Below are 56,858 nucleotides of genomic sequence, written 5' to 3'. Positions count from 1 at the left end.
CAGCACGCTCCCGCCGGACACTTCACAGGAGAAGCGCATGAAAACACGTCAACTCGGCAACAGTGGTCTGGAAGTCTCGGCGATTGGACTCGGCTGCATGGGCCTGAGCTTCGGCTACGGGCCGGCAACGGAGAAGTCCGCAGGCATCGAACTCATCCGCAAGGCATTCGAACGGGGTGTCACGTTCTTCGACACAGCCGAAGCGTATGGTCCATTCGTGAACGAAGAACTCGTCGGCGAAGCGGTGGCGCCGTTCCGCGACCAGGTCGTCATCGCAACCAAGTTCGGCTTCAAGGACGGTGAAGCCATGGCCGGCCTGGACAGCCGCCCCGAGCGCATCCGTGCTGTCACCGAAGCGGCGCTCAAGCGCCTGAAAACGGACCGCATCGACCTGCTCTACCAGCATCGCGTCGACCCGAACGTGCCGATTGAAGAGGTTGCCGGCACGGTGAAGGACCTCATTGCGCAAGGCAAGGTCAAGCACTTCGGCATGTCGGAAGCCGGTGCGCAGACGATTCGGCGCGCGCACGCAGTCCAGCCTGTTGCCGCACTGCAAAGCGAATACTCGCTCTGGTGGCGTGAACCCGAGCACAAGGTATTCGCAACGCTCGAGGAGCTTGGCATTGGCTTCGTGCCATTTAGCCCGCTCGGCAAGGGCTTCCTTACCGGCGCAATCAACGAGAACACGACCTTCGACAAGAGCGATTTCCGTAACGTCGTACCGCGCTTCTCGGAAGAAAACCGCAGGGCCAACGCGGAGCTTGTCGAGGTCCTTGGCACCATTGCGAACGACAAAGGCGCAACGCGAGCGCAAATCGCCATCGCCTGGCTGCTTGCGCAAAAGCCGTGGATTGTGCCGATACCAGGCACGACCAAAATTGCGCGACTCGAAGAGAACATCGGCGCCGACGCGATTTCGCTGACAACCGACGAACTGGCCTCCATTGAGGCAGCGCTTGCCGCAATCAAGGTCGTGGGCGACCGTTACCCTGCCCATCTTCAGCGGCGCGTCGACAACTAAAGGTATCGTGAGTATGCTTTATCCGCGGGTCTTCGGCAGTGGAGCCCGCGGACGTCCGCAAGGCGCAACAGCGCATCGCCATTTCATGTCACGACCTGCTGCGTTCGAACCGTCTCGATGAACGGCCGTACATCACAGATGTGCAGTCCCGGGCTGCGAGCCAGGTTTCTTCAGAAGCATGCGTTCCTCTTTCATTCATTGGAGACGGCGAAAAGCTCTTTGAGCTTCGTCACCGCCGACATGGCGCTTGGCCATCCAGCGTAAAAAGCAAGATGCGTCGTCATCTCGACGAGTTCGTCTTGAGTAACGCCATTCCTGATTGCCAATGGCACGTGGTAATTCATCTGTTCCGTCTTGCCTAGCGCGATAAGCGCCGCACAGGTCACGAGGCTTCGGTCTCGTTTCGACAGTTGCGGGCGCTCCCAGACATCGCCGAAGAGAACTTCGTCACTGATTTCAGCAAGTTTTGGCGCAATTGCACCGAACGACTGGCGCGCGGCGGTAGGTTTGCCGGACATAATGCTCCCGATAGAAATCGAAGGTTTGCGATACGGAACATTCTGTCTGCCTGCGCCACGACTGGCTAGCCTGTAGAATTGGCAAGGACCTATGAATGAGGTGCATAAATGCTACGCGAGAACGTCACCGACCTCCTGGCCTTTATTGCGGTGGCGCAGGAAGGAAGCTTCACGCGCGCCGCGGCCAGGCTAGGCATGTCCCAAAGCGCGCTCAGTCACGCGATGCGTGCATTGGAAGCGCGTATGGGGGTCAAGCTCCTCAACCGTACCACCCGGAGCGTGGCGCCGACTGCCGCCGGCGAGCGTCTGCTGCAAACAGTCGCTCCTCGCTTCGAAGAAATTGAAAGTGAGCTCGCCGCCGTGGTTGAGACGCGCGACAACCCCACGGGCACCATCCGGATTACGGCCACTGATTACGCAATAGACACGGTCCTATGGCCAAGGCTATCGAAAGTCCTTCCGGCGTATCCGGATATCAAGGTGGAATTCGTGGTCGACTACGGCCTCACGGACATCGTGGCCGACCGCTTCGACATCGGGGTGCGGTGGGGCGACCAGGTGGCCAAGGACATGATTGCAGTCCGGATAGGCCAGGACGCGCGCCTGGCAATCGTGGGGTCGCCAAAGTATCTTGCGAAGCACCCTGCTCCAAAGCACCCGAAGGACTTGCTGAATCACAACTGCATCAAGCTACGTTTGCCGACATTGGGCGGCGTGTACGCGTGGGAATTGAAGAAGGGTTCACGCAACATGCAGGTCCGTGTGGATGGTCAGTTCACGTTCAATGGTGCGTACCAAATGCTGAACGCCGCTATTGATGGTGCTGGCCTGGCATTCGTCCCCGAGGACCTTGCCGGGCAGCACGTCTCGGCTGGCCGCCTTCGCTGGGTGTTACCCGACTGGTATCCCACGTTTCCGGGCCTGCACATCTTCTTTGCAAGCCGCCGCGAGTATTCAAAGGCACTCTCCATCGTTGTGGATGCTTTGCGCAGCCAGTCGTAGCCGGACACCAGGAGAGCGCGGTTTGCATTGCCACTCGCCGTGTTGACGCGAATGATTGACACTTGCTCTCGCCTTCAGACATCCTTTGCGCGAAGTTGAGCGGGAAAAGCCCAGATAGCAAGAGCGGCACAGAGAACGCACAGCGCGACAATCGCATAGAGCGCAGGTGTGGTGCTTCCTGTCATATCGCTGATGCGGCCAACCATGACTGGGCTCACAATCCCGCCGAGTTGACCAATTGAGTTAATCAGGGCGATTCCTCCAGCAGCACCTGCGCCTGTCACGACTTTAGGCGGCAGCGTCCAGAATGCGGGAATGGTCGTCAGCATTCCCGTGCCCAGCACAATCAACGAGATGACGAGAAAGAACGTATCGTGAGCGAACAATCCGGCACCCAAAAATCCCGCGGCCGTCAGTAGAATGCAGCTCGCGAACACGATTCGACGATTGCCGGTGCGGTCTCCCAGCTTTCCCACTACAAGCATGCCGATTCCGCCGAACAGATAGGGCAACGCGGTGAGCAAGCCTATCATTGTTGCGTCACGTAGTCCGGACGACCGTATGAGCTGGGGCATCCAGAAATTCATGCCATAGGACGCAATCTGCACCAGGAAGTACGCAAGCGCCAGAATCAGGAAGGCTTTCGACTTCAGCGCACCAAGGAAGGAGTGGCTTTCTGCCTTCCTGGCATCTGAATCGAGCTGGGACCGTAACAGCTTCTTCTCTTCTGTCGTCAGCCAGCTCGCGTCTTCGACCTTGTCGTCGAATCGCAAGAGCACGATGACCCCAAGCAGCACGCAAGGGAGGCCTCCAATGAGGAACACCCAGTGCCACGCTGCCATCCCGCCAACTCCCTCGAAATGCCCGAGTATGAATCCGGAAAGCGGCGCGCCGAGAATCCCGGAAAACGCGAGCGCGAGGAAGAGCAACCCGCTTACACGGCCACGGTGCTTCGCGGGAAACCAGGTCGAGAGGTAATACAGAACGCCAGGTGCGAAGCCGGCCTCCATCGCTCCGATAATGAAGCGTGCGATGTAGAACTGCCACTCGGTCTTCACGAACACCATGCAGGCTGTCGCAATGCCCCACGAAATCAGGATGCGCGCTATCCACTTCCTGGGTCCGACGCGATAGAGGAACAGATTACTCGGAACCTCGCACGCGACGTAGCCGACGACAAAGAGCGCCGCGCCGAGTCCGTATGCGGTGTCGCTCAGAGCGAGTTCCTTCTGTAACGGAAACTTGGCGAAGCTGATGTTGATCCGGTCAAACCATGCGAATAGATAGCAGATGATGATGAGCGGAATAATGCGAAGCTTGACCTTCAGCATGAGTGCTGACTCGGCATCGCGCATTGCTGCGCCTCCAGTCAATGCCTTGTTGGTTTGCATGAACATCCCCTTATGTCTCGGGTAAAGGGCAGGCACGCCTACGTGGATAACGTGGCGACCATAAGGTGTTTTCCGGCAGGTGCCGCCGGCAAGATGACTCGTCTCGCGAAGAAACTGAGTGCCTGTTTTTCTTGTTATGTCGTGTGGCGACCCAGGTGTTCGCGCAGGACCATTCCGCGAGACCCGCACCTGGGTGTGCCCGGTCAATCAAGGCTCAGTTATTCGGAAAAACGGATGTGACCGGCCTATTCCGTAAAACCGACCTCGCGCGCCTTGATAATCGCGACGACGGTATCGTTGACGGGTGTAGGGACACCGTACTTGCGACCTTCCCGGGAAATCGACCCGTTGATGGCCTCCACCTCGCCGCGCCGACGCAGGTTGTAATCGAGCAGCATCGACGGGCGAGCATTTGGAATCTTGCTGCCCAGCTTGCGGATATGCTCGATGGGGTCACCCACATCGAGGCGTACTCCGGCAGCTTTGGCCACTGCGATAGCCTCGAGCGCGGCACCCTGCGCAACGCTCCATGCGTCTGGATTCGACATCACTTCGCCGATGGTCATGCCCGTTGCGCAAGTCGTTCCCGAGAATGCAACGTTCATAATCAGCTTTTCCCAGACCATCTGGTCGAGGTCTTCGAAGATGGCTACCTTGAAGCCAGCAGAGCGCCAGATTTCAGCCGAAGCTTCGAGGTCTTCGGCCGGCAAACCTTGATACGCGCCGAACCGAATCATCTCCATGCCGTTGTGATGAGCATGACCAGGAGCGCGGATCGAGGCTCCGAACCCACCGACGACGCCTACCGCGATACGGTTCGGCCCGAGAATGGCTGCGGCCTTTTCCGCAGAGCCCAGGCCGTTCTGGATGGTCTGGACGACGGTTTTCGTTCCAAGCAGTTGCTCCGATGCACGAGCCGCAGCTTCGACATCGAAAGCCTTGGTGGCGATGATGACCAGGTCACATTCGCCGATTCCGTCCGTCGTCGTGCTGGCGTGAATCGGCACCGTCCGGTCGCCGCTCGCGCCCTCGACGCGCAATCCCTTTTCCTGCATCGCCGCCACGTGGTCCGGCCAGAGGCAGACTGCGTGAACCTCGTGTCCCGCGCTGACCATGAGCCCCGCATACACAGAACCCATGGCGCCGCAGCCAACAATCGCTACTTTTGCCATTTTGATGCTCCTCAGTTCTTCAGGGCGGTGACGATAGCGTCGGTGACGCTCTCGGTCGTCCCCTTGCCGCCGAGGTCTGGCGTACGCGGACCATCCTGCAAGATCGCGGCCGTGGCGCGACGGATAGCCGTCGCGGCTTCTGTGCAGCGCGGATCGTCATGCTGCTGCGCGAGCCACTCGAGCATCATGGCTGCCGACAGAATGGTCGCGACCGGGTTCGCTACGCCCTTGCCGGCGATGTCCGGAGCGCTACCGTGGCTCGGCTGGAAGATGCCATGCTTGAGACTGACGTCGCCGGACGGAGCGACACCGAGGCCACCCACGACACCGGCTGCGATTTCCGAAGTGATGTCCCCGAAGACGTTTTCGGTCACTACGACGTCGTAGCGTTCCGGGTTCGTCACGAACATCATCGAACCGGCGTCGATATAGAGTCGTGCGGTCTCGATGTCAGGATGACGCTCGGCGACTTCGTCGAACACCTTGCGCAGGAAAGCGTTGCTGCGCAAGACGTTGGACTTGTCCAGCAGCGTCACGTGACCGGGCGTGCCGTGCGTGGCGCGGCGCTGCTTCGCCTGCTGGAACGCGACTTCGAACAGCTTCTCGCTGGTGACGCGGGTGATGGTAAGACGGTCGCTAACGGCTTCGTCGCTCGGCTCCTGTTTGTCATGCCGGCCGGCGAACAGCCCTTCGGTCGTCTCGCGGATGACCAGCATGTTCACCTTTTCCGCCTTGACGCGGGTGGGCACGCCGGGGAACAGCTCGCACGGCCGCAGGCTCGCGAAGAGGCCGTAACGCTCACGCAGGTCGATTTGGGGGGCAATCTCGGTGCCATCGGCCTTTCGCACCGTGGGAAGGCCCATTGCCCCGAGCAGGACGGCATCGGCTTGGCCTACCGCCTGCGCGTCGGCTTCGGCCATCGACTCGCCGGTGCGTTGGTACAATCCCGCGCCTGCTTCGTAGGTCTTCAGTTCGAGTTCGATGCCTTCTCGTGCTACGCCGGCCTGCAACACCCGGACGGCTGCGTCGACGACCTCGGGACCAATGCCGTCACCGGGCAACAACGCGATTTGGTAGGTGGACTTGCTCATCAGTTGTCTCCATTTTGATGCGGCCCCGATGCGGTGCCGATGGGTCAAATGATGAGCAAGCGAGACGTTTTCGTGAATTAACCATTTGCCAGCCAGCCGTAACGAACCGTTATGGCTGGCCAGAGTCACGAAGCGCGACGTGCGGCGGCTCGGGCCTGGAGGTGCGCTACGAGACTCTCCGCTGCCGGCGACAGGCTTTCGCGTTTGCGGATTGCGATGCCAAGCCGGCGCTTCGCCCAAGGCTCAGCAAGCGGCACTTCCGTGATGCCGAGCCGCTTGACGAACAGCTTCGTGAGATTCCTCGGTGCGATGCCGATACCCAGTCCCGATGACACCATCAGGCACAGCGCGTCGTAACCCGTGACCTGAATACGCAAACGAAAGTCCTTCTGAAGCCGAATCGCCGTCTGCGTGAGCTGGGTGTTAATCGCACTGCCCGTGCGCAGCCCAACAAAGTCCCAAGCGAGCGTTTCCTCGAAGCGAACGCTCTTTCGGCCCGCAAGTGGGTGGTCGCGGCGGACGATAACGCTCAACTCATCTTCCTCGTAGGGCAACGTCTCAACATTTTCGCCGTGCGGGTCGAGGGTAAAGATGCCAACATCTGCAGCGTTCTCTGCTACCGACCTCACGGTCACGAGACTGTTTCTCTCTTCGAGGCGAATCTCGACAGCCGGATGAGCCTCAAGAAAAGTTGCGAGGTCGTCCGGCAGAAACTGGGTAATGGCTGAGATGTTGGAGAAGACGCGAACCTGCCCACGGACGCCCGACGCGAAGTCGAGCATCTCTGCATGGATGTCATCGAGAAGATTGACCGCCCGGCGCGAGAGGTTCAACAACGCATAGCCGGCGGCGGTGGGCTCGACCCCTTTGTGACGACGGGTAAGGAGCTGGGTGCGCAACGTCTCCTCAAGTGCCGCTATGCGCTTGCTTATCGCTGGCGCAGCAATATGCTCTCGCTCAGCTGCGGCTGCAATGCTGCCTTCCTCGATTACGGCGATGAACAGATTGAGGGACACCGGGTCGAGCTTCATGTGGGAGGCCGGGAAGTCACGCAAAGTCCAATCTTATCGCGTTACAAACCCGCGGACCGGACGGCGTCGGCGTGAAGCGTCAGCAGTCGGCGGTTGCATTGTCGGTCATAACGTCGCGAAGAAGCATGCGGAGGAACGGGCCGCACAACAACGAGCAATCCGTTCGCAGAAGCTAACCACGTGATACCCGGCTGCGGCTCTAACAGCCGCAGCCGAGGATGCCGATTCGAGTTGTGTTATCGTGATCACATACGACCTGCACTTATCTGCTCAAGAATGGCATTCCGAGCGGAGCACATCTAGATGGACGAACGAAAACGAGACAGCATCGTCGCCTACCTGCGTCGCAGGATGGCCGAATTGGGAATCGAACCAGACGATGTAGCCGCGTCAATCGCGGCAGACCAGGCGAGAACGCGAGCGGCACGTTACCGCGACGCCAGTGGCAACACCTGGGACGGCAAAGGCGATACTCCACAGTGGGTGCTTCAGGCGACCAGTGCAGGACAGTCGCTGGAGCACTTTGCAATCAGCGGGACGCCGGAACCCGAGTCAGGAAAGCGCGCCAGCGTAGATTGGGGCAATGACCCGTTCGCTGGCAGCAGACTGGCGACAATCAAAACCGCACGCCTCGGAGCTGCCTGAGATTTGCAGGCGTGCCGGGTGGCGCGATTGGCGGTATCCTGGCTGCGAGATTCTTCCACCAGAATCCTCCCCAGCGGCTTTGAAGCTCTTCCTTCGCTGCGCTCAGCGGGAGCCATGACTGGGCATTCGCCGAAGTAGCAGCAGCGTTGTTGCAGGACCGGCACTGGGCGTTGGTACGCCTGCTGCCATCTTCACTCCTGTTCAGCCCTGTTCCTCGCGGAGCAGGGCTCCTGTTCGCCTGCTCACGGCCTCCTGCAGCCGATTTGGTCCACGAAGGTGCCGCTAACGGGCACTGCTCGTATCAATGGTCATGCCTCTCGTCGCCGTCCCCTTGCTCGTGATGCCAGTCGCCTCGCGGGCCACCGTCGTCATGGTAACGGCCCCAGTCACCGCGATGCCCATCGTAATGGTCACGGGCATCGTGCCATTCCCGCTCATCATGATGGCGCTCTTCCCACTCCCTGCGTTCCCAATAGCGATGCCCATCGTAGTATCTGTCGCCATACCAGCCTGGACTGACGATAACAGCGGGAGCAGGCGGAGGCGGAGGCGCCTCATACACTGGCGGTGGCGCAACGTAGACGGGTGCGGGTGCAACTGCAACACCGGGGACGCCAATGTCCACGCCAACGTCGACGTGGGCCGAGGCGGCGGCAGATACACCTATGCCGATACCTGCAAGCAGTGTCATCGCGCACCAGCGGCGAGGTGTAAAGCTCATCATTTTCTTTCCGTGATATGTCTGCTTTGTCGTCTGAATGCGCAGAAAGTCAGCTGTTAATAGCGGTGATAGTAGCCGCCTGCCGGTACCACGATGCAGCCGCCCAGCGCGGTTCCGAGACATACGGCCATCAGCGTCAGCGCGAAAATTCTTTTCATCAGTGCCTCACTTGTCAGTTGTGAACGCACTATATTGCGACGGAGAATTACGGGTGTTTTTGTGTGTAACGAGACGTGTCGCACGCAACACCCGGCCACCCTTTGTTGCGAGGCGGGCCAGCGCGACCAGCGAAGGCAGCATGCTCCGCGGAATCGAGTGAGGCAGGAAGGTTCGGGTGACGCCAGGAGTCACGGCTCCGAAATCTGTCGCGTGGGAGCAAGGCAACGGGTCGACCGAATGAGGAGTTCGGCATCGTGCCAGCCAGCGCTAGACCCGCAACACGTCCAGGTATCTGTCATTCCGGCGAACCAATCGCCGGTTATCTTTGGAGAACATCCTTGCACGCCTTGCCAGAATCTGGGTTCGCTCGGCCAACGGTCCACGAACGACTTGCGGAGCCTCTGACAATTGCTTACAAACGTTCTTTTCGTCATCTCTGCCCGTAACGAGTCGGTGTTCTGATTCGCTGGTTCAGCTTTCCTCTTGAACTGAAGCTAACGCACGGCATGCGGGAGATTCGTGGCAAGTCGGCGCGTACCGCGTGGAAGTTCATCATGTCAATCAACCAGGCCTGGGGTTCAGATGCGATATGCCTCCTGCTCGCGACGCGCAAGCGCGTTGGCCATCGATTCAATCTGGTGGACCGTAGTCGTGCTTTTCGTCCCGCTCGGGCCATCAACTGAGGAAATCCTCACGGCGCCAGAGTCCTTCGCCTCCACCATCGTTTTGTGGCTGGCAATCGGGCAATGTATTCCCATCCTCATAACCGGCCTGCTGTGGGCCACATGGGGCACTTCACCCGGGAAACGCGCGCTGCATCTTCGGATAGTCGATGCCGATACCGGACGGCCAATGACAGCGCGGCAAGCCGGCTTGCGCACATTAGGGTACCTGCTGACCTTCGCGACGTGCGGTGCCGGATTCTTGTGGGTTCTGTTCAACCAGCGAAAGCAGACGCTGCACGACCGGATAGCCAATACCGTTGTGATTGATGACGGGCCCGTCGGCGGCGCTCAACGAATGTGAGCTCGACCGATGACAGGACAATGACTGTCCGGACGAAACTGGAAATCAGGTGTCGACCTTCACACCACGACGTGTAGAGTTCAGCAATTGATGTCGCGGTTTGACAACCCATTCATGTCGTTTTGAGCCAAAAAATTGACCTCCCGAGAGACTCGAAGCCCGCAAAGCCAGGCAATTCCTGTCGCTTTGATACACGGACGCTTAAGAATCCGACAGTCCGCCCCCGCTTATCCGCCTGCCGGGCTTCGCAGATACGACGAGAGCATCACTCGTGTAGCAATCAGACGATGAAATCAACCACGAGCCACGTATCGGTCAGCGCCAATGTTCAGAAGAAACCTGCCGCCGACTCGGACCTGATAATTTACGGCGGGAATGATTCACTCCCGATAAGCAAAAAAAGTGTCTAGCGGTCGACAAAAACGGCTTCTGCGCAAAGTGGGATTCGGATTAATCCGCCGCGTCAATTCCCAAGCGCACAAGCCGTCATGCCGGCGGCTCGTCGGCTGCCCCTTTCGCCTCCAGCTCCCGGCGCAGCCTGGTGTTTTCGAGCTCTAGCTTCTCGTTCTCAAGCGAGGCGCGCGTGCTTTCCCGCCTCTCCTTGCGCACCGCGATAAACGTTGTTGTCAGGGCACCGATCAGGGAAGCAACTGACGAGATCGTCGAGATCCAAAGCACCGGACTATTCAGCTCCTGCGGCACCGAGCCCGGGTCCTTACGAATGGGCTGATCCATCCATTCTTTTGTCAATCGATCGATGTTGGCCTGCAGCGCTGGCGATAGCGCACTCGGCGTTGCGTTCTTTGTTACCGATCGAGCCACCTCACGTTGATACGCAACGGCCCACACGACTAATGAAAGCGCAAATATCACCAGGAAAATGTGGCGAAGCCGATGCAGCTTCTTGACCGTTGCCATCGCTTTCTCCAGCGTCACGGACTGTTCTAATGCTATACGCTGTATGGCGTTAATCCAGCGCGCCGAGATATGTAAGGAGATGCCTGCATTGAAGCTGCGCGCCGCTGCCTGTACTTGGCCACATCACGATCAATCTCGAAGACACGCACGATGGCATGACGTCGCTCGCACAGCTGCTCGCGCGGATCAACGACGTGCCGCCGTCCGAGGTGCTGCCGGAGCCGTGCCGAAACTGGGTGGGTAAGCTCCAGGCGATCCAGACAGCGGCACCACGCAACAAGGAGCAGCGCTACGTGCGGTTCGTCGGCGACGTGACGCAGGCCTTCCTGATCCATATCGAAGAGACGCTGCGCGAGCGTGCGGGCCTGCCGCCGGACGATCCAGAAGTGCCAACGATCGTGCCCAATGCCGGCCCTGAGCAGGTGCGACTGGCAATTTCCACCGAGCAGGACGATATAGACAAGGTGGCCGACTCGCTGCTTGCAGATGCGGACCTCGAGAATTCACTGCGCAGCGATAACCATTAGTTACCAGCGCAACGCTTTAGAAACTTTGGTCTGCGAAGTGGAGGCATAGACTCATCGAGCGGCATGTAATCCCCGCCGCATTGTGTGTCTTGGAAAGGGCCGCAGAGACAACGCTGCGGCCTCTTTTTTTGAGGGTCCGAGGTGCATTTAAAACGCCCGACGCGTGTCCGGATCCAGGGTTTGTCCTGGCAGAAGTGTTGCTGCAGTGCAATACACTAGCTAAGCGACGTAGTGGCGGACCAGTTGTTGCCGCACGTTGCACTTCGAAACCGCAGACATTCGTCTGCGGTTTTCTTTTAGGCACCGTGCGGGGCGCGCCAGCGCCCCACGCGTCGCCGGCCAGCCAACGAGTCCGGGATACTGATTTCGCAGCGCAGGCGTTTCTGAATGGCGATCCGGGGAGGGCCTTCATGACCACGGAAGCCTATCGTGAAGACGGAACGGACGAAGCCAGGCAGCAAGGCGTAGATGGAGCGCCAGATCGCGCTCGTCAAACTGGACATGACGAAGTCCGCCGCCCTTATCACCCGCTCCGGCCAGGCCTTGTTAGATGACCCCAGCGTCGAAATCACGCCGGAGGACATGCGGAAATTCGTCGAATGGGGACAGGCCTGCGACAAGCGCTTCAAAGGTCGAACAGGACAGCGCGTCCCACACACCAGACTATAACACCGCTATACAGCCGTCTATATCGGCGTTATATTCGTGATATGGATACACGGACCACCCTGCTTGCTGCGGCGCTGAAGGTTCTCGAAGAGGAAGGCGAGGCGCAGTTTTCGACGCGTGCGGTCTGCTCCCTGGCGGGAGTCACCGCGCCGACGCTTTATCACCACTACGGCAGCGCCGACGGTCTGCTAAGTGCAGCGATGGCGGAGGCGTTCGCGCAGTTTCTGGAAAGCAAAAATGCAGCCGCGCAATCCCCCGATCCCGTGACCGTCCTGCGCGATGGCTGGGACGATTACGTGCGCTTCGCGGCGGCACGGCCCAGGCTCTATGCAGCAATGTTGGGACGTGTTCTGCAGGGGGCGCAGATACCGGCTGCCCAGCAAGCTTTCGCGCTCCTCATCGAGCGTATTTCCGCCATCGCCGCCGAGGGGCGGCTCGCGCTCGCGGTGGAAGCCGCGGCGGATGTGATGTGGGCATCGGCTAACGCGGCTTCTCTGCTCTATGTCACGGCGCAACTGCGCAATGCGGCGGCACCCACGTCCGACGTTCTAAGGGACATCCGCGAGAACGCCATGCGCGCCATTCTGGCAATAGACACGACGGATGCGAAAGGCTGATCGACCATGAAAATCCTCGTCACCGGAGGCTCCGGCCTTCTCGGCAGTCGTTTGCTCCCCGCGCTCGCAACGGCAGGCCATCAGGTCTTTGCGCTTGCGCGCTCGGCGTCGTCCCGTGAAAGGGTGCGGGAACTGGGCGCTCAGCCTGTCGAGGGCGACCTGGAAAACAGCGCGCCGCTGGTACTGCCCGCGCTCGATGCCGTCGTTCACGCAGCGGCCATGTTTCGCTTCTCCGGCCCGCGCGCGCCGTTCTTTCACGCCAATGTGGATGGCACCGCCAGATTGCTGGCAGCGGCAGAGCAAGCTGGCGCGGCGAGTTTCGTTCATATCAGCGCGGCAGGTGTCATCATGGACGAATCCGGTTCGCCCATCCGTCATGCAGAGGAGAGCGCTCCCACCTTTCCGCAGCACTTCTCGGCCTATCTGGCGAGCAAGGCGCAGGCCGAGCAAATCGTGCTGGCTGCCAACAAGCCGGGGTTTCGCACCATCGCATTGCGCCCGCCGGCACTCTGGGGGCCGGGTGACCCGTTCAGCCGCGAGCTTCCCCGTGCGATCAAGTCAGGCCAGTTCGCTTTCATCGACCGTGGCGACTATGCGTTCTCCACTTGCCACGTGGATAACGTCGTCGAAGCCGTCCAATGCGCGCTGACACGCGGCGAGGGTGGTCGCGCCTTTTTCATCACTGACCGGCAGACGCAAACGTTCCGCGAGTTCATCGCGTTAATTGCAGGCGTGCAGGGTCTTTCCGTCGGGGAACGGCGTTCGATGCCTTATTGGCTGGCCTCAGCCTCAGGGCGGTTGATGGATGCCGTCTGGGCCATTCTGCGGAAAAACAGCGCCCCTCCCCTCTCGCGTTCAATGGTGCGCATGATCGGGCGGGAATTCAGTGTGAGCGATGCAGCCGCACGCCGCGAGCTGGGCTATGTTGGCAAGACCTCGCGTGACGATGGCGTGCGCAGCTATGAGGTCGCGCATTCTCCCGGGACGGGCAACGAGCAACGGTCAAACAGCAGGAACGCAAATTGAGGAGTTGTCAGGTTAGCGAGCGCGGGGCGACAAAATGGGGCGATTACGTTCTGGACAAGGCCAATCCGTCCAAGGTTCGTGCATGGTATGGATCGGTCGGCCCCGTCAAGTTTTGATACTCAAACACGGGGTGCAAACCGGAGCCTTCAATCCCTCACGCCACCAGTGTGGTGGTCGTAGCACTGCGTACCGCCACTAGCGCATCAACGAATGCCACGGTCTGCTGCGATAACAGACGCGATGTCGTGACACGGATGCCTGACTGCTCTGTCACACAAAAGTCGCGGCCGGGACGCACCAGCCAGCCAGCATCGAAAAGCTGCTCTGCGACCTCTCGATCGTTGGAGATGGGTACCCAAAGGTTCAAACCGGCGCTGCCGATGACATTGAAGCCCTTCTTCTTCAAAGCGGCGCGTAGCAATTCGTAGCGCTCTCGATAGGCCAGGCCTGCCGCGGCGACTTTCTTTTGCACCGGTGCAGACGTCAACAACTCGAAAACCATTCGCTGCAGGAATGTGCTGACCCAGCCCATACCGACACTCTGTCGATTTTCGAGCCGCTCGATCGTATCGGAATCTCCCGTTGAGACTGCGACCCGATAATCTGGGCCGAGCGATTTCGAAAGCGAACGCACCGTTAGCCAGCGGCGGGCGCCCATGTGCCACGGGTTGCAGGGCGATAGATTGAGAATGTTCGAATGATCGTCGTCGATGTACAGCACATCGTCCGCACCGTTCACTATACGTTTAAGTTCAGCCGCTCGAGACTTCGAGGTAGCGACTCCAGTCGGATTCTGCGCACGACTGCTGGTTATCACCGCCTTCGCGCCGCCCTTTAAAGCACTGCGAAGGCTGGCCGGCACGATGCCATGCTGGTCGAGTTGCAGCGGCAACAACTTGAACCCCATCGAACGGACGAGAGCATGCAGGCTCATGTAACCCGGATCCTCGACGGCGATTTTCTCATCCGGCGCGAGGCCGGCTGCGTTCAGTGCCCGCTCCACCAAATCCAGCGCACCCGCCGAAACAAAGATACCGCGCGGCACCGCTATATTGTCGGCACTAAAGCATTGCTCCGCCCACTTCAGGAACGGCGAGTAGTTGCGCTGCTCGCCATATAACCGATGCTCGACGCTCATACGGGCGAGCGCCTCCCGAATCTCCGCTTCGCTCGGCAACAGATCAATGTCCGGATTGCCATCCCGCACAGACAGCGTTTGCCCGCCTGCCACAGACGCACCACGGTTCTGTCGATGCGACGCCTGACCTGAGACGACCGACCCCCGCCTTCCGCCCGCCGTTACAAGACCGCTTTGCTGAAGTTGCCGGTAGGCGACCGCGACGGTGTTCTTGTTGATCCCGAGGTCCTCGGCAAGCGACCGGACCGTCGGCAGACTGTCTCCAGGTTTGAGCCGTTCCTCCAGAATGGCATGCTCTATCGCGCGCCGGATTGAGTCCGCCTTACCCTCCAGAATTTCTTCTCGCCGCAATTTGAACATTTTCCGCTTCGTCCTCTGCGAACACGCTTCACGCGCGTAATCGAATCCTTTGGCTTGAGCATGCCGTGTGAACGAATCGCCCGCCCGCAATGCGAGCGATCTCGCGTACCAAAGGGCACGCCGTCAAAGCCTGTCCAAGGCAGACATAGCTTACACCACATTAGGACATTACAGGAATGCAACACAAGCACGTCCGATATTCGCGACTCATGGCGTGTCATGGCCTCGGCGACCAAAACTCCGTGCCACTCGTATTTATGCTCCGATAGCGTAGTTCCTGCCGCATATTCCAAATTGACCCAAAAACCCTTCCCTTTGAATTCGTTTGATACATATTTATTATTGTACCGGTACGATATCTACCGCCATTGTGCAAGCGCCCGGAACAGCACTGGCGCGGGCCTGAAGACCCATTCCTTGATTGGCCCCGGTGACCAGGGCAACGGGTTTTTCCTGCATGGCAAACTCCTTGTCGTATTGCGCTGTCGCGCACTGAAACCCTTACCGATGTCAGTCCGGCGCTTGCGTCAGGGAGCGATCACACGACAATGGAAGATTAGTGGCATGCCGTAATCCCGCCAATTACATCGCAGGTAATAGATCTGGATGCTAATACCTCATGGGCAGTAGTTTGCTCCCCATTCTCCTTCTGCAACTCGATCAGCCACCGTAGTAAGACAAACGTCCGGGCGACCCCGACTGTTGCGCTGCTCACCGCAGACTTCAATTCCGCGCTCAGCAGCGCTTCTTCCCATTTTTGTCCTAGTTCATTACCAAGAATCATCCCATCACTCGCAGCTGACCGAGTAGCTGAACCATAACCTCCAAAACACATGCATGTCTACGAAAATTGACTCGGCCTTCCAACGAAAAAATTGACACGTCGAACAAGTGATATATATTTGTACTGGTTCACATTATTTTTTGTACTAATACAGAATTGACTGGAGCGGACCATGACCCTATCTCTGGACATTCATTTGAAGATCGGCGGCCTCATCTTCCCGAACATGGATCAGTGCGATTTCACCGGACCGCTCGAAGCGTTGGCGCGTGTCCCGAACTCATCCTTCATGACGATCTGGAAGGACAAGAATCCTGTACGCGATCTCGCCGGTATGCAGTTGCTGGCAGACACAACCATCGATGAGGCACCACAGTTGGATGTGCTGCTGGTACCTGGCGGCCACGGCCAGGAAGCGTTGATGCACGACGAAGCCGTACTTTCGTTCATCCGCAAGCAAGCTGCGGGAGCCCGCTACGTGTACTCGGTATGCACGGGTTCGCTGCTTTGCGGCGCAGCGGGTTTGCTGCACGGCCGACGCGCGACGACTCACTGGACCGCGATGGACGTGCTCCCGTTGTACGGCGCGACGCCGAGCGACGAGCGTGTGGTAATCGACGGCCAGTTCGTCAGCGCTGGCGGTGTCACATCTGGAATTGATGGCTCATTGATTGTCGTTTCGCTTCTGCGCGGCGAGACGGTCGCCCAGGAACTCCAACTCTACATGGCTTATGATCCCAAGCCGCCGTTCCAGGCAGGATCTCCCGCTACGGCGCCAGCACCGATCCTCGCAACTGTAACGGAGCGCGCACGGGCTATTACCGAGAAACGTCTCGCGACGGGGCGGGCCTATCAGGCCCACTTGACGGCTTTATAGCCTGCCACAAAGCCGGGCCATCCCAATCCCGCGTGACCGGCTTTGAAACCCCTCCTTTGCCGATGACGGCCCTGGGTCGCCGCGAGGATGCGTGCTTGTGCCGGCGGCAGATCCAGGGCGAAATCATTCACCACCCCTTTGGTGGACAAGGTCAGGAAGTTCGCGACGTCGTTCTTGAACTCGCGCGCCCCGGGTGTCGCCGGCTTCCTTTGAACAAGTCGTTGACCGATTCACCGCTATCTGGAACGGGATCCACGCGCGCAGCGACCGTCCGCATCCTGCTTCCGGATCATCATTAAGGATTACTGCCTTATATACCCATCCGAAAGCCGCCTGTTGTGAACCGCCACAGCCTCATAGCGCGAATGGCAGCTTGCGGATTACGACGGATGGGAGACATCCGTCGCTCACCGCGAGAACTGATGCTGTGTGCTCTTTGGTCCATTGATCGCGGAAGCCTTACCTCATTCAGCAGCAGCTTTCCAGCGAACGCATGCGGCGTTCGAGTTCGGCAAGGTCTCGCGCGCCCTCAAGATACGCTTCATTGCGGCGTTGTTCGGCGCGCTCGAACCAGCGGCCAATCCATGTGAAGAGGAAGGCAAACATAATAGTCTCCAAGAAGGTGCTGACCCGTGACGTTGGCAGGATGTGGCGCTACCGATGTGTCTAGCGGCCGTGCTCTGGCGCTGTTCGACGATTCAATCGTAGGCGGCAAATATGCTTACGTATACTTATCGTTTTTTACGCAATACATTAGTATTCTTGTTGAATCAGACGCTCTTTCGGGGGTACGTATTTTGGAGGTCAGTCGACTGCGGGCGCTCCTGGAGTTGGCGCGGTGCGGCACGATGGCAGCCGCCGCGGACGCTCTGTCCCTGACGCCCTCTGCGGTGTCACAGCAGATCGCACAACTGGAAGACGAGGCCGGCGTCAGGCTCACGGAGCGCGTCGGCCGCGGGGTCAGGCTGACGCTCGCCGGCCACGCGCTGGTGGGCCACGCCGAGCGGATGATGGTTGTGCTGGACGAGGCTCGCTCGGAAATGGCAGAGCTTCGGCGCGAGATAGCCGGCGAGCTGCGCGTCGCCGCGTTTCCCTCGATCGCTTCGGTTGTGCTCCCTGACACGGTCAAGGCGCTGCAGCTCGCGTTTCCGCGCCTGGAGATCGCAATTGAAGAGTTGGAGGCGATTGACGGGGTCGCGGCACTGCGTTCCTGGAGAACGGACGTCGCGTTGATTGACGATCTCTCCATTGTGGCGGGCGATAATCGGGAAAACGTCGCGGTTGTGCCGCTGGCCGAGGATGTCTGGTACGTGACCGTCTCGACTGACCATCCACTGAGCAAAAAGCCCTCGCTGAGCCTGGCCGATCTCCGGCACGAAAGGTGGGCAATCGAATCGAGGGGGGGCCCCTTGGGCAGCTACGTCACCGATTTATGCCGCCGCGCCGGGTATGAGCCCCGGATCAACGCCAAATGCCGCGGATCCGAGATGATCGAAGCGATGGTGGCGTCCGGCTGCTCGGTGTCAATCGTCCCCGGACTCAGGATGTTACGATCGCCGCCCGGCGTGGCATGGGTCAAGCTGAGGCCAGAGGTTCGCCGCAAAATCTACGTTGCTTATCGCCGCGGCGAGCGCAACCATCCCATGGTCAAAGTGTTCGTCGAGGAAATCGTCCGGACGGCATCGAAACTCCTTGGTTAGCTCAAGCGCGATGACCCGGCTCGCAGGTTGTACGTGCGGACCCGTCGTGCCGTGGAAGGATGCCTGGCCGTAGCATTCGGGATTGCCGGCATCCGGCTTCTGGCTGCGCGTGTCTAGCGAGTTTCAGTCCCTGCGCCCCGCCTGGCGATGCTCGCGCGAAGCGCTACCGCGCAGTTCGCCCAGCGAGGCGCCGTTCGGGCGCAGGCGAAGCTCCGGATCGATCCGCGTCCACGGCAGATCGGAAGGATCGGCAGCCATGGGGCCAGGCGACTTCGCGACGAGATGGGCCTCGGCGATGGAGTCGAAATCGGCGCGGTAGTGCACCGAACTCTTATTGACGAGAATCTTCATACGTTCGGGCTCGATGCCGGCCACGCGATAAAGATTGCGATCGAAAATCTGCATCTTGACCGAACAGACCGCAATTTTCACGCCACCGATACGCAGACACGCAACGGGACCGATATCCGTCCACATGCCGTTCATCATCGGCCCATCGAAACGCACGCGTCCGTCGGACAGATGCTCCACGACGAACGCTCCTGAAAGCGGCTCGTCGTCAGGAATGCCGGATCCACCCGCAAGCGCGAGGTCGACCGTCGCACCCACGCCGGCTTCGTGCGCCTTCGCGGCCGCGTGCGGGTCCCAGACGAGGCCCGCGGCGGCATCCTTCGCGCCATGGCGCAGCAGCGCGCGCACCAGCCCCATCGTGTTCGAATCGCCGCCCACGCCGGGATTGTCCTGAGTGTCGGCAATCACTATGGGGCGCGTCGCGTGTTCCGCGAGGCGCATGGCCTCGCGCACCGCTTCGTCGGGGTCGAGAAACCGCACGTCCCACTCGCTTTCCTGCGAGACGATCGTCGCGGCAAGCGTGTCGACGGCGTCCGTCACCGCGGCTTCGTCGAATCCGTAGCCCCAGACGGCTGCCCCGCATTCGGGGAAATCGGAAGCCGGAAAACCCGGCGTGAACGACAGCGACACGACCTCGTCGCGCTCCAGCGCCTCCAGACGCTCGTAGAGGTCGCGCGCCGGGTCCGCGAGCGTGCACATGCCGTTCACCGGAATCAGGAACGGAATGCGCCGCACCGCGCGTTTCAGGCCGCGCTCGCGCGCGGCCATCATCCGCATCAGGATCCGGGCGGCACGCACGCCGGTCTCGGCCATGTCGACGTGCGGATAGGTGCGGTACGCGACCATCGCGTCGGCATGCCGGAACATCTGGCCGGTCACGTTCGCATGCAGGTCGAGCGAAACGACGAGCGGAACTTGCGGGCCGACAATCGCCCTCACGCGAGCGAGCAGTTCGCCTTCGCCGTCGTCGAGATGCTCCGCGACCATGGCGCCGTGCAGGTCCAGGTAGATCGCATCGAACCCGCCACGCCGGACCGCCTCGACGATCTCGCCGGCAATGCGCTCGTAGGCCTGCTCCGTCACGTGGGCCGACGCGCTCGCGCCGGCCCAGATCACCGGCACCAGCGTATGACCCTCGGCCTGCGCTGCCGCGATGAAGCCGCCCGCAGGCACGTTCACGTCGCGCAGCGCGAGCACGTCTTCGCCTCGCGCGAGTGGCGGAAAACCTTCGCCCTGAACGAAGCTTTGCAAGGTGGCTTTCGTCGGCGCGAAAGTATTGGTTTCGTGCTGGAAGCCTGCGATGAGAATGTGCATAGTGCCCTCTACAGTTGTTTTGGATAACCAGGAATATGGCTCGTGATCAGTGTTTCGCAACCGGTAGGCTGAGCCTGACGATCATGAGCGAAGCGACCAGACAGACCAGGGCCAACGCGCAAAGTGCTGGCTGCACACTGCCGGCCGCGGTCTTGATCCAGCCGACGGCGGCCGGGCCCCAGAAGCCACCCGAGAGGCCGATCGTATTGATGAGCGCAATGCCGCCCGCGGCGGCCGGCCCCTTGATGTACTCGGGCGGGATCGCCCAGAAGACCGTATAGGCCATCCAGAGCGCCGCCGTGACGAAGCTCAGCAAGGTGAGCGAGATCCACAGCTGCATACCGGCGAACGCGCACGCCACGAGCAGCACCGCAGCCGCCGCGGCCGGCACCGCGCAGTGGAGCCGGCGCTCGCCCACGCGATCCGAGCGCCGGCCCATGTAGACCATGCCGAAAGCCGCTCCGACGTACGGAATGGATGCGCACCAGCCCAGCGTGACAAGACTGCTCACGCCCTGCGCCTTCAAAATGGCCGGCAGCCAGAAACTGATGGCGTAGATCGACGCAATGATGCAGAAGTAGGCGAACGCGAGCACATAGACCTTACGGTCCTTCAGCACGTCGCGGAACTGTGCTCCATGCGCTTGCTCGCCGCCGACTTCGGCTTCCAGGCGACGCCGCTCCGTATCGCTGAGCCAGGCGGCATCCGCCGGGCGATCCGGCAGATAAACGAGCGTCGCGATGCCGAGCACGATGCAGGGCAGCCCTTCCACGAGAAACATCCATTGCCAGCCGGCCAGCCCCGCCTTGCCGGCGAGCGCGGTCATGATGCCGGCAGAAAGGGGGCCGCCGACGATACCGCCGATCGGCCCGGCCAGAAAGACGATGGCGATGGCGCGCGCCATGCGCGTCGGGCCGTACCAACGCGAGAGGTAGAAAATCATGCCCGGCGCGAAGCCTGCTTCGAACACGCCGAGCAGGAACCGCATCGCATAGAAGGCCGGCACGCTCTTGACGAACAGCATGCAGGCCGACGCGATGCCCCATAGCACGAGAATTCGCCCGAAGGTTCGGCGCGCGCCAACGCGCGGCAACATCAGGTTGCTCGGTAATTCGAACAGCACATAGCCGATGAAGAAGATACCGGCCCCCACACCGTACGCCGCGTCCGAGAATCCGAGATCGGTCTGCATCTGCAGCTTCGCAAAGCCAACGTTGACGCGGTCGAGGTATGCAAACAGGTAGCAGATGAGCAGAAACGGCAAGAGCCGTGCGTTGATCTTGCCGTAGAGCGTAGAAGCGTCGCGCGCTTGCGCGGTCGTGATGATGGCCGCCATGCCTTTCTCCTGGATAACGGTTGTGTGGGTCGTGGCATCCACATCGTGACCAGGGCAACCCGCGCTAGCAAGAGCAACAAAGTTCACATATCGTTCTCCGTAGGGCAACACAAGCACCGGCGAGGACACGATGCGGGAAATTAACCAGCAGCGCCTGCGCTACTTTCACGAGGTGCTGACCCACGGCACGATACGCGGCGCCGCGGACAGTCTGAACACGTCCCCCTCGGTCATCACGCGGCAGATCAAGCTGCTCGAGGACGAACTCGGCGCACAGCTATTCGAGCGACAGGCGCGCGGCGTCAAGCCCACCGAGGCGGCCGCGCATCTGCTTGAATTCTGGCGCGGCTATCGCGCCCAACAGGAGAAATTCGAAGACCAGTTGCACGCGTTGCGCGGGCTCCAGCAAGGGCGCGTGGATATCGTCGCGAGCGAGGGTTATGTCGATACGCTGATCGCCGAGGTCATCGCGCCGTTCTGTGTGCAGTACCCGAAGCTCGAGATCGTCCTCACCATGCTGCCTGTCGACGATGTACTGAACGAAGTCGCCGAAAGCCGCGCCCATATCGGTCTGGCGTTCAACCCACCGCCCCATCCACGCATCGAGTACAGGGCCAGCTGCGCGCAGCCGGTCGTGCTGCTCGTGCGGCGCGATCATCCGCTCGCCTTGCGCGGCGCACATGCATCCGTGCAAGACTTGCTCGCATGGCCGCTCGCGCTCATGCCGAGCACGTTCGGTATCGGCCGTCTTGCGGACATGCTCGCGTTTGCGGAGAACATCACCATCCGCCCGACCCTCACCACCAACTCGCTCACCGCGCTCAAGCGCCTCGTGGCCGCCGGGAACTTCATCACGCTGATTGGCGAATTCGCCGCATCGCGCGAAATCCAGGCGGGGGAACTCGTGACGGTGCCCATCGACCATCCGCTTTTTCTCGGCACAAAAGCGCGGGTGCTGGTGAAATCCGGGCGGCCGCTCGTCGCTGCTGCGCATGAGATGCTGGACTGGATTCTTCAGCGCATGGCGGTGTTCAGGCGAGCATGAAGGCCCAATGCGCGGGAGCGTCGCAACGCCGAAACTCAGGCGATTCGACCCAACCCTGACAAGCCGCCAACCATCCCAAGAACACAGGCGAGAGCCGAGGCGAGCTAGCGTCGCCCATAGTGATAGCTGCCGTGGTGATCAGAATCGCCGCAGTGAGCAACTGGGTAAGCATTGCTCCGATTGCAGTGTCCCAGCGTGCGGAGCATTGGTGCTCGGGCCCCAGCTTTTTCTCTGCAACGGCCGACTGCTGATAGAAGATCGTCCAGGGACTGAAGGTGGCACCGATGAGCGCTGCTATCAGATACAAACAATCACGATCATGCAACGGCAGATCGCGTACGTGCGCTTTGATGTCCGAGAACTTCGGATGCGAGTGCCATGCCAGAAGAAAAAATGCCAATTCGAGCAGGCCCCGCCCGGTAAAAATGCCCAACCGTATAGTCAGTTCCTGTACCGCATACAGCAACGGAATCAGGAACAACAATATTGGCAACAGGCGATAGCCCCACCGCGCGCCGCTCTGCGCGGCTGTTACCCCGTTACCGACATCCGTGTCAGCTAACATCACCAGCAGGCCGGGTCCCCAAACCGCAGCCGAAGACATCATACGTAGCCACAGCGGCGCGGGGTTCCAGAGGCTAAACTGGGTTTGATTCATGTTGCACCGGACCGTAGTGAGAGATGTTTTCGCGATCCCGCGCCAGAGCACGTGTTGCTAATCCAGGTGAAGTGACGAACCTCCATTCTTGCCGGTTCTACCTGACGCCACCATAGTCCTCGGTCATTTCCGCGACCTCCTTTGGCAACTCGATACGCTCGATCTCGTTGACCATCGCATAGTTCAGCCCATCGAGTTTCCCGACAGGTTGAAGACGGGACATGTCGACGCGGCCGTTGACCCAGACGTCGTCATCGATGTGCAAGCAGATGACGTCGCCGAACACCATATAATCGTCGCCGGAATTCTGTCTTACGTTGACCGTCAGATACTTAGCCTTCTTGTGCAGCCCGTACGAGCTGATCTGAACATTACTGACACGCAAATCAGCCTTCTCTATGGCTTCGCTTTCGTGATCTCGTACTCGGTGCTGGGATTGCCACTGGCGCTATGCGGACTCCTCGAACCGCCGCAATATGATTATCGTCGGCATCTCGTGCTGGAGTGTCGCAACTGTGTCATTCGGGTTCGTGCATTCCTATCCGGAGATTTTTGCTGCCCGGATCATGGTCGTTCTGGGAGAGGCTCCACTGGCCCCGGCTGCTGTGCTTTGGCTGACGGGAAATGCCGACAATGTACTGCTACCCTTGTTCGGCACCGTACGAACCTGGCATGCAGCTTTCATGATTGTTGGCCTGCCAGGGTTCATCATTGCAGCGTTATTGATAACCGTGAAGGAACCGCGTCGTCGCAAGAATGTGTCCGACGCTATACTGGTCATCGGCGCAGCAAATGTGCTGAGCGGAAAATTGCGTAAATTTGTCTCGGGCAAGGAAGCGATCCGCATTGAGCACGTTCTTGCATCGTGCGCAGTCCCTAGCATTTTTCCGGCAGTGGAGATCGGCGAGGACGCCTACTGGGACGGCCTGTTTTCTGACAATCCTCCCGTTGATGAGCTGATTCGGCCGATCTTCGTTGGCCCCGAGAACCTCGCGGAAGAAATCTGGCTAATCAAGATCAACCCGACGAGCCGCAAAACCGTTCCCAGCCAGCCCGACGATATTTTCGATCGCCGCAACCAGCTGGAAGGCAACATCTCCCTGTTTCAGCACCTGACTCATCTGGAGATGCTCAATGACATGCTCCTGGGCGGGGCCTTCAGGAACGAATATCTCGAGAATCTGGGTATCAAGAATCCGATAAGGATTCCAAAATCATTTCACAATGACCCGGACAAGTCGTATCACATACCGTGCATCGAGATGTCGGCCGAGGTCCAGAACACGCTCGATTACGAAGGCAAGATCGATCGCGGATCCGGGAATATCGACATGCTGATCAGGCACGGCCGGGAACAGGCTCGTGCGTTTCTCGATGCGCGCGCCGCAGCGGTTGGCAACTGATCAGGTTGTCACTCGCCGCTTTCGCCAGCATGCCTCCAGCAACACCACCCGCTCCGGACGTGCCGATTACGCCAAGGTACCAAGACTCCGCGCGGACTCGCGCGCAAGCTCGACGAACTGCGTGACGCGCGCATTCGCATCGCCGTATCGGTGCGCGATATGCAGCACCGTCGTTGTGTCGCGATCGGCCAACTCGCGAAACATCACGCCCGGCACCGCGATGCTGCGCAGCGGTGCCGGCACGAGCGCGATACCGAGCCCGGTGGCCGTCAAGCCGATCAGCGTCGAGGCCTGCTGCGCCTCCTGCACGACGCGCGGCTCGAATCCGCGCTTCGCGCATAGCGCGAGGATCTGTTCGTAGATCGCGACACCCGCCGTCTTCGGGTACGCAATGAATGGCTCGTCGCGCAAGTCCGCAATGCGGATCGCTCGTCGCGCGGCAAAGCGATGCCGCTCGTGCATCGCCAGCAGCAACGGCTCGGTTGCGAGTGGCTCGAATGCGAGTCGAGACGGTATCGCCCCACCCGGCAGCCGCAGTAACCCAACGTCAAGTTCGCGCTGCTCCAGCGCGACGATCTGCTGGCTCGATGGCAGTTCGGACAACAAAATGTTGACATTCGGGCGAAGGGTCCGGTACGCGTGGATCAGGCGCGGAAACACCGGCGAAAGTGATGACGCATTCGTGAACCCCACTCTAAGGCGGCCGACATCGCCGCTGATCGTCTCCCATACACTCTCCTTCGCATGCGCGACGCGCGCGAGGATCGCCCGCGCGTCGTCGAGCAGCGCCAGCCCCGCCTCGGTCAACGCGACACTGCGCTGCGTGCGGTGAAACAGCCGTCCGCCCAGCTCGCCCTCCAGCGCCTGGATGGCAAGGCTCAGCGGCGCCTGCGTGATGCCCAACCGTTCCGCGCTGCGGCGGAAATGCAATTCCTCAGCGAGCACGACGAAGTACTCCAGATGCCGCAGGTTCATTGATTTAATTCCTAAATCAATAATATTGAAAATGAGTATAGATCAAAACGCCAGAGCTAACGATACTGTGCTCAACCAACAGTCGACATGGAGACAACATGACCGGGGACGAACTCCTCACGAACCTGCGCCGCGGTGAGCAGATACTGGCGCTCGGCATCCGCGCCTCGCGCACCGCCGAAGTGGTGCGCTGGGCCAAGGTAGCCGGCTATCACACAATCTGGATCGACATGGAGCACAGCACGCTGCCCGTCGACGTCGTATCGCAGATGTGCCTGTGCGCACGCGACGTCGGGCTCATGCCGTGGGTGCGCGTGCCGGAGCGCGAATACGGCGTGATCAACCGCGTGCTCGACGGCGGTGCGCTCGGCATCGTGATCGCACGGGTCGAAAGCGCTGAACAGGCGCGCGCCGCCGTCACCGCCACGCGCTTCCCGCCGCTTGGTCAGCGTTCGCAGATCGCGACGCTTCCGACCGTCGACTATGCACGGCTGCCGGCGCGCGAACTCAACGAGCGGCTTGATGCGGCCACGGCACTCAAGGTGCTGATCGAGAGCCGGGCCGGCGTGGAAGCGGCCGATGCGATCGCCGCGGTCGAAGGTGTCGACGTCGTCGCGCTCGGCTGCAATGACCTGTCGGCCGACCTGGGCCATCCGGGCGAATCCACGCACCCCGAGGTGGTCGACGCGTGTCGCCGCGTCGTCGACGCGGCCGCGCGGCATCGCAAGATCGCGATCGTCGGCGGCATGCCGGAAGGCGAGGTGCTCGACGGCCTGCGACGTGCTGGCGCTGCGCGCTTCGTGTTCGCCGGCATCGACTCGGACCTGTTCCTCGCATCACTGCGCGAGCGCGCGGACGCCGCGCGGCGCGCGCGCTGACCGCCCGTCCCACCGAATTCAACGAACCCTCACCACTCGAACGATCATGGCAGAAACCCCGTTGGTCTCCACCCCGATGCGCGATCTCGCAACGCTGTCGCGCCCGTCCTTCGCCGTGCCGGAAAAAGCCTGCGACGCACACATGCACGTGTTCGGCCCCGCCGATCGCTACCCTTGCGTCGCGCACCCGCACTACACGCTGCCCGACGGCAAGCTGTCGCACTACCTGAAGATGATGCCGGTGCTCGGCCTGCAGCGTTTCGTGATCGTCCAGCCGAGCTACTACGGCACCGACAACCGCTGCCTGATCGACGCGCTCCAGGTCGCCGGCCCGATCGCGCGCGGCGTCGTGATGATGGAGGAAGACACCGATGCGAAGACGCTCGACGCGTGGCACAGCGCGGGCGTGCGCGCGGTGCGGCTCGACCTGTTTGCTCGCTCGGGCCTGGCGACCGCCGAGATCCAGGCCTACATCACGCGGATGGCCGCGCTGTGCGCGAACCTCGGCTGGCATCTGCAGTTCTATGCACCCGGCTGGGTCGTGCGCAACCTGATTCCGTTCCTCGCCGACGTGCGCACCGAGTTCGTCATCGATCACATGGGCTACATGCTCGAGGAAGACGGCCTCACGGCGGCGGATTTCGAGCGGCTGCTGGGGTTGCTGAAGGACGGCCAGTGCTGGCTGAAGCTGAGCGCGCCGTACCGGATCGCCAGGCATCGCGGCTACGGCGCGATCGAGCCGATGGCTCGCGCGATCGTGGCGGCCGCGCCGGGCAAGGTGATCTGGGGCTCGGACTGGCCGCACATTCCCGATTCGACGCGCGACACCGGCGAACTGCTGAACCTGCTCGAGCGGTGGACGGACGATACGCACGCGAAACAGGCGATCCTGTCGGACAACCCCGCACGCCTGTTCGATTTCTGACGCGCAGCAAGGATCGAAGACCATGCCCTACCAACCCAATCCATCGTTCGCCGGACTGTTCCGCGCGTTCACGTCGGACCCGCAGAGCATCGGCGCCGCCATCACCGCGCAGATGGATCGGCTCGGCGAAGACGACCCGATGCTGGTATCGACGGGATCGGACATCGTGCTGTTCCCGCGCGTCGGTGCGCCGCCGTGCTTCGAAAGCTTCCGCAAATCGACACGCGGCTTCATCGAACTGACGGCCGTGTCGCACCTGCCGCTCGCGCTGGCCTACCTGGCGCAGATGCGCGAGCTCGATCCGCGGGACACGCGCTGGCGCGACGGCGCACTGCAGTTGGTCGAACATGCGAACCGCACCCGCGAAGCCAATTCGGTATCGCTGTGGCGCGACGTCATTGCGGTCGAGAGCTTCGCGGGTCAGGAAGAAAAGATCGCGCGGCTCGTCGACTACACGTGCGCGACTTCGGTCGACTGGCTCGTCCGCGCGCTCGACGATCCCGAACTGCTGACGTTCGACGTGCTCAACGACAGCTTTTTCGCGGCTGACGGCCAGCGCCTGCCGGTACCGATGAACGACGTGATGTTCGCGACGTTCGGTCTCGCGTTTCTCGACATCGTGTACCGGATCGGCAACTGGCTGCGCGCGCTGGAAATCGACTGGCGCCGCGCGATGGTGCTCGTGAGCGGACGCTCGGGGCGGCCGACGGCCGGCACGACATGGTCGTCGAACAACATGTGCTACCTCGTGTGGCGCGCATCCGGCCGCGTGCTGCCGCCCGAGCGCGTGTACGTCGCACCGCACGCGCCGTCGTTCCAGATCGACGCGCTGCCCGACGCGGCCGGGCTCGCCGAGCTCGAACGCACCTATCGTCACCTGTGGTTGAACACGCGCGCGAGCGTCGACATCGCCCGTGCGCTGTTTCCCGCGCAGCCGGCGTACCGCTTCGACCCGACGCCCGTGGACGGCATGCCGCCGATCACCGGCGTCGACGACCGGGCCGCAACGGCCGCGCGGCTGCGCCGCATCATGGAAGATCCGGGCCAGTTGCTGTCGAACTGCGTCGCCGATTACATCGTCGACCAGTTGCACGAGAACGGCAATCGACCGCACGCCGTCGAGATTCCGGGCTTCACGAACGTGGACTACCCGTAGCCGCAACGGCACATCCCCGCCCAACCGACCGGCACGGGCAGCCGGATCGGCATCGCATGCAAGCCCGGGAACAGGAGACAACATGATGGTTCAAACCGACCCACGTGCGCCGGCATCGCCAGCGCACACCGTGGCGCTCAGGGTCACGCTGGTGTGCTTCGCCGTCGCGATGATCGACGGCTTCGACACGCTGATGCTGTCGTTCATCGCACCGTTGCTGGTCAAGTCGCTGCACATCGATCATGCGGCGCTCGGCCGGATCTTCGGCGCCGGTTTTCTCGGCACGGTGCTCGGGTCGATCCTGATCGGCCCCGCCGCCGACCGGTTCGGCCGGCGGCCGATGCTGCTGCTGTCGCTCGCGCTCACCGGCCTGCTGACGCTGGCATGCGCGACCGCGACGACGGCGCCGATGCTCGCCGCGCTGCGGTTCGTCGGCGGGCTCGGGATGGGCGGCGCGATTCCCGTCGTCGCGGCCGTCACCGCGCAGAACAGCTCGACCCGCAGCCGCGCGTCGCTGGTCATCCTGATGTTCATCGGCTTTCCGCTCGGCGCGGTCGTGGGCGGCGCGCTCACCGCCGCGCTGATGATGAAGTTCGGCTGGCCGCTCGTGTTCGTGATGGGCGGCTCGAGCGCGCTGATCGCGATGCTGCCCGTATGGCTCGTGATCCCCGCGGGCACCGCGCCGCGCGATGCGGGCCCGGCGCGCGCACGGCACCGGCCGCGCACGCTGAATCCGTTCGGACGCACGCTCGCCGACGGCCGGGCACCCGCCGCGATCGCGCTGTGGTGCGGCGTGCTGGCGACGATGATCCTGTCCGGCTTTCTGGTGAACTTCATGCCGACCATCCTGAACCTGAACGGCATCGCGCCCGCTCGGGCGGCGATGGGCGCGGTGTTGATCAATGTCGGCGCAATCCTCGGCGCGCTCGCGCTGTCCGCTGTCGTCGGGCGCTTCGGTCCGTTCAAGCCGGTCGTGACCGTGTTCGTCGCGGGCGCGGCCCTGACGATCGCGCTCGGGCAATTGATCGGCGTCGGCAACGGCGTGTTCGCGATGCTGTTCTGCATCGGCGCCTGCCTCGTCGGCGGTCAGCTCACGTTTCCCGCGATCGCGAGCCGGCTCTTTCCGGACGACGTGCGCGGTGGCGGCGTGGGCTGGACGATGGCGATCGGCCGCGCGGGCTCGATCATCGGGCCGCTCGTCGGCGGCATGCTGCTCGCCGCGCACCTGCCGCTCGAGCGCATGTTCCAGATGGTCGGCCTGCTGGCCCTGTGCGGCGCGCTCGGCGTCGCACTCGCATACCGATGGCAGCCGACCGAGGCCGGGCGGCGCACCACCCCCGACGACGCCGGGCTGTCCATCGCAGAATCCAAACTGAGCAACGGGAAACACTGACATGAGCCTGGACTTCCTCATCCCCGTGCAGTCGCTCGCGACGAGCGGCGCGCGCGCGGCGGCCGTCTTCGAGATCGACGGCACGACCTGTCTCGGGATTCCACAACTCGCAGTCGACATCGCCGGCCAGCCGCCGCACATGAACGGCGGCGACAGCGATATCGGCGCGCGGCTCTATCGCCGGGACGGCGGCCGCTTCGTCGAGGCCGGCACGCTGCCGCTGACGGGCGGCGAGGATCTCGAATACTTCGAGATCGGCGCGCGCCGGTTTCTCGCGGCCGCGGGCGTGCGATCGGGCAAGGGCCCGTACGACCTGAACACCGACGCCCTCGTGTACGAATGGGGCGACGGCGCGTGGCGGCCGTTCCAGCGCATTCCGGCGTTTGCCGCGAAGCAGTTCCGCGCGTTCGACATCGGCTCGCGGCACTTCCTCGGGCTTGCGCAAGGCGTGAAGATCGACGGCGCGATCGCGCGCCATCCCCGTCAATCATGCGTGCTCGAATGGAACGGCAGCCGCTTCGACGTGTTCCAGACGTTCGACGGCCAGTGGGGCTACGACTGGATCTCCGTGCAGTTCGGCGGGGTGCACTACCTCGCGTATGCCGATCATCTCGACGGCGCGACGATCTTCCGCTGGAACGGCGAGCGGTTCGAGGCATTCCAGACGCTGCCCGGCCACGGCGCGCGCACGTTCCGCTTCTTCGAGGACGGCGGCGACCTGTGGATGGTCTACGTGAACATCCTCGATCACACGACGCTGTACCGGCTGGACGGCGGCGCATTCGCGCCGGTCCAGTTGCTCGGCGGCGCAGGCGGGCGCGAACTCTGCCTGATCGACGGCACCGACGGATGCCGCTATCTCGTACACGTGTGCTTCATCACCGGCACGCCGCACGACCCAGTCGTCGTCCAGCACTCGCAGATGTTCGCGTGGCGCGGCGACGCGTTCGAGCTGCTCGGCGAATTCCCGACCTCGGGCGCGACATCGGCGAGCACGTTCGTCGCGGACGGCACGCGTTATCTCGTGGTCAGCAACGCTTTGAGCGAGGACCTTCGCTTTCGCGTCGATTCGACCGTTTACCGGTTCGAACGATGATTCACCCCGCATAACCGCCTGACCGGCCGATAGACCAGCGGCACACGGCTTTACCCAGCAGCACCTACGCTCGATCCCTCCGGCAGGCAGGGAGGGCCCGGGCTTGCCCGAAAAAATAACGATGATGGAGACAGTCAATGAAGAAGTCGCTTCTCGGCGCGGCGGTGCTCGCGGCCGTCAGCACCGCCGCGCACGCGCAAAGCAGCGTGACGCTTTACGGGATCATCGATGCCGGCGTCTCGTACCTGAGCAACGTCGGCGGACACAGCCAGTTCATGGCGACCGACGGCGCGATCCAGTCGAACCGCTGGGGCTTCCTCGGCAAGGAGGATCTCGGCGGTGGTCTGAGCGCCGTTTTCGATCTCGAGGGCGGCTTCAATCTCAACTCGGGCGCCCTTTTCCAGTCCGATACGATCTTCAACCGGCAGGCGTGGGTCGGTCTCGCGTCGGTGCCCTACGGCCGCGTGACGCTCGGCAAGCAGTACGACTTCTTCTGGGACAACCTCACGCAGTTCGCGATGGGGCAATACGCGGGCCAGTACGCGTGGCACCCGGGAGACTTCGATCATCTCGCGGGCACGCTGCACATCAACAATTCGGTTCGCTACGTGTCGCCGACGATCGCCGGCGTGACGGTCGGCGGGCTCTATGCGTTCCAGTCCCAGGCGACGTCCGGCGGCACGGGACGCGTCGTCGCCTTCGGGCTGCGGTACGACAACGGCCCGCTGAAGATCGGTGCGGCCTATACGGACATTCACGACATGGGCGTGCACGGCCCCGTGCAGGCCGGGACGACGTTCTTCCCGAATTTGCCGCCCGCGCCGATGCTCGCGAGCGGCGTCACGAACTACGGAGTTGGCGCCAGTTACCAGATCGGCCGCAGCCTCACGCGTGTGCTGTTCACCGACACGCACCTGCGCATCGCCAACGACAACGGTTCAATCGCGACCTACGAACTCAACGAAGTGTTCTCACTAACTCCGGCTACGACGCTGATGGCCGGCTACTGGTACAGCAAGCTCGGCGATCAACATTGGCAGAACGCGACGGCGCTTCTTGACTACGCGCTGTCCAAGCGCACCGACGTCTATACCACTGCGACCTACCTCCACGCGTCGGGCGGCGCAGCACCGGTGTTCCTCGGGATCGGAGGCACCAGCGCGTTCGTCGATGGCAACTATGTTGGGAGCGGTGGCGCGTCGTCGGTCGCGGTCCGCATCGGCATACGAACGAGGTTCTGAACAGATATGAATATCGTCAATCTGCTAAAGGAGCTTCGACAATGATTCGTATGCCTAAATTAAATATCGTATCCATCGCTGCGACCCTACCGCTCGCGTTCAGTGGCTGCGGTGGCAGCGCGGATTCCGATCCGCCAAACCTGCATAGTGTGCAGACTCAACAGGGCACGGCCACCGGTATCGAGCAGAGCGGCGTGCGACAGTTTCTCGGCCTGCCCTATGCCGCGCCGCCCGTGGGCGCACTGCGATGGAAGCCGCCCGCGCCGGTCGCCGCTTACGCCGGCGGTCAATACGACGCATCGCACTTTCGATCCGTCTGCATGCAAGGCACCGCAAGTGCGCCGACCGGCAGCGAGGACTGTCTGTACCTGAACGTCTATGTACCGGACGCAGCGACGCCCGCTTCAGCGCTCCCCGTCCTGTTCTGGATACATGGTGGCGGTTTCATCCTCGGGTCGGGTAGCCAGACCGACGGTTCCGCGCTCGCGAAACAAGCGAACGCCATCGTCGTGACGATTAACTACCGGCTCAACGCGTTTGGCTTTCTCGCGCATCCCGCACTGACCGCCGAGGATCCCAATCAGGTCTCCGGCGACTACGGGATCATGGACCAGGCGGCGGCACTGGGCTGGGTCAAGCAAAACATCCGCACGTTCGGCGGCGATCCGGCCAATGTAACGATTTTCGGCGACTCGTCGGGCGGGCATTCGATATACGTGCAGCTCGCGTCTCCGCTGTCAGCCGGGTTGTTCGCGAAGGCCGTCGCGCAGAGTGGCGACTTCAGCCGCCAGCAGGAATCGCAGGCACAGGCCGAAACGGACGGAATCGGCTATGCGACAACATGGGGATGTGGGAGCTCGGCAACGACCGCCTGCCTGCGTGGGCTTTCCGCATCCGCACTGCTTCAAGGCAACCCACTCACCTGGTATGCCACGCTTAACACCCGCGTGCTACCGCTCTCGACCAGCGCCGCGTTCGCGAGCGGCAATTTCAGTCGCGTGCCGATCGTATCGGGTTTCACGCAGAATGAGGGCACCTATTTCGTCGCGGCGGCGTTCGACGCACAGGGCCAGCCTGTGACGAGCGACGGATATATGGCAGCAATCAACGCTTTCCTGGACGTTGCGGGCACCACTACCGCTGCCCAGTATCCTTCACGTAAATAACACTTTGGATAACGATATATTTCTTATGAAAAGCGCGGATCCGGCGGTCGGCCGGATCGATTCGCTCCCGGTGCACGACCGACCGGCGATGCATATCGGTCTCTCCGGAGATACCGTCTTGATCGCATCACCGCATCCGCTTCCCCGTACGATACTCGTTAATTGATGAACTCCACAACACGCCAAGCGTGTCCATAGCCTTGAATGGCGGAAAGCAGACAGAGTCGAACTGTCCCAGGAACGGCTGACGTCCCCAACCAGATTTGAAGTCTGGCCGTACCACCCGATACGATTGCCTTCCATTTCCAGGCGAGAACGGCATGAAAACCGAGCGAAAACCGCAGTAACGCCAGGCCCTCACCCCACGCTATAGCCACTCGCGCATGCGGCTATCGGGCCTCAACCAATGCTGATCGCGCTGGAATCGAGTATATCCAACGCGATCGAAGAACTCCAGAATCTGGATCGCGCGCTTGCGCCCGAGTCCTGCAGCATCGCGAAACGCGGCCGCGCCTACGCCGGCATCTTGTGGCTGCGAAGCTTCAGCCAGTTGCGCGACGAGGCGCGCAAGCTCGTGAATCGCCACGCGATCGTAGAACAGGTCGCGCACGATCTGATACAGCCTGCCGAGGCGCGCGAGCTTGCGCAGCAGCGCACGCACTTTTTCTTCGGGTTCCTGCACTTCGCGCGCGAGATCGCGCACCCAGGGCGGGTCGTAGCGTCCTTGCGCAAGCAACGGCATGAGGCGCGCGGCAAGCACTTCTTCGCTGGCATCTAGCGAAACCGCATGCGAAGGCAAATGCAGCCACGGCCCGCTGCGCGAAATACGTCCTGCTTCGATGAGCGCGTCCACCGCCGCGCGCCAGACCTCGTCGCTCACGAGCGGCACCGCCATGCGCCGCAGGCGCGCGGCGTCCGGGCCCTGCTCGTCCGGCGTGCGCACATGGAACTCGCCCAGCGCCTCGACGATGCGCGCCGCAAGACGCATCCAATGGTCGCGCGCGAGCACGATGGATTCCGCTGCACGTCCTTGTGGCGCGATCACGACCGCGTCGTCGGGCAACGCGAGCGTACCCGCGTCGAATCCCGTCAATTGCGTCAGCGTGGAGCGTGTAAGCCCACGCGGCGCCTCCTCGATCAGCGCGCCAACGTTGCCTTCGTCCAGCCATGCGCGCAGCGCATCGAGCCAGGCACGGCGCTCCGGCGTGCGCCGGCGCCGCGCCGGCCCGAACGGGTCGATCACGCGGCCGCCGCCTACCGTTCGGCTGGCCTGCGCGTTGCGCACGATGAATCGATCGCCGGGCATTGCATGCAGCGGCGTATCGAAGACGAGCTGCACGCGCGCATGACCTCCGGCCGCAAGCGTATCGCCTTCGAGCAACGCGACGTTCGCCATGCGATGCATCGTGCCCAGATGCACGTGCAGGGGCGACCAATGCTGGAGCGTGATGCCCGCATCGTCCAGAAGACTCAGCTCGACGTCCAGACGCGTCGCGCTTTGCGCGAGCCGCGCATCGACAATCCAGTCTCCACGTGAAATTTGATCCTTCTCCACGCCGGAAAGGTTGAGCGCGCAACGTTGCCCCGCCCGCCCCGTATCCGAGGCGCGATTTTGTGCGTGGATGCCACGCACCCGCACCGGCATGCCCGCGGGTGTGAGCAGCAAATTCTCGCCGGTGCGCACGCGTCCTGCGAAAACGGTGCCGGTCACAACCGTGCCCTGCCCCGTCAAGGTAAAGACGCGATCCACGGCGAGGCGGAACAGGCCGTCGTCGCGGCGTGCCTGCCAGCGCGTGGCGCGCTCGCGCAGCCAGGCGTCGAGTTTCGCAACGCCCGGATCGCCGGGCTGCGTCGCCTGCGTTTCGAAGCACGGCGCGCCGGCCAGCGCAGTGGGTGCGAGCCACGCGGCAATTTCCGCGTGCACCTCGGCAAGCCGTGCCGGGTCCACGCGGTCCACCTTGGTGAGCGCGATCGCGCCATGTGTTACGCCGAGCAGTTGCAGAATGGCCAGGTGCTCGCGCGTTTGTGGCATGACCCCGTCATCGGCGGCGATCACGAGCAGTGCGAAGTCGATCCCGCACGCGCCAGCCGCCATGGTGTGCACGAGCTTCTCGTGCCCCGGCACGTCGATAAAGCCGAGCACGTCGCCATTCGCGAGCGGCGTATAGGCATAGCCGAGCTCGATGGAGATGCCGCGCGCCTTCTCTTCCTTGAGCCGGTCGGTGTCCACGCCGGTGAGCGCGCGCACGAGCGTGGTCTTGCCGTGATCGATATGCCCCGCCGTACCGACGATCACAGGCGCAGCTCCGCGAGTTGCGCGACGAAGGCCGCTTCGTCCGCGCTCTCGAGACAGCGCAGGTCGAGTCGCAAAGCGTCGTCGGCGATGCGGCCGATCACGGGCCGCGGCAGCGCCCGCAGCGCGCGTTCCAGCCTCAGCAAGGCGCGACCGCTGCCGCCCTTGCCGCGATATCGCACGACCAGCCCGCTGCTCGGCAAGACGTCGACGGGCAAGGCGCCGCTGCCGATCTGGCTGAGCATGGGCTCGACGCTCGCGTCATAGCCGTCCCCCAGCGCGCGCTGCAATGCGGGCAGCACGCGCGTGGCCGCTTCGTGCATCTCGTTCGCGGGACGCGTGAGCAGCCGCAGCGTCGTCAGGCGCTCGCGCAGAAATTCGGGTGCCTGGTAGAGCTTGAGCACGGGCTCGAGCGCCGCGAGCGTGAGCTTGCCGACACGCAACGCACGCTTGAGCGGATGCTTCTTGATCTTCGCGATCAATGCCTTGCGCCCGACGATCAGCCCGGCCTGTGGGCCGCCCAGCAGCTTGTCGCCGCTGAAAGTCACGAGATCGGCGCCTGCCTCCACGGTGGCGCGCACGGTGGGTTCGGCGGGCAGGCCCCACTGCGTGAGATCGGCAAGCGTGCCGCTGCCAAGGTCCACCGCCACGGGCAGGCCGTGCTTGCGCGCGAGCGGCGCCAGCTCGTCGAGCTCGACGCTCTTCGTGAAGCCACTGATCGCATAGTTGCTGCAATGCACTTTCATCAGCAGCGCCGTGCGCGCGCCGATCGCCGCTTCGTAATCCTTTAGATGCGTGCGATTGGTCGTGCCGACTTCGCGCAGCCTCGCCCCCGCGCGGCTCATGATGTCGGGAATGCGGAACGCGCCACCGATCTCCACTAGCTCGCCGCGCGAGACGATCACCTCCTTGCGTGCGGCCAGCGCGGAAAGCGTGAGCAGCACCGCCGCGGCGTTGTTGTTCACGACAGTCGCCGCCTCGGCACCCGTCAACTCACAGATGAGCGCATCGATCAGGTCGTCGCGGTCGCCGCGCTTGCCCGTAGCCAGATCGAACTCGAGGTTGGCGGGCTGGGTGAGCGCCTGCACCACGGCACGCACGGCAACGTCGGGCAGCAGCGCGCGGCCCAGATTCGTGTGCAGCACCGTGCCGGTCAGATTGAACACCGAGCGCAGCGCATTTTGCGCGCGCAAGGCGAGCGCCCGGTCCGCGTCCGCGATCACGCGCTCGATGGCAAACGGTGCCTGTGCGCTCGCTTCGGTTGCCAGCGTGCCCGCCTGCGCATCGCGCCGCCAGCCGTCGAGCGTCGCGCGTATCGCTGCGAGCACCTGCGTGCGCCCATGCTGCGCGATCAACGGCTGGGCCTGCGGCGAGGCAATCACGCGCTCCACGGCCGGCATCTGCGCAAGCAGCGCGTTCAGCGCGTGGCCGGCAACCTGGTTGTGCTGATCGTGCTCGCCTTGCATCACTTGCGCCGTTGCTGCTGCGCCCTGCTGCGCGCTTTCGTTCATCTCGGCCGCGCGCATCATTGCTCGGCCGGCGCTTCGGGATAGAGCAGCGGATTCGCGCTCGCGCGCCGATAACCGGCTTCGCTCATCAGCAAGTCGAGCGTGAGGCTCGCGAGATCGTCAGCGAGCGGCTCGAATTCGAGGTCCTTCTCCTGATAGCCGATCTTGCGATAGGTATGGCATTCGTCGCACGATTCCGCTTTCAAGGCCGGATTGCCGCCTTCGATGCCGTGATACGCGATGCCCTTGGTCGAATCGCAGTTCGTGCACTTCACGCGCACCACGTGATTCTCGGTGCCGCACAGGCTGCATTGCACGTAGCGATAGCCCTGGAATGCGCCGCCCACGCGCACGATGCTCGCAACCGGCGGCACGCCGCAAACGGGGCACACGCCAGGTGCATCCACGTAGGGCACGTCCTGTACGTTGACGCGGCTCGCGAGGTCGGTCCACACCACCTGCAGCGCCGCCATGATGAAAGGCGCCGTGGCGGGCGCGACTTCCGCATGGCGTTGCGCGAGCAGCGCATCGGCTTGCGCGTCGAGTTCGGCGTCGCTCATCGCGCGCAGCGTATCGAGCACTTTCGCGAGCGCGGGCGTGACCGCGCCCGCCGCTTCCACGCGATCCGCGAGGCGGCGCAACACCGCTCGCCATTGCGGATCGCGCTCGCTGCCGAGCGCGGGCAGGATTGGCATCGAATGGCGTTGTGCGTTGGCGATGGCTTCGGGCGGCGGCATCAGCGCTTCGAGATGCTCGAGCGCGTGCTGCTGCGCGTCCACGAGCGCCGCCATGAGGCGCACGTAGCCGCCGATGGGGTTATGGTCCGCCAGCTTGCGCAGACGCGCGGCGCGCTCCCTGAAATGCGTCGCGCGCTCGGGCAGCCGGATGCGGGGAATCGCGGAGGGATCCTGCACCTGAATCTGCTCGGGATCGAGAATGCGTTGCGTCACGGCGTATCGTCCCCATTCTCCAATAACAGAAAAGCCGCCGCGCCCTTCCCGGGCGGGCGGCCTGCCAGCGGCGCAGAATATGCGCGCCTGCTACTTGATGCTCTCGCGGAACCAGCGCGGATGATGCTTTCTCGCCCAGCCCCAGGTGACGTAGCCGCGCGTCATCGCGCGAATCGAGCCCTTCACCCACAACGCCGCATAGATATGCACGACGATGCCCACGATCAGCACGAACGCAGCGGCCGCATGCACGTCGGCGGCCACGCGGATCAGCGTGATCGGGAAGTAGAACGAGAAATAACGCCGCCAGATCACGATGCCGCTCAAGAGCAGCAGCACGAGGCAAACCACCATTACAAAGAATAGCAGCTTCTGACCCGCATTGTAGCGGCCGATCTCGGGCAGCTTGTCCTCGCGGTTGTGCAGCACGTCGTCGATCTGCTTGAGCCATTGCACATCGGCCGAATCCAGATAGTTGTGGTGCCAGAAACGCAGCGCGAGGATCATGAACGAAATGAACATCACCACGCCAACGAACGGATGCAGGATGCGCGTCCATTGCCCGCCGCCGAACAGCGCGGAAAGCCAGAACATGGCCGGATGAAACATCGCGAGACCGGAGAGCGCGAGCAGCACGAAGGTGATCGCGGTAATCCAGTGGTTGCTGCGCTCGTTGGCCGTATAGCGCTGGATCAGTTGCGGTTCATCGTTGTTCATCGTCGCGCTCCTCGGGTTCGCCACGGATGCGCCGCGCCTCGTCGCGCGCGGCTTGCTCGTCCTCTGCGCTCACTTCGTTCGGCCCCACCCGCGTGTAGTGGAAGAAGCCCGCCACCGCCGCGAGCGCGATGCCCGCGAGCGCGAGCGGCTTGGCCACGCCCTTCCAGAGCTGCACGAGCGGGCTGATGCGCGGGTTGTCGGGCAAGCCGTGATAGAGCGAGGGCTGGTCCGCGTGATGCAGCACGTACATCACATGCGTGCCGCCCACGCCCGGCGGGTCGTAGAGCCCGGCTTTGTCGAAGCCGCGCTCCTTGAGGTCGACGATGCGCTCGGCCGCGTGCTGCTTCATGTCTTCCTTGGTGCCGAACACGATCGCGCCGGTCGGGCAGGTCTTCACGCACGCGGGCTCCTGGCCCACGGCCACGCGATCGGAGCACAGCGTGCATTTATAGACGCGATGGTCCTTCTTCGAAAGGCGTGGAATATTGAACGGGCAACCGGTGATGCAGTAGCCGCAGCCGATGCAGTTTTCCTCGTGGAAATCCACGATGCCGTTCGTATACTGGACGATCGCGCCCGGCGACGGGCACGCCTTCAGGCAGCCCGGGTCTTCGCAGTGCATGCAGCCGTCCTTGCGGATCAGCCATTCGAGGTTGCCGTTCGGGTTCTCGTATTCCGTATAGCGCATCACGGTCCACGAGTGCTCGGTGAGATCGCGCGGGTTGTCGTAGACGCCCGTGTTGATCCCCACTTCGTCGCGCAGATCGTTCCATTCCATGCACGCGGTCTGGCACGCCTTGCAGCCGATGCACTTGGTCACGTCGATGAGCTTCGCGACCGCGCCCGTGACCGGCTCGCGCACGCCGGGCGGCGGCGTGGTGGTGGCGGACAGGCGTTTGATGTCGAGCGATTGCAGTGCCATGTCGTTCCCCCTTTACGCCTTTTCCACTTTCACGAGGAACGACTTGAACTCGGGTGTCTGCGAATTGCCGTCGCCGACGGGCGGCGTGAGCGTATTCGTCAGATAGCCGGGTTTCGTCAGTCCCGTGAAGCCCCAGTGCAGCGGCACGCCTACGTGGTGCACCTTCCTGCCGTCGATGGTGAGCACCTTGATGCGCTTGGTGACCACCGCGACCGCGATCAGGTAGCCGCGATTGCTCGACACCTTCACGCGTCCGCCGTCGGCCACCCCCACCTCCTGCGCGAGCTCTTCGCCGATCTCGACGAACTGCTGCGGCTGGATGATGGCGTTCAGGCGCGCATGCTTGGTCCAGAAGTGGAAATGCTCGGTGAGCCGGTAGGTGGTGGCGACGTGCGGGAACGCTTGCGCCGTGCCGAACGTCGCGCGGTCGTCGGGGAACACGCGCGCCGCTGGATTGCTCGTGGCCTGCTGGTTGTTGGGATGGAACGGGTTATAGCCGAGCGGGTTCTCGAATGGTTCGTAGTGCTCGGGGAACGGCCCTTCGTTCATGCCGTCGCGCGCGAAGAAACGCGCGACGCCCTCGGGGTTCATGATGAACGGCCCCATGCCGAGATCGGGCGCCTCGTCGACCTTGTAGTCGGGCACGTCCGCGCCGGTCCATGCGCTGCCGTTCCAGCCGATCAGCTTGCGCGTGGGGTCGAACGGCTTGCCCGCGGTATCGCACGAGGCCCGGTTGTACAGCACGCGCCGGTTGACCGGCCAGGCCCAGGCCCAGTTCAGCGTCTGCCCGATGCCGGTGGGGTCCGAGTTGTCGCGCCGGCCCATCTGGTTGCCCGCCTGGGTCCACGCGCCGCAGAAGATCCAGCAGCCGCTCGCGGTACTGCCATCGTCCTTGAGCTGCGCGAAACTGGAGAGCTGCTCGCCTTTCTTCACGAGCACCCTGGTAGGGTCCTTCGAGTCGGTCTGGTCGGCGAGCGCGCGGCCGTTGTATTCCTGCGCGAGTTCTTCAGGCGTGGGGCTTGCCGGATCCGAGTACGGCCAGTCGAGCTTCACGATCGGATCGGGCAGCTTGCCGCCGTCCTTCTGATAGGCGGCGCGAATGCGCAGGAACAGCCCCGACATGATCTCGAGATCGCTCCGCGCCTCGGCCGGCGGTTCTGCGCCCTTCCAGTGCCATTGCAGCACGCGGCTCGAACTCACGAGCGAGCCGTTTTCTTCCGCAAAGCACGTCGTGGGCAGACGAAACACCTCCGTCTGGATCGAGCCCGTATCGACATCGTTGTACTCGCCGTACTTCTTCCAGAACTCCGAGGTCTCGGTGGCGAGCGGGTCCATGATGACAAGCCACTTGAGCTTGCCGAGCGCGGAGAGCGTTTTCGCCTTGTCGGGCGCGGACGCGATCACGTTGAAGCCCTGGCAGATATAGCCGTTGATCTTGCCCTGGTTCATCAGCTCGATGGTCTGCAGCAGGTCGTAGGGCTTGTCGAGCTTCGGCAGCCAGTCGTAGCCCCAGTTGTTCTCCTGCGTGGCCGCGTCGCCCCACCACGACTTCATGAAGCTCACGAAGAACGCGTTGTAATGCTGCCAGTAGCTGAGCTGATTGGGCCGCAGTGGCTGCAGCGCGCGCTTCTTGATGTAGCCGTCGTAGTCCTGTTCGGCCTCAGTGGGCAGCGACATATAGCCGGGAAGCAGATTCGACATCAACCCGAGGTCGGTGAGCCCCTGGATGTTCGAGTGGCCGCGCAGCGCGTTCATGCCGCCGCCTGCGATGCCAATGTTGCCGAGCAGCAATTGCACCATCGCACCCGTGCGAATCATCTGCGAGCCAATCGAATGATGAGTCCAGCCAAGCGCGTACATGATGGTGCCCGCGCGGCCCGGCACGGCCGTGCTCGCCAGCATTTCGCATACCTTGAGAAACTTCTCCTTCGGCGTGCCGCAGACCTTCTCCACCATCTCGGGCGTATAGCGCGAGTAATGCTGCTTGAGCAGCTGATAGACGCAGCGCGGGTTCTGCAGCGTGTCGTCGGTTTTCACGAAACCGTCGTCGCCGATCTCGTAGTCCCACGACGACTTGTCGGGATACGCATGCTTTTGCGCGTCGTAGCCCGAGTAGATGCCGTCGTTGAACGCGAAATCGTCGCGCACGATGAACGAAAAGTCCGTGTAATTCTTCACGTACTCGTGCTGGATCTTGTCGTTCGTGAGCAGCCAGTTGATCACTGCGCCAAGGAACGCGATGTCCGTGCCGGTGCGGATCGGCGCGTAGAAGTCCGCGACCGATGCCGTGCGCGTGAAGCGCGGATCCACCACGATGAGCCGCGCCTTGCGGTGCGCCTTGGCCTCCGTGACCCACTTGAAGCCGCACGGGTGCGCCTCGGCCGCATTGCCGCCCATCACCAGAATCACGTCCGCATTGCGAATGTCGACCCAATGGTTCGTCATCGCACCACGGCCAAACGTCGGGGCAAGACCTGCCACCGTCGGGCCGTGTCAGACACGCGCCTGGTTGTCGAATGCGAGCAGGCCCATCGAGCGGGCCACTTTATGCGTGAGGTAACCGACTTCGTTGCTGGCCGCCGAGGCCGCCAGCATGCCGGTGGTCAGCCAGCGGTTGACGGTCTTGCCGTCCGCGGTCTTCTCGACGAAGTTCGCGTCGCGGTCCTCTTTGAGGCGCTTCGCGATGCGATCGAGCGCCTCGTCCCACGAGATGCGCTTCCATTCGTTCGAGCCCGCCGCCCGATACTCGGGATGCTGAAGGCGATTCGGACTATGAATGAAGTCGATCAGGCTCGCCCCCTTCGGGCAAAGCGTGCCGCGGTTGACCGGGTGATCGGGATCACCCTCGATATGGATGATGCTCGCGGTGGCGTTCTTCGCGCCATCGCCGAGACCGTACATGAGGATCCCGCAGCCCACCGAGCAATACGGGCAGGTGTTGCGGGTTTCAGTGGTGCGCGCCAGTTTGTATTGTCGGACCTCGGCAAGCACGTTGTCGGGCGCGAAACCCATCAACGCGAGGCTGGAACCCGCCAGCGACGTTGCCGTGACCTTGAGGAACTGGCGCCGGGACATTTGCAGCATGATGCGTCCTCGGCTTTGGGATTGTGGGTATTTTCAGTATAAGACGTTTTGAGAGACGGATCGCGCGAGCTGTCCGTACGCGCCTGGCGCTGGACAGCCGCTGCGCGTGGGTACCGGGCTTGCTATATAGTCAGGCCAGCACGCAGGACACACATCATGGCAACCATTTCAACGGAACGGCTCGAATCGGCCGCGCGCAAGGAAGCGTCCTGGGTGGTGCGCGCGTGCCGGCAGTTCATCGCCGACCGCTGCCCGTCGCTGGCCGCGAGCATCGCGTTCTACTCGGCGTTCTCGCTCGCGCCCACACTCGTCATGGTGATCGCGGTGGCCGGCTGGTTCTTCGGCGCCGACGCGGCGCGCGGCGAGCTCTTTCGCGAGGTGCACAACGTGCTCGGCAACGACGCTGCCGCCGGCATTACGACCATCGTGCAGAACGCGCACCGCGCGGGCGGCAAGGGCAGCGTGGCCGCCGTGATCTCACTCGCGCTGCTGGCGATCGGGGCGTCAGCAACGTTTTCGTCACTCAATTCCGCACTCAATATCGTCTGGCCGCTGGACGGTCCGCGTACCTCGTCGGTGCTCGCACTCGTGCGCGTGCGGCTGATCTCGTTCGGCCTCGTGCTCGGCGTCGCCTTCCTGCTGATCGTCTCGCTCGTGCTGGATGCCGCCATCACGTTCGTTGGACAGTGGCTCTGGGGCGACTCCACTTATTTGATTATCGGAAACATCATGCAACTGGCGGTCGGGCTGCTCGTGCTCGCGATCGCGTTCGCCGCCTTGCTGCGCTTCCTGCCCGACGCCGTGGTGCAATGGCGCGACGCCATGGTGGGCGGCATCGTGGCGGCCGTACTGTTTTCGGTGGGCAAGAAACTCTTCGCGCTCTATCTCGCGCATGCGGGCATGGCCACGGCGTTCGGCGCCGCGGGCTCGCTCGCCGTGCTGCTGATGTGGCTGTACTTCTCGGCGGCAGTGCTGCTGCTCGGCGCGGAATTCTCGGCGGCGCGCGCACGCCTGCACGATCCACGCGGCGCATGGGGTTTCCTCGAGGAAACGCCACCCGGCAGCCGCGCGAAGCTCGCCTCGGTGCTGGCCGCGTCCACGATCGCGCCCATGCGCGAGGCCGCCGCGCAGGCGCAGGCGGCACACGCGGTTCCCATCGGAAACACGGGCGCCAATTCGGCTAGCCCGCATGAGGCTGACCCGCACGCCGCCGGAAACGGCGCGCCGTCGCCGTATGCCGCGGCCGTAGCGGCCAACATCGCCCGGGATGGCGCCGATGGCGCGAATGCCGCCGAAGCGCCGCTCCATGCGATTGGTCAGGTGCGCGCTGAAGGCGGCGCATTCGCCCGGCGCGACGCCGACGGCCTGCAAATCCGCCGCTCGGTTGTCAATATGGAAAAGGGCGCCACCTATGCCGCCGCCTATACGCTCGTGCAGGCGGGCCGCACGGTGGCCGCCGCCGATCGCTACGTCAAGCGCCACCCGTGGCGCGCGGTGGTGCTCGTCGCCAGTGCCGCGATCGCCATGACCGCGGCGGCCGGCCGCCGCCGCGGCGACACCCGCGACAAGCCCTGAAACGCCCCGCAGCCCCGGTGCCGGGGCCTCGCGCCGGCGCAGCCACACCTCAGATCTGGCGCAACCAGGGGACACCCCTAGTTGCGCCACGTTTACCCGCATCAACAGCCCATGAGGTTGCACGTTTCGCGACTTGTATCGAAAACGACAATAATGCAGCGCCAACAATCATCCTTTTCAGGATCCGGAAGAATCGCCTAAGCGCCCGTATTTCAAGGCTTTCTCAGCATGTGTCAGCTTTTTGCGACAGTCATTTTTTTTCAGTTCAGGAGAATTGCACCCCTGCGTTATTCTCCTTTCCGCAACAGCATCAACCAAATCAAGCAACAACTAAATCTGCGTGGAGAAAACTGGATGAAACGAATCGCACTCTCGAGCCTCTCGCTGGCAATTCTGGCCGCTTCGGGCGCAGCACACGCACAAAGCAGCGTCACCCTGTACGGCGTGATCGATGAATCGATCCAGTGGGTGCACAACGACCAAAACGCAGCCGGCCAGAACAAGAACCTGGTCGGCCTTTACGCCGGCAACATCTCGGGCGACCGCTTCGGCCTGAAGGGCACGGAAGACCTGGGTGGCGGCCTGAAGGCGATTTTCCAATTGGAAAACGGCTTTAACGTCAACAACGGCACGCTGGGCCAAGGCGGCCTCATGTTCGGCCGTCAAGCTTACGTTGGCCTGACGCACGAGCAATTCGGTACGGTCACGCTGGGCCGCCAGTACGACCCGCTGGTCGACATGGTTCAGCCGCTGACCGCCGACAACTACTTCGGCAGCACGTTCACGACGCCGGGTGACGTCGACAACAACGACAACAGCTCGCGTACCAACAGCGGCGTCAAGTACGTCTCGCCGGTTCTGAGCGGCTTCCAGTTCGAAGGCATGTACGCACTCGGCGGCGTCGCAGGCGCGACGGGCTCGGGCCAAAGCTGGGGTGCGGCTGCTACCTATGGTATCGGCTCGTTCAACGTCGCCGCCGGCTACTTCCGCATGGACAACTCGTCGAACCCGGCACAGCGCGACAACGGCTGGGCATCGAACGCGACGTCGGGCGCCATGTTCGACAGCCAGATCAACAATGCCTACGCATCGGCCAAGTCGATCGGCAACGCTTCGGTTGCAGCCCAGTACGTCGCAGGTCCGTTCACGTTCGGCGTGCGTTACGCCAACGTCCAGTACAAGCCGGACGCCTACTCGGCGTTCCAGTCGACCGAGCGCTACAACGTTGCCGGCGGCTTCTTCGGCTACCAGGTGAACCCGGCCCTGCTGCTCGGCCTCGGCTACATCTACACGCACGGTGCGGGCGACACGTCGGCGTCGTACAACCAGGTTTCGCTCGGCGCGGACTACAACCTGTCGAAGCGCACCGACCTGTACGCACTGGCGGCTTACCAGCACGCCAACGGCACGCAGCGCGTCGACGCCACGACGACCGACACGGCTGGCGCATCGATCGGTTCGTATGGCTACAACTCGGCTTCGAGCTCGCAAGAAATCGTCAGCCTGGGTATCCGCCACAAGTTCTAAGCAACATGAGCCGGGCTCACGCCCGGCCAGGCGAAGAGACCACGCAGCTAAAAGCTGCACGCTACACAAGCCAGCCTTCGGTGCAAGCCAAGGCTGGCTTTTTCATGGGCGCAACAATCCAGAACCGGCTTTTAGCGGGAACAGGCCTGGCACGAGCGGGTAGAACCTCGGTAGCCTGGATGGCGGCTTGCTCGCCGGGCGGCATACGCTGCGCTTCGCAGCACCCTCGGCGCCACCCCCGCGCGCTCCCTTTACGCGATCAGCGCAACCTGGCGAGCGCCTCCGCCGCGTGACGCAAGAAGGCATCCGCCAGCGGCGCCGCTGCCCGCTGAGCGTATCGCGCCGCGTTGAGCGGCACCTCCTGCGCCGGCTCGAAGCGCTTCACCACCACGCGCGCGCTTGCCCCCGCCGCCGTGAGCGGGTCGACGAGCGCAATGCCCATCCCCGCCTCCACCAGCGTCACGACGGCCTGCGCGAGATCCGCCTCCACGCTGTCGAGACGCGTTACACCGGCCTCGGAGAACATGCGATCGATGCGCAGGCGCGCGTGCGTTCCGGCCGCGTACGAAACGAAGAGCTCGCCTTCGCAGTCTGCGGCGCCAACGGCGCGCTTGCGTGCGAGACGGTGCCCGCGCGGCACGATGCAGCGCATCGGCCATTGCCCGAGACGCTCGAGCCGCACGGCACGCGGTGCCGTTTCCTCGCCGACAAAAGCCAGATCGCAGCGCTGCGCCGCCACGCGTTCGAGCGCAAGCGCGGGTTCGAGCGTGAGCAGCTTCACGTCTACGCCCTCATGGTCCTGCGCGAACGCCGCCGTCACGCGCGGCAGAAAGTCGGGGCCGAGCTCGGGTGCGCCTGCCACACACAGCACGCCGCGGCGCTGCTCGCGGATCTGCGCGGCGGCCTGCACGACCCGTTCCAGTCCACTGAACGCGCGCTCTACTTCCGCATGAAGCGCATGCGCCTCGCCGGTCGGCAGCAACCTCCCGCGTGCGCGTTCGAACAGCGCGAAGCCTACGCTTGCCTCGAAGTCGGCGAGCAGACGGCTGACCGCAGGTTGCGAAACACCCAGCGCGCGCGCAGCGCGCGTAACCGTGCGCCATTGCATCAAGGCGCGAAACGCTTCAACCTGGCGGATACTGAGTTCGGAAACAGGCATAACATGAGCATATGCCCCTTTCGCCTGGATGGCTTCAGAGCATCGTCAGACAAGATCGAGATCGTTAAATCTCCCGTGTATTACGCGTTATCTTACCTGACATCCATTCATAACATTTGAGTATGCATTTTGCGAGCGAACTGACGCATTGCCGTTTTCGGCACGCAAATAAAAATCCCCGCAGGCACAAAGCCAACGGGGATTCTTTGGGTACTCACGCGTGCCGCGGCCGCAAGGCCCCGGCATGAAGCGCTCAGGCCGCTGCTGCGTCCTTCAGCTTCTTCAGCGCGCGCGCCTTGATACGCACGGTTGCCGGCTTGGCCGGGAACCAGCGCTCTTCACCCGTGAACGGGTCCTTGCCGAAGCGCTTCTTCTTCGCCGGGACGGCCTGGACGACGATCTTCAGAAGGCCCGACAGCGTGAACTCGCCGGCGCCCTTCTTGTGGACCGAACCCAGGATCGTGTCTTCCAGCGCGGCGAGCACGGCCTTCGTGGCCTTCGGCTCGACGCCAGCACGCTCAGCGACGTGAGCAGCCAGCGAGGCCTTCGTGAAGGTGTCCTTGATCGGCGACGGTGCGCCGGACGCCTTCACGGCGACCTTCTTAGCTGCGGCCGTCTTGGCGGGCGCTTTCTTTGCGGCAACCTTCTTGGCCGGGGCAGCTGCCTTTTTTGCGGCCACTTTCTTTGCGGAAGTCGGCATGTTTCTCCTACCAGTGTTGGTCAGTGAATCGACGAAGCACAGCGGAATGCAGATGCTTCAACGGCGGATTCTACAAGCGTGCAAGCGTTTTGCGTGACTCTTTTGCATCGCAGATGCAAATTTGTTGCGCGGCGCTGACTGCCAAACGCATTTCGATACCTGTTTACAGGGGTAAACGTGCGCCTGAGCCCCCCGTGCGCATGCCGCCTGCGCCAGCGCGACGCGTGCGCGATGCGGCGAAAACGCCACACGTATGGCGCTTTTCGCGATGACGGCGCGCTTCGCGCGCGGTACCCACGCGCCCGTTCGAGCGTCGCCGCTGGCAGCATTTGCGTGCTTTTTGGCGCTCCTGCGCACGCGTGCGCTCGTAGAGTGACGATGAGCGCGCCGTCGCCGGCACGGCTCGCATCTTTCTCCACCTTCATTTCGAGGCACTTCCATGGCGTTCAAGATCGGATTTCTGCTTTTCCCCAACGTGCAGCCGCTCGACCTCTGCGGGCCCTACGACGTGCTCGCCGCGATGCCGGACACGCAGGTGCGGCTCGTCTGGAAGACACGCGAGCGCGTCATGTCGGCGACCGGCATGCTGCTCACGCCCGACACCGTCTTCGACGACTGTCCGCCACTCGACGTGATCTGCGTACCGGGTGGCGCCGGCGTGGCCGCGCTGCTCGAAGACGACACCACGCTCGACTTCCTGCGCCGCCAGGCACGCGACGCGCGTTACGTCACGTCCGTCTGCACCGGCTCGCTCGTACTCGGCGCCGCGGGTCTCCTGCGTGGACGCCGCGCCACGACGCATTGGGCCTTTCACACGCTGCTCGAACCGTTCGGCGCGATCGCCGTGAACGAGCGCGTGGTGCGCGACGGCAACCTCATCACGGGCGGCGGCATCACGGCTGGCATCGACTTCGCGCTCACGCTCGCGGCGGAGCTGATCGGCGTAGAAGCCGCGCAAGCGCTCCAGCTCGAACTCGAATATGCACCGGCGCCACCATTCGATGCGGGCCGCCCCGAAAGCGCACCGCACGCCGTGGTGGAGCAGGTGCGCGCGCAAAACGCGGCAACGCTCGCGCAACGTACGCGCATTGTCGAGCGCGTGGTCGCGCAGCGCCGGGACACATGCGCGTGATTGCACCTGCTCGCGATTGACCGGGCCGCATCGCGGCACGGCGCCGCCATCGCCGTGCCGTGCATCGGCACCTTCGGCTGTCGCGCAGCGTGAGCCAGGGTCCACACTTGCTACCCTCGATTGCAAGGATCGTATACATTGACTGCGGGGCAACCGTTCGATCTGGCGTTCCCAGTAACGGCACGCCATCTGGCGCGCTGCTTCTCGCAATCCGTGCATCACAAACCCTGAAACCAGCGGTAAAAATCAACCAAGAGGGGTGTTCATGCAGTCCACCATCAGCAAACTGACTCTCGCCGCGGCCACCGCCGCATTCCTCATTGGCGTCACGGCACCCGCCTTCGCCCAGGACGCCAGTGCGCCCGCAGCCACTGCGCAAAGCGCCGCGCCGGCTTCCCTCACCAAGGCCGAAAAGCGCAAACAGGCACGCGCGCAGCGCAAAGCCGAACGCAAGGAAGCGCGCGCGAAGAACAACGCTGAACTGAAAAAACTGGAGGAAGCTGGCTACAAGCCCGCAAACAACGACCCGAACTATCCGCAGAATCTCCAGAACGCGGAGAAGAAAGCGGCGGGCGCGGCGGGCGCGAGCCAGTAAGCCGCTTCCTGACGCTGCTTTTTTCGGGCATGCATGGGCCGGCGCTTTGCCGGCCCCTCCATCGGCTGCCCTTCCTCTCGCCCCCCGCACTCGTTCCTCTCGCGCCTGCTGTTTTTCCCGCGCACCTTTCAGCACACCTTCAATGCACGCGCATGCGCGATATGGGACGATGCCGCGTCCCTGGCTGAGATGGAGTCCACGTCATGAACGCAGCGAAACCGGATGCGAGTACGGCACTTGCGCCCAGGAAACCGGGCCTGCCCATCGGGTTGATCGCGGGCGCCATCGCGCTCGTCGTCTTGCTGCTGCTTCCATTGCCCGCGAGCCTGCCCGTAGCGGGTCAGCGCATGCTCGCGATTCTCGCCTTCGCCGTGGTGGTGTGGATCACCGAAGCCGTCTCCTATGAAGCGAGCGCGATCATCATCACCTCGCTGATGGCATTTCTGGTGGGCACCGCGCCCACCCTCGACGATCCCTCGCAGCTCTACGGCACCTCGAAAGCCATCAGCATGGCGCTCGCGGGCTTTTCGAACTCCGCACTCGCGCTCGTCGCGGGCGCGCTCTTCATTTCGGCGGCCATGACCGTCACCGGGCTCGACAAGCGCATCGCGCTCGTCACGCTCTCGCTCATCGGCACCACCACGCGGCGCATCCTGATCGGCGCGATCGCCGTGACCATCGTGCTCTCGCTCGTCGTGCCGAGCGCCACGGCGCGCAGCGCCTGCGTGGTGCCGATCATGGTCGGCGTGATTTCCGCATTCGGCGTGGACAAGCGCTCGAACATCGCGGCGGGCATCATGATCGTGGTGGCCCAGGCCACCAGCATCTGGAACGTCGGCATTCAGACGGCCGCCGCGCAAAACCTGCTCACCGTGGGCTTCATGGACAAGATGCTCGGCGCGCGCGTGACCTGGCTCGACTGGCTGATCGCGGGCGCGCCCTGGGCGATCGTCATGTCGGCCATTCTGCTCGTGCTCGTGCTGAAAATGCTGCCGCCCGAAACCGATGCCATCGCGGGCGGCAAGGAGGCCGTCGAAGCGTCGCTGCGCGAGCTCGGCCCCATGACGGGCCCGCAAAAACGCCTGCTGGGCGTCTCCATCGGCCTGCTGTGCTTCTGGGCTACCGAAGGCAAGCTGCATTCGTTCGACACCACCTCGGTCACCTACGTGGGCCTCGTGCTGCTGTTGTTGCCGCGCTTCGGCGTGATGGACTGGAAAACGGTGCAAAGCCGCATTCCCTGGGGCACGGTGATCGTATTTGGCGTGGGCATCAGCCTCGGCACCGCGCTGCTCACCACGAAGGCAGGCCAGTGGCTCGGCGACCTCGTCGCGCATCACACGGGCCTCGACACCGCCGGGCCGTTCATGGCCTTCGCGATCCTCGCCGCATTTCTCGTGGTGATCCACCTCGGCTTTGCGAGTGCGACAGCGCTCACCTCGGCCATGCTGCCGATTCTCATCGCGGTGCTGCAGTCGATGTCGGGCGATTTCAACCGGCTCGGCGTGGCCATGCTGCTCGGCTACACCGTGAGCTTCGGCTTCATCCTGCCGATCAACGCGCCGCAGAACATGGTGTGTCTCGCCACCGAGACCTTCACCGCGAAGCAGTTCGCGCGCGTGGGCATCGCAGTGACTGTGCTGGGCTATCTGCTGATGCTGCTGTTCGCCGCCACGTGGTGGCACTGGCTCGGCTGGATCTGAAGCGTTTGCGGATCACGCTGCGCCGTTCGAGGTTGCGTCGCGCACGGCGCGCTGAAAACGCGCGGCGCAGGCAAAAAAGGGGCGCCCGGTTGAGTGAACCGGGCGCCCCTTGTGCTTTGCGGCCCATGCCGCCGTATGAAGCGATGCTTAAACCGCCACCACGCCCACGTAGTTCTCGGCCATCGCGGTCGCCGCCGCGCGCGAGGTGGTGACGTGCTCCAGCTCCGCAACCTGCAAGCGCTGCTCGAACGGCGAGGCATCGTCGAGGCGGTGCATCATGCGCGTCATCCAGTACGAGAAGTGCTCGGCGCGCCAGATGCGGCGCAGCGCGGTTTCGCTGTACGCATCGAGCAGATCGGTGCGGCTCTCCTTATAGAACGCCACCAGCGCCGCGGTCAGCACGCGCACGTCGGCGACGGCCAGGTTGAGGCCCTTCGCGCCCGTGGGCGGCACGATATGCGCCGCATCGCCCGCGAGGAACAGGCGCCCGTACTGCATCGTCGTCGATACGAAACTGCGCATGGGAACGATGTTTTTCTGGAAAATCTTGCCCTCGACCACCTGATGGCCTTCGTCCGAATCGACGCGCGCGTGCAGCTCGGCCCAGATGCGGTCGTCGGACCAGTTCTCGACGGCGTCGTTCGGATCGCACTGGAAATACATGCGCTGGACGTCCGGTGAGCGCGTGCTGATGAGCGCGAAGCCGCGTTCGTGGCGCGCGTAAATCAGTTCGTCGGACGTAGGCGGCGCTTCCACGAGGATGCCGAACCAGCCGAACGGGAACACGCGCTCGTAGTCCTGGCGCAATGCCGCCGGAATGGCCGAGCGCGAGACACCGTGAAAGCCGTCGCAGCCGATCACGTAGTCGCAATGCAGCTCGTGCTGCTCGCCCGCGTGCTCGAAACGGATCGAGGGCGTCGAGGTCTCGATGCCGTGAATGGAGGTGTTCGAGACGTCGAAGAACAGCTTGCCGTCGGCGGCCACGCGCGCCGCGACGAGATCCTTGAGCACTTCGTGCTGCGCGTAGACCGTGATCGATTTGCCGGTGAGCGCGGTGAGATCGATACGGCGGCGCTTGCCTTCGAACGCCAGCTCGAAGCCGTGGTGCAGCGCGCCTTCGGCTTTCATGCGTTCACCGACGCCGGCCTCGGCGAGCGTGTCCATGGTGCCCTGCTCGAGCACGCCCGCGCGTATCGTGGATTCGATCTGGTCGCGACCGCGCCGTTCGAGCACGACGGAGTCGATGCCGCGCAGATGCAGAAGATGGGAAAGAAGCAGGCCCGCGGGCCCTGCGCCGATGATGCCAACCTGGGTACGCATGATGTCTCCAATACGTGTTGATTTGGCGCAAGTTTGGGGGCTTCGAGCGATATCGCGCAACGCGATATGGCGAATATGAATTATCTCGATTGGGGATAAAGGTCTGGAGCGCACGCTGGTTTGCTGCAGTTGCGGAAAGCCGCTGGCAGCAGGCTGTGCCGATGCGAGAAATTCGGCGCATTCGGCTACGATCGGAAACTCAACCGCGCAATGCGGCGTGGCAGCGCAAACTCGGTTGGCACGCAACGAACTGGCGTCTGGTGACGAGTCGCGCTGTGTGGAGACGTCCGGCGTGGAGACGTCCGGCGTGGATACGTCCGTTGCGGAACGGAAATTGCTGCGTCACAGCAGTTTTGCCGACGCCGTATTCGCGCGCCGTCAAACCCTCACCCTCCAACAACAATCGCGAGCCACGCCGATGCCTCATTCGAGCCACCACCGAGTCAGACTTCTCAACGCCCTTTCGAAACGCCTTTGCATGCCCAATCCGGCGCCGCATGCGCCGTTCGCTCATGCGCGGATGGTCCACTGCGCCGCCGCGCTCCTGATCGCGCTGCCGCTCGCCTGCGCGCCGCTTGCGGCACGCGCACAGGCTGTGGCCTCCGCGCCCGTTGCCGCGGCGCAGACCAGGCAAGACTTGCAAGCCACGAGCACACCGCTCGCGGCATCGACCACGGCGCAAAGCGCGGCGCCGCTGCCGCCGTCCGAGCTCTACGGCCAGCTCTATCGCGACGTCGAACTGGCCCAGGTCTTCCCCGACAGCAAAACATTCGCCGACATGGTGCCAAACGAGGCACCCGCGAAAATCGTCGCCGATTACGAGTTCTGGAGCGCACACCATGCCGGCATCACCGACCCCGATGCACGCCGGGCCGCGCTCTCGCAGTTCGTCGCCCAGCATTTTTCCGATCCGAAACAGGCCGCCGACAGCTACGTTTCCGATCCGAACCAGAACGTCGTGAGCCACATCGACACGCTCTGGGATGTGCTGCGGCGCAATCCCGACGCCGTACAACAACCCTATTCGTCGCTGCTGCCGCTGCCGAAGCCCTACATCGTGCCGGGCGGCCGCTTCAACGAGATCTACTACTGGGACTCGTACTTCATCATGCTGGGTCTCGAAGCGAGCGGCCGCCACGAGCTCACGCGCGACGAGCTCGAGAACTTCGCCACGCTGATCGACCGCTACGGCCATATCGCGAACGGCAACCGCACGTACTACCTGAGCCGCTCCCAACCGCCGTTCTTCGCGCAGATGGTGGCGCTCGTCGCGCAGCGCGACGGCGACGCCACCTACGTGCGCTATCTGCCGGAGCTGCGCAAGGAATACGACTACTGGATGGCCGGCGCGGATACGCTCAAGCCCGGCGAGGCGGCGCGCCACGTCGTGCGTCTGGCCGACGGCACGTTGCTCAACCGCTACTGGGACGCGCGCGACGCGCCGCGCGACGAGTCGTATCGCGAAGACGTGCTCACCGCGCAAAGCGCGCCACAGCGCGCCGCAGCCGATCTGTGGCGCAATCTGCGCGCGGGCGGCGAAACGGGCTGGGATTTCAGCTCGCGCTGGCTCGCCGACCCGCACTCGCTCGCGAGCATCGAGATCACATCGCTCGTGCCCGTCGACCTCAACGCGTTGCTCGTCGACCTCGAGCGCACGCTGGCAAAAGCCTATGGATTAGCGGGCAACGCGGCCGAAGCGCAGCGCATGAGCCAGCGCGCCCAGCAACGCGCCGCCGCCATCGACCGCGTGCTATGGGACCCGCAACTGCACGCCTTCAGCGACTACAACTTCGTGCAACACACGCTCACGCACCGGCTCACGGCGGCGACGCTCTATCCGCTTTACGCCGGCATCGCCACGCGCGCGCAGGCACATCAGGTGGCCGGCACCGTGCGCGCGGGCCTGCTGCGCCCGGGCGGCCTCGCCACCACCCAGGTGGCGAGCGGCCAGCAGTGGGATGAGCACAACGGCTGGGCGCCTCTTCAGTACCTCGCGGTCATGGGCCTGCGCCGCTATGGTGAAAATGCACTCGCGCAGAGCATTGCCACGCGCTGGATCGCCACCAACCTGGTCTACTACCGGCAGACGCACAAGCTCGTCGAGAAATACGACATCAGCGCGGCGGCGGCCAGGGGCGCGTCGGCGGGCGGCGGCGAATATCCGCTGCAGGACGGTTTCGGCTGGACCAACGGCGTGCTGCGCGTGCTGCTCGCGATGTATCCGCACACCGATAGCGCCATGGCCACTCGCGCGACGAACACCGGGAAAGCGGTCGCGCCCGCACGCTGACGCGCGCTGCAACCGTGCTGAAATATGGCGGGGCTGTTACGGCCATGTGCCGCGATCCGTGGCACGCCGTGCATGAGCGCGTTGCAGCAACGTCATCCCGCAGCGCAGCGTAGCGGCGCTGCGGGTTTGCTGTGCGTGTGCACAGCGGGCGGCATCGGCGTATGCTGAAACACATGTCCGCAGATCAATCTGCACTCTGGCCGCCGGCTCACCGCCGCCCGAAACGCCATGAACGCCTCTCCTCCCACCCCTGGCTCCGAACCCGGTCCCAGGCCCGCCTCCGGAGCCGGCACCGGCTCTGAACCCGGTGCCCGGCCCGGTCCGCGCGTGACCGTGGTCGTGCTCACGCGCAACCACGTGCGCCAAGTCGTCGATACTGTGGCGCGGCTCACCGCCCTGCCCGAGCGTCCGGCGGTGATCGTGGCCGACAACGGCTCCAGCGACTCCACCGTGAGCCTGCTCGCCTCGTTGTTTCCGCAAGTGCGCATCGTCCAGAGTCTCGGCGACCATGGGATGGCGGGCTTCAACCGCGCTTTCGCGCTCGCGCCCACCGACTATGTCGCGTGCTGCGACGACAGCACCTGGTTCGCGCCCGGCGCGCTCGCGCATGCGGCGCAACTGCTCGACGACCATCCGAACGTCGCCGTGCTCAATGCGCGCGTGGTCGGCAACGACGAGCGCGAGATCCATCCGGCCTGCCTCATGCTCAACGCCACCTCGCCCGGCAGCGACGGCTTGCCCGGCCCATCGCTCGCTGGCTACATGGCGGGCGCCTGCGTGTTGCGCACGAGCGTGTTGCGCGCGCTCGGCGGCTACGAAGAACGGCTCTCGCATGGCGGCGCGGAGGAGCTGGCCGCGCTCGACGCGCTGAGCGCGGGCCATAAGATCGTCTATTGCGAGGCGGCGCTCGCGCATCGCGAGCCGCTATGCCGCTGGTTCACGCGCGCGCAGCATTGCACGCTCGCGCGCAATTCGGCATGGGTGGCGTGGATGCGTCTGCCGGTGCGCGACGCACTGGCTGCCACGGGCCGCGCGCTCGTGGTGTTCGCGCGCCAGCGCTCGCTCGGCCCGGCCAGCTTTGCGCTGATGCGCGGCGCCTTCTGGACGCTGCGCCGCCGCCGCGTCGCGCCCGCGCACGTCGTGCTGCTCACGCGCCAGGTGCGGCGCGCCGAGCGCCAGGTGCGCGCCGGCATTCCCGCCATGGCAGAGAAGTACGATCAATCGGGTCAACGCGCCTGGTAGGCTTGCCAGCAGCACAACCTGTAGCGGATACGACGCGAGGCGCCCCAGCCTGGTGCGCCTCGCGCGGGCCTGGTCGTATACGCGCTACGGCGCCACCGGCACGAAGTCGCGATAGTCGATTTGCGCGCCGCGCACCACGATCGCCGTGGACTCGGGCACCTCGGCCCACACGTCGGGCAAATCCACGAGCGGCTCGGAAACGATCAGATAGGCGTCCTCGCCCACGGCCTCGATGCGCGGATCGTCGGGATAGAGTTCGTGCAGATGCTTGAACGAGGTGCTGTGAAAGAGCGAGCGCGACTTGCGCTCGCTGGAGTAGCGCACGGCCACGAGCTGCTCGCCGTCGCTTGCACAGACGGTCATGTTGAGCGCCGGCTCGATGCCATGCTTTTTCGCGGTGGCCTCCACGAAGCCGACCATGCGCTCGAGCGCGGGCACGGGATCGACTTCGAGTCCGAAGGTCAGCGCCAGGTAGAACATCGCTTCGGAGTCGGTCGAGCCTTCGATCGCGCTGAAGCGCCCGGGCTCGACGGCCACCAGCAACTCGCGCCGCACGAGGGGGAAGCTCTGGATCATCCCGTTGTGCGCGAACATCCAGCGCCGGTGCCGGAACGGGTGGCAGTTGGTTTCCTGCACGGGCGTGTGGGTGGCGGCGCGCACATGCGCGATGAACATCGGCGCATGCACGGCCCGCGCGAGCTCGCGCAGATTGCGGTCGTTCCAGGCCGGCTGCACGCTGCGATAGCGATACGGAATGTCGTGCGGATGCTGATACCAGCCGACCCCGAAGCCGTCGCCATTGGTGGTGGTTGCA

The 56,858-nt window shown here is 63.3% G+C and carries 50 protein-coding genes, 1 tRNA gene and 1 pseudogene; 26 read left to right on the top strand and 26 right to left on the bottom strand.

All coding sequences use genetic code 11. The features are described from left to right. Positions 1-37 precede the first annotated feature (37 nt). A complete protein-coding gene (locus BO1_RS28230) occupies positions 38-1,021 on the top strand; it encodes an aldo/keto reductase (protein ID WP_028220426.1) in 984 nt (327 codons plus the stop codon). 191 nt (positions 1,022-1,212) lie between these two features. Here the strand turns inward: BO1_RS28230 and BO1_RS28225 are convergent, their stop codons facing one another. After that, positions 1,213-1,539, bottom strand: a complete 327-nt coding sequence (locus BO1_RS28225) for a carboxymuconolactone decarboxylase family protein (RefSeq protein WP_028220425.1) — start codon at positions 1,537-1,539, stop codon at positions 1,213-1,215. A gap of 108 nt (positions 1,540-1,647) precedes the next feature. Here BO1_RS28225 and BO1_RS28220 point away from each other — a divergent pair, with 108 nt between their 5' ends. Continuing rightward, on the top strand, positions 1,648-2,541 hold the full coding sequence (locus tag BO1_RS28220) for a LysR family transcriptional regulator (RefSeq protein ID WP_028220424.1): 894 nt from the start codon (positions 1,648-1,650) through the stop codon (positions 2,539-2,541). Between the two features lie 74 nt (positions 2,542-2,615). On the opposite strand, the gene BO1_RS28215 is transcribed toward BO1_RS28220, so the two are convergent. From BO1_RS28215 to BO1_RS28200, 4 genes are all read right to left on the bottom strand, one after another. Further along, positions 2,616-3,932 (bottom strand): MFS transporter, encoded by a 1,317-nt coding sequence (locus tag BO1_RS28215; protein WP_084688240.1) that lies wholly within the window; start codon positions 3,930-3,932, stop codon positions 2,616-2,618. A gap of 245 nt (positions 3,933-4,177) precedes the next feature. Next, positions 4,178-5,104, bottom strand: a complete 927-nt coding sequence (locus tag BO1_RS28210) for a ketopantoate reductase family protein (protein ID WP_084688236.1) — start codon at positions 5,102-5,104, stop codon at positions 4,178-4,180. Positions 5,105-5,115: 11 nt separating this feature from the next. Further along, entirely contained in the window at positions 5,116-6,195 is a 1,080-nt protein-coding gene (locus BO1_RS28205) for an isocitrate/isopropylmalate dehydrogenase family protein (protein WP_028220421.1), read from the bottom strand. Between the two features lie 125 nt (positions 6,196-6,320). Further along, a complete protein-coding gene (locus BO1_RS28200) occupies positions 6,321-7,226 on the bottom strand; it encodes a LysR family transcriptional regulator (protein ID WP_028220420.1) in 906 nt (301 codons plus the stop codon). Positions 7,227-7,529: 303 nt separating this feature from the next. On the opposite strand from BO1_RS28200, the gene BO1_RS57985 reads away from it, so the two are divergent. After that, positions 7,530-7,871, top strand: a complete 342-nt coding sequence (locus BO1_RS57985; RefSeq protein WP_084688235.1) for an H-NS histone family protein — start codon at positions 7,530-7,532, stop codon at positions 7,869-7,871. Between the two features lie 301 nt (positions 7,872-8,172). On the opposite strand, the gene BO1_RS61355 is transcribed toward BO1_RS57985, so the two are convergent. Then, complete coding sequence (locus BO1_RS61355; protein ID WP_084688239.1) at positions 8,173-8,592, bottom strand: hypothetical protein; 420 nt, start codon at positions 8,590-8,592, stop codon at positions 8,173-8,175. 741 nt (positions 8,593-9,333) lie between these two features. On the opposite strand from BO1_RS61355, the gene BO1_RS28185 reads away from it, so the two are divergent. Next, entirely contained in the window at positions 9,334-9,777 is a 444-nt protein-coding gene (locus tag BO1_RS28185) for an RDD family protein (protein ID WP_028220417.1), read from the top strand. Positions 9,778-10,263: 486 nt separating this feature from the next. On the opposite strand, the gene BO1_RS28180 is transcribed toward BO1_RS28185, so the two are convergent. Next, positions 10,264-10,695 carry a hypothetical protein gene (locus BO1_RS28180; protein WP_028220416.1) on the bottom strand — a complete coding sequence of 144 codons (432 nt, stop codon included), beginning with the start codon at positions 10,693-10,695 and terminating at the stop codon, positions 10,264-10,266. A gap of 155 nt (positions 10,696-10,850) precedes the next feature. Between BO1_RS28180 and BO1_RS28175 the strand changes: the two genes are divergently transcribed. Then, complete coding sequence (locus BO1_RS28175) at positions 10,851-11,222, top strand: hypothetical protein (RefSeq protein WP_028220415.1); 372 nt, start codon at positions 10,851-10,853, stop codon at positions 11,220-11,222. Positions 11,223-11,518: 296 nt separating this feature from the next. Here the strand turns inward: BO1_RS28175 and BO1_RS60315 are convergent, their stop codons facing one another. After that, a complete protein-coding gene (locus BO1_RS60315) occupies positions 11,519-11,806 on the bottom strand; it encodes a hypothetical protein (protein ID WP_167338400.1) in 288 nt (95 codons plus the stop codon). Positions 11,807-11,821: 15 nt separating this feature from the next. On the opposite strand from BO1_RS60315, the gene BO1_RS28165 reads away from it, so the two are divergent. Further along, complete coding sequence (locus BO1_RS28165; protein WP_218002831.1) at positions 11,822-12,508, top strand: TetR/AcrR family transcriptional regulator; 687 nt, start codon at positions 11,822-11,824, stop codon at positions 12,506-12,508. 6 nt (positions 12,509-12,514) lie between these two features. After that, positions 12,515-13,534, top strand: coding sequence for an NAD-dependent epimerase/dehydratase family protein (locus BO1_RS53045; RefSeq protein WP_043286844.1), 1,020 nt, complete (start codon positions 12,515-12,517; stop codon positions 13,532-13,534). Between the two features lie 154 nt (positions 13,535-13,688). Here the strand turns inward: BO1_RS53045 and BO1_RS53040 are convergent, their stop codons facing one another. Continuing rightward, positions 13,689-15,032, bottom strand: a complete 1,344-nt coding sequence (locus BO1_RS53040; RefSeq protein ID WP_052409621.1) for an aminotransferase class I/II-fold pyridoxal phosphate-dependent enzyme — start codon at positions 15,030-15,032, stop codon at positions 13,689-13,691. Between the two features lie 956 nt (positions 15,033-15,988). Between BO1_RS53040 and BO1_RS28150 the strand changes: the two genes are divergently transcribed. Next, positions 15,989-16,693 carry a DJ-1/PfpI family protein gene (locus BO1_RS28150; protein WP_028220412.1) on the top strand — a complete coding sequence of 235 codons (705 nt, stop codon included), beginning with the start codon at positions 15,989-15,991 and terminating at the stop codon, positions 16,691-16,693. A 468-nt stretch (positions 16,694-17,161) separates the two neighbouring features. Here BO1_RS28150 and BO1_RS57980 read toward each other — a convergent pair whose 3' ends face one another. Further along, positions 17,162-17,299 carry a DUF3563 family protein gene (locus BO1_RS57980; protein ID WP_084688234.1) on the bottom strand — a complete coding sequence of 46 codons (138 nt, stop codon included), beginning with the start codon at positions 17,297-17,299 and terminating at the stop codon, positions 17,162-17,164. Between the two features lie 191 nt (positions 17,300-17,490). Between BO1_RS57980 and BO1_RS28140 the strand changes: the two genes are divergently transcribed. Continuing rightward, positions 17,491-18,393: a LysR family transcriptional regulator gene (locus BO1_RS28140; protein WP_028220411.1), complete on the top strand. Its 903-nt coding sequence runs from the start codon at positions 17,491-17,493 to the stop codon at positions 18,391-18,393. 12 nt (positions 18,394-18,405) lie between these two features. Beyond that, positions 18,406-18,510 (top strand): annotated as a pseudogene (locus tag BO1_RS61350) (LysE family translocator); the annotation flags it as partial. A gap of 6 nt (positions 18,511-18,516) precedes the next feature. Here the strand turns inward: BO1_RS61350 and BO1_RS28135 are convergent. Next, complete coding sequence (locus tag BO1_RS28135) at positions 18,517-20,058, bottom strand: M81 family metallopeptidase (protein ID WP_028220410.1); 1,542 nt, start codon at positions 20,056-20,058, stop codon at positions 18,517-18,519. 46 nt (positions 20,059-20,104) lie between these two features. Then, positions 20,105-21,394 carry an MFS transporter gene (locus tag BO1_RS28130; RefSeq protein ID WP_028220409.1) on the bottom strand — a complete coding sequence of 430 codons (1,290 nt, stop codon included), beginning with the start codon at positions 21,392-21,394 and terminating at the stop codon, positions 20,105-20,107. 130 nt (positions 21,395-21,524) lie between these two features. On the opposite strand from BO1_RS28130, the gene BO1_RS53035 reads away from it, so the two are divergent. Beyond that, entirely contained in the window at positions 21,525-22,439 is a 915-nt protein-coding gene (locus tag BO1_RS53035) for a LysR family transcriptional regulator (protein WP_043286841.1), read from the top strand. Here BO1_RS53035 and BO1_RS28120 read toward each other — a convergent pair. Both BO1_RS28120 and BO1_RS28115 read right to left on the bottom strand, forming a co-directional pair. Beyond that, positions 22,426-23,097, bottom strand: a complete 672-nt coding sequence (locus tag BO1_RS28120) for a divalent metal cation transporter (RefSeq protein WP_245643919.1) — start codon at positions 23,095-23,097, stop codon at positions 22,426-22,428. The genes BO1_RS53035 and BO1_RS28120 overlap by 14 nt on opposite strands. 97 nt (positions 23,098-23,194) lie before the next feature. Beyond that, a complete protein-coding gene (locus BO1_RS28115) occupies positions 23,195-23,482 on the bottom strand; it encodes a hypothetical protein (protein ID WP_028220407.1) in 288 nt (95 codons plus the stop codon). Positions 23,483-23,573: 91 nt separating this feature from the next. Between BO1_RS28115 and BO1_RS53030 the strand changes: the two genes are divergently transcribed. Further along, the gene (locus BO1_RS53030) at positions 23,574-24,500 is read left to right on the top strand and encodes a patatin-like phospholipase family protein (RefSeq protein WP_052409620.1); all 927 of its coding nucleotides are present in this window, start codon (positions 23,574-23,576) and stop codon (positions 24,498-24,500) included. 66 nt (positions 24,501-24,566) lie between these two features. Here BO1_RS53030 and BO1_RS28105 read toward each other — a convergent pair whose 3' ends face one another. Next, a complete protein-coding gene (locus BO1_RS28105) occupies positions 24,567-25,475 on the bottom strand; it encodes a LysR family transcriptional regulator (RefSeq protein WP_028220406.1) in 909 nt (302 codons plus the stop codon). Between the two features lie 98 nt (positions 25,476-25,573). Between BO1_RS28105 and BO1_RS28100 the strand changes: the two genes are divergently transcribed. The 7 genes from BO1_RS28100 (at position 25,574) to BO1_RS53020 (ending at position 33,330) form a co-directional block, all read left to right on the top strand. Further along, positions 25,574-26,353 carry an HpcH/HpaI aldolase family protein gene (locus tag BO1_RS28100; RefSeq protein WP_028220405.1) on the top strand — a complete coding sequence of 260 codons (780 nt, stop codon included), beginning with the start codon at positions 25,574-25,576 and terminating at the stop codon, positions 26,351-26,353. Positions 26,354-26,399: 46 nt separating this feature from the next. Further along, the gene (locus tag BO1_RS28095; protein WP_028220404.1) at positions 26,400-27,278 is read left to right on the top strand and encodes an amidohydrolase family protein; all 879 of its coding nucleotides are present in this window, start codon (positions 26,400-26,402) and stop codon (positions 27,276-27,278) included. A 22-nt stretch (positions 27,279-27,300) separates the two neighbouring features. Continuing rightward, complete coding sequence (locus BO1_RS28090; RefSeq protein WP_028220403.1) at positions 27,301-28,434, top strand: DUF5624 domain-containing protein; 1,134 nt, start codon at positions 27,301-27,303, stop codon at positions 28,432-28,434. 169 nt (positions 28,435-28,603) lie between these two features. Continuing rightward, the gene (locus tag BO1_RS53025; protein WP_167338399.1) at positions 28,604-29,827 is read left to right on the top strand and encodes an MFS transporter; all 1,224 of its coding nucleotides are present in this window, start codon (positions 28,604-28,606) and stop codon (positions 29,825-29,827) included. A gap of 1 nt (position 29,828) precedes the next feature. Beyond that, entirely contained in the window at positions 29,829-30,923 is a 1,095-nt protein-coding gene (locus tag BO1_RS28080) for a hypothetical protein (protein WP_028220402.1), read from the top strand. A 137-nt stretch (positions 30,924-31,060) separates the two neighbouring features. Further along, positions 31,061-32,164, top strand: coding sequence for a porin (locus BO1_RS28075; RefSeq protein WP_028220401.1), 1,104 nt, complete (start codon positions 31,061-31,063; stop codon positions 32,162-32,164). 149 nt (positions 32,165-32,313) lie between these two features. Further along, on the top strand, positions 32,314-33,330 hold the full coding sequence (locus tag BO1_RS53020) for a carboxylesterase/lipase family protein (protein ID WP_167338398.1): 1,017 nt from the start codon (positions 32,314-32,316) through the stop codon (positions 33,328-33,330). A 205-nt stretch (positions 33,331-33,535) separates the two neighbouring features. On the opposite strand, the gene BO1_RS59465 is transcribed toward BO1_RS53020, so the two are convergent. The 7 genes from BO1_RS59465 to fdnG form a co-directional block, all read right to left on the bottom strand. After that, positions 33,536-33,631 (bottom strand) — tRNA-Sec (locus tag BO1_RS59465). A 66-nt stretch (positions 33,632-33,697) separates the two neighbouring features. Next, positions 33,698-35,626 carry a selenocysteine-specific translation elongation factor gene (selB, locus tag BO1_RS28065; RefSeq protein WP_028220400.1) on the bottom strand — a complete coding sequence of 643 codons (1,929 nt, stop codon included), beginning with the start codon at positions 35,624-35,626 and terminating at the stop codon, positions 33,698-33,700. Then, a complete protein-coding gene (gene selA, locus BO1_RS28060) occupies positions 35,623-37,089 on the bottom strand; it encodes an L-seryl-tRNA(Sec) selenium transferase (protein ID WP_043286854.1) in 1,467 nt (488 codons plus the stop codon). The genes selB and selA overlap by 4 nt, the downstream gene beginning before the upstream one ends. Positions 37,090-37,148: 59 nt before the next feature. After that, positions 37,149-38,081: a formate dehydrogenase accessory protein FdhE gene (gene fdhE, locus BO1_RS28055; RefSeq protein ID WP_028220398.1), complete on the bottom strand. Its 933-nt coding sequence runs from the start codon at positions 38,079-38,081 to the stop codon at positions 37,149-37,151. A gap of 90 nt (positions 38,082-38,171) precedes the next feature. Beyond that, positions 38,172-38,798: a formate dehydrogenase subunit gamma gene (locus BO1_RS28050; protein ID WP_028220397.1), complete on the bottom strand. Its 627-nt coding sequence runs from the start codon at positions 38,796-38,798 to the stop codon at positions 38,172-38,174. Beyond that, positions 38,785-39,720, bottom strand: coding sequence for a formate dehydrogenase subunit beta (gene fdxH / locus BO1_RS28045; protein WP_028220396.1), 936 nt, complete (start codon positions 39,718-39,720; stop codon positions 38,785-38,787). The genes BO1_RS28050 and fdxH overlap by 14 nt, the downstream gene beginning before the upstream one ends. Positions 39,721-39,732: 12 nt before the next feature. Then, complete coding sequence (gene fdnG, locus BO1_RS28040) at positions 39,733-42,804, bottom strand: formate dehydrogenase-N subunit alpha (RefSeq protein ID WP_156992423.1); 3,072 nt, start codon at positions 42,802-42,804, stop codon at positions 39,733-39,735. A gap of 156 nt (positions 42,805-42,960) precedes the next feature. Here fdnG and BO1_RS28030 point away from each other — a divergent pair, with 156 nt between their 5' ends. Then, positions 42,961-44,379, top strand: coding sequence for a YihY/virulence factor BrkB family protein (locus BO1_RS28030; RefSeq protein WP_028220393.1), 1,419 nt, complete (start codon positions 42,961-42,963; stop codon positions 44,377-44,379). A gap of 354 nt (positions 44,380-44,733) precedes the next feature. Continuing rightward, a complete protein-coding gene (locus tag BO1_RS28025) occupies positions 44,734-45,906 on the top strand; it encodes a porin (protein ID WP_028220392.1) in 1,173 nt (390 codons plus the stop codon). Positions 45,907-46,165: 259 nt separating this feature from the next. Here the strand turns inward: BO1_RS28025 and BO1_RS28020 are convergent, their stop codons facing one another. Beyond that, positions 46,166-47,065 (bottom strand): LysR substrate-binding domain-containing protein, encoded by a 900-nt coding sequence (locus BO1_RS28020; RefSeq protein WP_028220391.1) that lies wholly within the window; start codon positions 47,063-47,065, stop codon positions 46,166-46,168. A gap of 253 nt (positions 47,066-47,318) precedes the next feature. Further along, positions 47,319-47,765, bottom strand: coding sequence for an HU family DNA-binding protein (locus BO1_RS28015; protein ID WP_028220390.1), 447 nt, complete (start codon positions 47,763-47,765; stop codon positions 47,319-47,321). A gap of 439 nt (positions 47,766-48,204) precedes the next feature. On the opposite strand from BO1_RS28015, the gene BO1_RS28005 reads away from it, so the two are divergent. From BO1_RS28005 to BO1_RS27990, 3 genes are all read left to right on the top strand, one after another. After that, positions 48,205-48,897, top strand: coding sequence for a DJ-1/PfpI family protein (locus BO1_RS28005; RefSeq protein ID WP_028220388.1), 693 nt, complete (start codon positions 48,205-48,207; stop codon positions 48,895-48,897). A 265-nt stretch (positions 48,898-49,162) separates the two neighbouring features. Then, complete coding sequence (locus tag BO1_RS27995) at positions 49,163-49,492, top strand: hypothetical protein (RefSeq protein ID WP_028220387.1); 330 nt, start codon at positions 49,163-49,165, stop codon at positions 49,490-49,492. Positions 49,493-49,695: 203 nt separating this feature from the next. Beyond that, entirely contained in the window at positions 49,696-51,192 is a 1,497-nt protein-coding gene (locus BO1_RS27990; protein WP_028220386.1) for a DASS family sodium-coupled anion symporter, read from the top strand. 147 nt (positions 51,193-51,339) lie between these two features. On the opposite strand, the gene pobA is transcribed toward BO1_RS27990, so the two are convergent. After that, the gene (pobA, locus tag BO1_RS27985) at positions 51,340-52,512 is read right to left on the bottom strand and encodes a 4-hydroxybenzoate 3-monooxygenase (RefSeq protein WP_028220385.1); all 1,173 of its coding nucleotides are present in this window, start codon (positions 52,510-52,512) and stop codon (positions 51,340-51,342) included. 520 nt (positions 52,513-53,032) lie between these two features. Here pobA and treF point away from each other — a divergent pair. Both treF and BO1_RS53010 read left to right on the top strand, forming a co-directional pair. Further along, positions 53,033-54,802, top strand: coding sequence for an alpha,alpha-trehalase TreF (gene treF, locus BO1_RS53015; protein ID WP_084688238.1), 1,770 nt, complete (start codon positions 53,033-53,035; stop codon positions 54,800-54,802). A 228-nt stretch (positions 54,803-55,030) separates the two neighbouring features. Continuing rightward, on the top strand, positions 55,031-56,044 hold the full coding sequence (locus tag BO1_RS53010; protein WP_084688232.1) for a glycosyltransferase family 2 protein: 1,014 nt from the start codon (positions 55,031-55,033) through the stop codon (positions 56,042-56,044). Positions 56,045-56,128: 84 nt separating this feature from the next. On the opposite strand, the gene BO1_RS27970 is transcribed toward BO1_RS53010, so the two are convergent. After that, the coding region (locus BO1_RS27970; protein ID WP_028220384.1) for a class II glutamine amidotransferase at positions 56,129-56,858 on the bottom strand (730 nt) is incomplete at its 5' end.

The organism is Paraburkholderia oxyphila NBRC 105797 (assembly GCF_000685075.1).
GTDB lineage: Bacteria > Pseudomonadota > Gammaproteobacteria > Burkholderiales > Burkholderiaceae > Paraburkholderia > Paraburkholderia oxyphila.
The sequence above is the reverse complement of the archived record's forward strand: the minus strand, read 5'-3'. Positions and strand labels throughout refer to the sequence as shown.

Excerpts from the sequence above, each read along its gene's own strand:
- BO1_RS28230 (WP_028220426.1), top strand. The coding sequence starts at position 38 with ATGAAAACACGTCAACTCGGCAACAGTGGTCTGGAAGTCTCGGCGATT.
- BO1_RS28225 (WP_028220425.1), bottom strand. The coding sequence starts at position 1,539 with ATGTCCGGCAAACCTACCGCCGCGCGCCAGTCGTTCGGTGCAATTGCG.
- BO1_RS28220 (WP_028220424.1), top strand. The coding sequence starts at position 1,648 with ATGCTACGCGAGAACGTCACCGACCTCCTGGCCTTTATTGCGGTGGCG.
- BO1_RS28215 (WP_084688240.1), bottom strand. The coding sequence starts at position 3,932 with ATGCAAACCAACAAGGCATTGACTGGAGGCGCAGCAATGCGCGATGCC.
- BO1_RS28210 (WP_084688236.1), bottom strand. The coding sequence starts at position 5,104 with ATGGCAAAAGTAGCGATTGTTGGCTGCGGCGCCATGGGTTCTGTGTAT.
- BO1_RS28205 (WP_028220421.1), bottom strand. The coding sequence starts at position 6,195 with ATGAGCAAGTCCACCTACCAAATCGCGTTGTTGCCCGGTGACGGCATT.
- BO1_RS28200 (WP_028220420.1), bottom strand. The coding sequence starts at position 7,226 with ATGAAGCTCGACCCGGTGTCCCTCAATCTGTTCATCGCCGTAATCGAG.
- BO1_RS57985 (WP_084688235.1), top strand. The coding sequence starts at position 7,530 with ATGGACGAACGAAAACGAGACAGCATCGTCGCCTACCTGCGTCGCAGG.
- BO1_RS61355 (WP_084688239.1), bottom strand. The coding sequence starts at position 8,592 with ATGAGCTTTACACCTCGCCGCTGGTGCGCGATGACACTGCTTGCAGGT.
- BO1_RS28185 (WP_028220417.1), top strand. The coding sequence starts at position 9,334 with ATGCGATATGCCTCCTGCTCGCGACGCGCAAGCGCGTTGGCCATCGAT.
- BO1_RS28180 (WP_028220416.1), bottom strand. The coding sequence starts at position 10,695 with ATGGCAACGGTCAAGAAGCTGCATCGGCTTCGCCACATTTTCCTGGTG.
- BO1_RS28175 (WP_028220415.1), top strand. The coding sequence starts at position 10,851 with ATGACGTCGCTCGCACAGCTGCTCGCGCGGATCAACGACGTGCCGCCG.
- BO1_RS60315 (WP_167338400.1), bottom strand. The coding sequence starts at position 11,806 with ATGTCCTCCGGCGTGATTTCGACGCTGGGGTCATCTAACAAGGCCTGG.
- BO1_RS28165 (WP_218002831.1), top strand. The coding sequence starts at position 11,822 with ATGGGGACAGGCCTGCGACAAGCGCTTCAAAGGTCGAACAGGACAGCG.
- BO1_RS53045 (WP_043286844.1), top strand. The coding sequence starts at position 12,515 with ATGAAAATCCTCGTCACCGGAGGCTCCGGCCTTCTCGGCAGTCGTTTG.
- BO1_RS53040 (WP_052409621.1), bottom strand. The coding sequence starts at position 15,032 with ATGTTCAAATTGCGGCGAGAAGAAATTCTGGAGGGTAAGGCGGACTCA.
- BO1_RS28150 (WP_028220412.1), top strand. The coding sequence starts at position 15,989 with ATGACCCTATCTCTGGACATTCATTTGAAGATCGGCGGCCTCATCTTC.
- BO1_RS57980 (WP_084688234.1), bottom strand. The coding sequence starts at position 17,299 with ATGTTTGCCTTCCTCTTCACATGGATTGGCCGCTGGTTCGAGCGCGCC.
- BO1_RS28135 (WP_028220410.1), bottom strand. The coding sequence starts at position 20,058 with ATGCACATTCTCATCGCAGGCTTCCAGCACGAAACCAATACTTTCGCG.
- BO1_RS28130 (WP_028220409.1), bottom strand. The coding sequence starts at position 21,394 with ATGGCGGCCATCATCACGACCGCGCAAGCGCGCGACGCTTCTACGCTC.
- BO1_RS53035 (WP_043286841.1), top strand. The coding sequence starts at position 21,525 with ATGCGGGAAATTAACCAGCAGCGCCTGCGCTACTTTCACGAGGTGCTG.
- BO1_RS28120 (WP_245643919.1), bottom strand. The coding sequence starts at position 23,097 with ATGAATCAAACCCAGTTTAGCCTCTGGAACCCCGCGCCGCTGTGGCTA.
- BO1_RS53030 (WP_052409620.1), top strand. The coding sequence starts at position 23,574 with ATGATTATCGTCGGCATCTCGTGCTGGAGTGTCGCAACTGTGTCATTC.
- BO1_RS28105 (WP_028220406.1), bottom strand. The coding sequence starts at position 25,475 with ATGAACCTGCGGCATCTGGAGTACTTCGTCGTGCTCGCTGAGGAATTG.
- BO1_RS28100 (WP_028220405.1), top strand. The coding sequence starts at position 25,574 with ATGACCGGGGACGAACTCCTCACGAACCTGCGCCGCGGTGAGCAGATA.
- BO1_RS28095 (WP_028220404.1), top strand. The coding sequence starts at position 26,400 with ATGGCAGAAACCCCGTTGGTCTCCACCCCGATGCGCGATCTCGCAACG.
- BO1_RS28090 (WP_028220403.1), top strand. The coding sequence starts at position 27,301 with ATGCCCTACCAACCCAATCCATCGTTCGCCGGACTGTTCCGCGCGTTC.
- BO1_RS53025 (WP_167338399.1), top strand. The coding sequence starts at position 28,604 with ATGATCGACGGCTTCGACACGCTGATGCTGTCGTTCATCGCACCGTTG.
- BO1_RS28080 (WP_028220402.1), top strand. The coding sequence starts at position 29,829 with ATGAGCCTGGACTTCCTCATCCCCGTGCAGTCGCTCGCGACGAGCGGC.
- BO1_RS28075 (WP_028220401.1), top strand. The coding sequence starts at position 31,061 with ATGAAGAAGTCGCTTCTCGGCGCGGCGGTGCTCGCGGCCGTCAGCACC.
- selA (WP_043286854.1), bottom strand. The coding sequence starts at position 37,089 with ATGCAAGGCGAGCACGATCAGCACAACCAGGTTGCCGGCCACGCGCTG.
- BO1_RS28050 (WP_028220397.1), bottom strand. The coding sequence starts at position 38,798 with ATGAACAACGATGAACCGCAACTGATCCAGCGCTATACGGCCAACGAG.
- fdxH (WP_028220396.1), bottom strand. The coding sequence starts at position 39,720 with ATGGCACTGCAATCGCTCGACATCAAACGCCTGTCCGCCACCACCACG.
- BO1_RS28030 (WP_028220393.1), top strand. The coding sequence starts at position 42,961 with ATGGCAACCATTTCAACGGAACGGCTCGAATCGGCCGCGCGCAAGGAA.
- BO1_RS28025 (WP_028220392.1), top strand. The coding sequence starts at position 44,734 with ATGAAACGAATCGCACTCTCGAGCCTCTCGCTGGCAATTCTGGCCGCT.
- BO1_RS28020 (WP_028220391.1), bottom strand. The coding sequence starts at position 47,065 with ATGCCTGTTTCCGAACTCAGTATCCGCCAGGTTGAAGCGTTTCGCGCC.
- BO1_RS28015 (WP_028220390.1), bottom strand. The coding sequence starts at position 47,765 with ATGCCGACTTCCGCAAAGAAAGTGGCCGCAAAAAAGGCAGCTGCCCCG.
- BO1_RS28005 (WP_028220388.1), top strand. The coding sequence starts at position 48,205 with ATGGCGTTCAAGATCGGATTTCTGCTTTTCCCCAACGTGCAGCCGCTC.
- BO1_RS27995 (WP_028220387.1), top strand. The coding sequence starts at position 49,163 with ATGCAGTCCACCATCAGCAAACTGACTCTCGCCGCGGCCACCGCCGCA.
- BO1_RS27990 (WP_028220386.1), top strand. The coding sequence starts at position 49,696 with ATGAACGCAGCGAAACCGGATGCGAGTACGGCACTTGCGCCCAGGAAA.
- pobA (WP_028220385.1), bottom strand. The coding sequence starts at position 52,512 with ATGCGTACCCAGGTTGGCATCATCGGCGCAGGGCCCGCGGGCCTGCTT.
- treF (WP_084688238.1), top strand. The coding sequence starts at position 53,033 with ATGGTCCACTGCGCCGCCGCGCTCCTGATCGCGCTGCCGCTCGCCTGC.
- BO1_RS53010 (WP_084688232.1), top strand. The coding sequence starts at position 55,031 with ATGAACGCCTCTCCTCCCACCCCTGGCTCCGAACCCGGTCCCAGGCCC.